The organism is Rhizobium sp. BK399, from assembly GCF_014194695.1.
Taxonomy (GTDB): domain Bacteria; phylum Pseudomonadota; class Alphaproteobacteria; order Rhizobiales; family Rhizobiaceae; genus Rhizobium.
The window spans coordinates 285,337-340,992 of the sequence record NZ_JACIAH010000002.1 but is presented as its reverse complement, the minus strand read 5'-3'; the positions used below and the strand labels follow the sequence as shown (position 1 = coordinate 340,992).

The 55,656-nt window shown below is 59.5% G+C and carries 57 protein-coding genes and 1 pseudogene (1 of these 58 only partly in view); 22 read left to right on the top strand and 36 right to left on the bottom strand.

All coding sequences use genetic code 11. From position 1 onward, the window contains the following. Nucleotides 1-38: 38 nt before the first annotated feature. A complete protein-coding gene (locus FHT97_RS08150) occupies nt 39-500 on the bottom strand; it encodes a tRNA (cytidine(34)-2'-O)-methyltransferase (protein WP_183861208.1) in 462 nt (153 codons plus the stop codon). A gap of 383 nt (nt 501-883) precedes the next feature. On the opposite strand from FHT97_RS08150, the gene FHT97_RS08145 reads away from it, so the two are divergent. Then, nucleotides 884-2,740 carry an ABC transporter ATP-binding protein gene (locus FHT97_RS08145; RefSeq protein ID WP_183861206.1) on the top strand — a complete coding sequence of 619 codons (1,857 nt, stop codon included), beginning with the start codon at nt 884-886 and terminating at the stop codon, nt 2,738-2,740. Nucleotides 2,741-2,799: 59 nt separating this feature from the next. Here the strand turns inward: FHT97_RS08145 and FHT97_RS08140 are convergent, their stop codons facing one another. After that, nucleotides 2,800-3,009: a hypothetical protein gene (locus FHT97_RS08140; protein WP_016554714.1), complete on the bottom strand. Its 210-nt coding sequence runs from the start codon at nt 3,007-3,009 to the stop codon at nt 2,800-2,802. 182 nt (nt 3,010-3,191) lie between these two features. Here FHT97_RS08140 and FHT97_RS08135 point away from each other — a divergent pair, with 182 nt between their 5' ends. Further along, entirely contained in the window at nt 3,192-5,111 is a 1,920-nt protein-coding gene (locus FHT97_RS08135) for an ABC transporter ATP-binding protein (RefSeq protein ID WP_183861204.1), read from the top strand. Here FHT97_RS08135 and FHT97_RS08130 read toward each other — a convergent pair. Continuing rightward, a complete protein-coding gene (locus FHT97_RS08130; protein WP_183861202.1) occupies nt 5,067-5,999 on the bottom strand; it encodes an endonuclease/exonuclease/phosphatase family protein in 933 nt (310 codons plus the stop codon). The genes FHT97_RS08135 and FHT97_RS08130 overlap by 45 nt on opposite strands. A 282-nt stretch (nt 6,000-6,281) precedes the next feature. Here FHT97_RS08130 and petA point away from each other — a divergent pair, with 282 nt between their 5' ends. The 4 genes from petA (at nt 6,282) to FHT97_RS08110 (ending at nt 9,729) form a co-directional block, all read left to right on the top strand. After that, nucleotides 6,282-6,860 carry a ubiquinol-cytochrome c reductase iron-sulfur subunit gene (gene petA / locus FHT97_RS08125; protein WP_016554711.1) on the top strand — a complete coding sequence of 193 codons (579 nt, stop codon included), beginning with the start codon at nt 6,282-6,284 and terminating at the stop codon, nt 6,858-6,860. Nucleotides 6,861-6,873: 13 nt separating this feature from the next. Then, nucleotides 6,874-8,151, top strand: coding sequence for a cytochrome b N-terminal domain-containing protein (locus tag FHT97_RS08120; protein WP_016554710.1), 1,278 nt, complete (start codon nt 6,874-6,876; stop codon nt 8,149-8,151). Between the two features lie 26 nt (nt 8,152-8,177). Beyond that, nucleotides 8,178-9,071, top strand: coding sequence for a cytochrome c1 (locus FHT97_RS08115; protein WP_183861200.1), 894 nt, complete (start codon nt 8,178-8,180; stop codon nt 9,069-9,071). Nucleotides 9,072-9,186: 115 nt separating this feature from the next. Then, on the top strand, nt 9,187-9,729 hold the full coding sequence (locus FHT97_RS08110) for an adenine phosphoribosyltransferase (RefSeq protein WP_016554708.1): 543 nt from the start codon (nt 9,187-9,189) through the stop codon (nt 9,727-9,729). Nucleotides 9,730-9,738: 9 nt separating this feature from the next. Here FHT97_RS08110 and FHT97_RS08105 read toward each other — a convergent pair whose 3' ends face one another. The 3 genes from FHT97_RS08105 to ychF are packed head-to-tail and all read right to left on the bottom strand — an operon-like array spanning nt 9,739 to nt 11,793. Next, a complete protein-coding gene (locus FHT97_RS08105; protein WP_016554707.1) occupies nt 9,739-10,203 on the bottom strand; it encodes a MaoC/PaaZ C-terminal domain-containing protein in 465 nt (154 codons plus the stop codon). Next, complete coding sequence (locus FHT97_RS08100) at nt 10,200-10,670, bottom strand: MaoC family dehydratase (RefSeq protein WP_183861198.1); 471 nt, start codon at nt 10,668-10,670, stop codon at nt 10,200-10,202. The genes FHT97_RS08105 and FHT97_RS08100 overlap by 4 nt, the downstream gene beginning before the upstream one ends. A 19-nt stretch (nt 10,671-10,689) precedes the next feature. Beyond that, complete coding sequence (ychF, locus tag FHT97_RS08095; protein WP_183861196.1) at nt 10,690-11,793, bottom strand: redox-regulated ATPase YchF; 1,104 nt, start codon at nt 11,791-11,793, stop codon at nt 10,690-10,692. Between the two features lie 180 nt (nt 11,794-11,973). Between ychF and clpS the strand changes: the two genes are divergently transcribed. Together clpS and FHT97_RS08085 are read left to right on the top strand one after the other, a co-directional pair. Continuing rightward, complete coding sequence (gene clpS / locus FHT97_RS08090) at nt 11,974-12,285, top strand: ATP-dependent Clp protease adapter ClpS (RefSeq protein ID WP_183861194.1); 312 nt, start codon at nt 11,974-11,976, stop codon at nt 12,283-12,285. Nucleotides 12,286-12,364: 79 nt separating this feature from the next. After that, entirely contained in the window at nt 12,365-12,748 is a 384-nt protein-coding gene (locus FHT97_RS08085) for a hypothetical protein (RefSeq protein ID WP_183861192.1), read from the top strand. A gap of 2 nt (nt 12,749-12,750) precedes the next feature. Here FHT97_RS08085 and FHT97_RS08080 read toward each other — a convergent pair whose 3' ends face one another. The 5 genes from FHT97_RS08080 to FHT97_RS08060 form a co-directional block, all read right to left on the bottom strand. Continuing rightward, nucleotides 12,751-13,212, bottom strand: coding sequence for a GNAT family N-acetyltransferase (locus FHT97_RS08080; RefSeq protein ID WP_183861190.1), 462 nt, complete (start codon nt 13,210-13,212; stop codon nt 12,751-12,753). A gap of 3 nt (nt 13,213-13,215) precedes the next feature. After that, nucleotides 13,216-13,932: an aminoacyl-tRNA hydrolase gene (gene pth / locus FHT97_RS08075; RefSeq protein ID WP_183861188.1), complete on the bottom strand. Its 717-nt coding sequence runs from the start codon at nt 13,930-13,932 to the stop codon at nt 13,216-13,218. A 90-nt stretch (nt 13,933-14,022) separates the two neighbouring features. After that, a complete protein-coding gene (locus FHT97_RS08070) occupies nt 14,023-14,742 on the bottom strand; it encodes a transporter substrate-binding domain-containing protein (protein WP_183861186.1) in 720 nt (239 codons plus the stop codon). 22 nt (nt 14,743-14,764) lie between these two features. Further along, complete coding sequence (locus FHT97_RS08065; RefSeq protein WP_183861184.1) at nt 14,765-17,125, bottom strand: EAL domain-containing protein; 2,361 nt, start codon at nt 17,123-17,125, stop codon at nt 14,765-14,767. A gap of 184 nt (nt 17,126-17,309) precedes the next feature. Continuing rightward, a complete protein-coding gene (locus tag FHT97_RS08060) occupies nt 17,310-17,930 on the bottom strand; it encodes a 50S ribosomal protein L25/general stress protein Ctc (RefSeq protein ID WP_183861182.1) in 621 nt (206 codons plus the stop codon). Nucleotides 17,931-18,266: 336 nt separating this feature from the next. Between FHT97_RS08060 and FHT97_RS08055 the strand changes: the two genes are divergently transcribed. The 4 genes from FHT97_RS08055 (at nt 18,267) to FHT97_RS08040 (ending at nt 26,005) form a co-directional block, all read left to right on the top strand. Then, nucleotides 18,267-20,333 carry an EAL domain-containing protein gene (locus tag FHT97_RS08055; protein WP_183861180.1) on the top strand — a complete coding sequence of 689 codons (2,067 nt, stop codon included), beginning with the start codon at nt 18,267-18,269 and terminating at the stop codon, nt 20,331-20,333. Between the two features lie 79 nt (nt 20,334-20,412). After that, on the top strand, nt 20,413-21,867 hold the full coding sequence (locus FHT97_RS08050) for a hypothetical protein (protein ID WP_183861178.1): 1,455 nt from the start codon (nt 20,413-20,415) through the stop codon (nt 21,865-21,867). 127 nt (nt 21,868-21,994) lie between these two features. After that, a complete protein-coding gene (locus tag FHT97_RS08045) occupies nt 21,995-25,240 on the top strand; it encodes an adenylate/guanylate cyclase domain-containing protein (RefSeq protein WP_183861176.1) in 3,246 nt (1,081 codons plus the stop codon). An 87-nt stretch (nt 25,241-25,327) separates the two neighbouring features. Further along, the gene (locus FHT97_RS08040) at nt 25,328-26,005 is read left to right on the top strand and encodes a peroxiredoxin-like family protein (RefSeq protein ID WP_183754209.1); all 678 of its coding nucleotides are present in this window, start codon (nt 25,328-25,330) and stop codon (nt 26,003-26,005) included. Between the two features lie 26 nt (nt 26,006-26,031). Here the strand turns inward: FHT97_RS08040 and FHT97_RS31525 are convergent, their stop codons facing one another. The 7 genes from FHT97_RS31525 to lgt form a co-directional block, all read right to left on the bottom strand. Further along, nucleotides 26,032-26,262, bottom strand: coding sequence for a Kazal-type serine protease inhibitor family protein (locus tag FHT97_RS31525; RefSeq protein WP_348649616.1), 231 nt, complete (start codon nt 26,260-26,262; stop codon nt 26,032-26,034). A gap of 179 nt (nt 26,263-26,441) precedes the next feature. Beyond that, complete coding sequence (locus FHT97_RS08035) at nt 26,442-27,374, bottom strand: ribose-phosphate pyrophosphokinase (protein ID WP_183754212.1); 933 nt, start codon at nt 27,372-27,374, stop codon at nt 26,442-26,444. 106 nt (nt 27,375-27,480) lie between these two features. Continuing rightward, entirely contained in the window at nt 27,481-28,305 is an 825-nt protein-coding gene (locus FHT97_RS08030) for a hypothetical protein (protein ID WP_183861174.1), read from the bottom strand. 148 nt (nt 28,306-28,453) lie between these two features. Beyond that, a complete protein-coding gene (locus tag FHT97_RS08025) occupies nt 28,454-29,605 on the bottom strand; it encodes a Xaa-Pro peptidase family protein (RefSeq protein WP_183754215.1) in 1,152 nt (383 codons plus the stop codon). 5 nt (nt 29,606-29,610) lie between these two features. Continuing rightward, a complete protein-coding gene (pgeF, locus tag FHT97_RS08020; protein WP_183861172.1) occupies nt 29,611-30,405 on the bottom strand; it encodes a peptidoglycan editing factor PgeF in 795 nt (264 codons plus the stop codon). 90 nt (nt 30,406-30,495) lie between these two features. Further along, nucleotides 30,496-31,596, bottom strand: coding sequence for a class I SAM-dependent methyltransferase (locus FHT97_RS08015; RefSeq protein WP_183861171.1), 1,101 nt, complete (start codon nt 31,594-31,596; stop codon nt 30,496-30,498). Nucleotides 31,597-31,621: 25 nt separating this feature from the next. Further along, on the bottom strand, nt 31,622-32,503 hold the full coding sequence (gene lgt / locus FHT97_RS08010) for a prolipoprotein diacylglyceryl transferase (protein ID WP_183861169.1): 882 nt from the start codon (nt 32,501-32,503) through the stop codon (nt 31,622-31,624). A 279-nt stretch (nt 32,504-32,782) separates the two neighbouring features. On the opposite strand from lgt, the gene FHT97_RS08005 reads away from it, so the two are divergent. From FHT97_RS08005 to FHT97_RS07990, 4 genes are all read left to right on the top strand, one after another. After that, the gene (locus tag FHT97_RS08005) at nt 32,783-33,043 is read left to right on the top strand and encodes an accessory factor UbiK family protein (protein ID WP_007534115.1); all 261 of its coding nucleotides are present in this window, start codon (nt 32,783-32,785) and stop codon (nt 33,041-33,043) included. 392 nt (nt 33,044-33,435) lie between these two features. After that, a complete protein-coding gene (locus FHT97_RS08000) occupies nt 33,436-33,936 on the top strand; it encodes a YbjN domain-containing protein (RefSeq protein ID WP_007789996.1) in 501 nt (166 codons plus the stop codon). Continuing rightward, the gene (proC, locus tag FHT97_RS07995) at nt 33,937-34,755 is read left to right on the top strand and encodes a pyrroline-5-carboxylate reductase (RefSeq protein WP_183754221.1); all 819 of its coding nucleotides are present in this window, start codon (nt 33,937-33,939) and stop codon (nt 34,753-34,755) included. It begins immediately after the preceding gene. A gap of 13 nt (nt 34,756-34,768) precedes the next feature. Next, nucleotides 34,769-35,110 (top strand): tRNA-binding protein, encoded by a 342-nt coding sequence (locus FHT97_RS07990; protein WP_183861167.1) that lies wholly within the window; start codon nt 34,769-34,771, stop codon nt 35,108-35,110. On the opposite strand, the gene FHT97_RS07985 is transcribed toward FHT97_RS07990, so the two are convergent. From FHT97_RS07985 to FHT97_RS07960, 6 genes are all read right to left on the bottom strand, one after another. Further along, a complete protein-coding gene (locus tag FHT97_RS07985) occupies nt 35,111-35,686 on the bottom strand; it encodes a DUF1349 domain-containing protein (RefSeq protein ID WP_183861165.1) in 576 nt (191 codons plus the stop codon). A 12-nt stretch (nt 35,687-35,698) separates the two neighbouring features. After that, a complete protein-coding gene (locus FHT97_RS07980; protein ID WP_183754227.1) occupies nt 35,699-37,078 on the bottom strand; it encodes an ATP-binding protein in 1,380 nt (459 codons plus the stop codon). Nucleotides 37,079-37,106: 28 nt separating this feature from the next. Further along, nucleotides 37,107-37,808: a response regulator transcription factor gene (locus FHT97_RS07975; RefSeq protein ID WP_183754229.1), complete on the bottom strand. Its 702-nt coding sequence runs from the start codon at nt 37,806-37,808 to the stop codon at nt 37,107-37,109. Next, nucleotides 37,809-38,306, bottom strand: coding sequence for a MarR family transcriptional regulator (locus FHT97_RS07970; protein ID WP_183861163.1), 498 nt, complete (start codon nt 38,304-38,306; stop codon nt 37,809-37,811). A gap of 388 nt (nt 38,307-38,694) precedes the next feature. Continuing rightward, entirely contained in the window at nt 38,695-38,961 is a 267-nt protein-coding gene (locus FHT97_RS07965; protein WP_037132788.1) for a hypothetical protein, read from the bottom strand. A 235-nt stretch (nt 38,962-39,196) separates the two neighbouring features. Continuing rightward, complete coding sequence (locus tag FHT97_RS07960) at nt 39,197-39,808, bottom strand: DUF1236 domain-containing protein (RefSeq protein WP_183754231.1); 612 nt, start codon at nt 39,806-39,808, stop codon at nt 39,197-39,199. Between the two features lie 235 nt (nt 39,809-40,043). On the opposite strand from FHT97_RS07960, the gene FHT97_RS07955 reads away from it, so the two are divergent. Beyond that, complete coding sequence (locus FHT97_RS07955) at nt 40,044-40,691, top strand: MBL fold metallo-hydrolase (RefSeq protein ID WP_183861161.1); 648 nt, start codon at nt 40,044-40,046, stop codon at nt 40,689-40,691. Nucleotides 40,692-40,754: 63 nt separating this feature from the next. On the opposite strand, the gene FHT97_RS07950 is transcribed toward FHT97_RS07955, so the two are convergent. From FHT97_RS07950 to FHT97_RS07940, 3 genes are all read right to left on the bottom strand, one after another. Next, nucleotides 40,755-41,165, bottom strand: coding sequence for a BA14K family protein (locus FHT97_RS07950; RefSeq protein ID WP_183754234.1), 411 nt, complete (start codon nt 41,163-41,165; stop codon nt 40,755-40,757). A 141-nt stretch (nt 41,166-41,306) separates the two neighbouring features. Continuing rightward, nucleotides 41,307-41,522, bottom strand: a complete 216-nt coding sequence (locus FHT97_RS07945) for a cold-shock protein (RefSeq protein ID WP_007534130.1) — start codon at nt 41,520-41,522, stop codon at nt 41,307-41,309. 465 nt (nt 41,523-41,987) lie between these two features. Continuing rightward, entirely contained in the window at nt 41,988-42,902 is a 915-nt protein-coding gene (locus FHT97_RS07940) for a DMT family transporter (RefSeq protein WP_183861159.1), read from the bottom strand. A gap of 104 nt (nt 42,903-43,006) precedes the next feature. On the opposite strand from FHT97_RS07940, the gene FHT97_RS07935 reads away from it, so the two are divergent. Beyond that, nucleotides 43,007-43,489 carry a DUF3052 domain-containing protein gene (locus FHT97_RS07935; RefSeq protein ID WP_183861157.1) on the top strand — a complete coding sequence of 161 codons (483 nt, stop codon included), beginning with the start codon at nt 43,007-43,009 and terminating at the stop codon, nt 43,487-43,489. An 8-nt stretch (nt 43,490-43,497) separates the two neighbouring features. On the opposite strand, the gene FHT97_RS07930 is transcribed toward FHT97_RS07935, so the two are convergent. From FHT97_RS07930 to FHT97_RS30770, 3 genes and pseudogenes are all read right to left on the bottom strand, one after another. Continuing rightward, complete coding sequence (locus FHT97_RS07930; protein WP_183861155.1) at nt 43,498-44,646, bottom strand: PQQ-dependent sugar dehydrogenase; 1,149 nt, start codon at nt 44,644-44,646, stop codon at nt 43,498-43,500. A 56-nt stretch (nt 44,647-44,702) separates the two neighbouring features. Continuing rightward, nucleotides 44,703-45,476 carry a class GN sortase gene (locus tag FHT97_RS07925; RefSeq protein ID WP_183861422.1) on the bottom strand — a complete coding sequence of 258 codons (774 nt, stop codon included), beginning with the start codon at nt 45,474-45,476 and terminating at the stop codon, nt 44,703-44,705. A gap of 170 nt (nt 45,477-45,646) precedes the next feature. Then, nucleotides 45,647-46,000: pseudogene (locus FHT97_RS30770) on the bottom strand (marine proteobacterial sortase target protein); the annotation flags it as partial. Between the two features lie 285 nt (nt 46,001-46,285). Here FHT97_RS30770 and FHT97_RS07915 point away from each other — a divergent pair. Together FHT97_RS07915 and FHT97_RS07910 are read left to right on the top strand one after the other, a co-directional pair. Continuing rightward, entirely contained in the window at nt 46,286-47,488 is a 1,203-nt protein-coding gene (locus FHT97_RS07915) for a pyridoxal phosphate-dependent aminotransferase (protein WP_183861151.1), read from the top strand. A 219-nt stretch (nt 47,489-47,707) separates the two neighbouring features. Next, nucleotides 47,708-48,781: a GGDEF domain-containing protein gene (locus FHT97_RS07910; RefSeq protein ID WP_246712579.1), complete on the top strand. Its 1,074-nt coding sequence runs from the start codon at nt 47,708-47,710 to the stop codon at nt 48,779-48,781. A 25-nt stretch (nt 48,782-48,806) separates the two neighbouring features. Here FHT97_RS07910 and FHT97_RS07905 read toward each other — a convergent pair whose 3' ends face one another. Then, on the bottom strand, nt 48,807-49,904 hold the full coding sequence (locus FHT97_RS07905; RefSeq protein WP_183861147.1) for a calcium:proton antiporter: 1,098 nt from the start codon (nt 49,902-49,904) through the stop codon (nt 48,807-48,809). A 231-nt stretch (nt 49,905-50,135) separates the two neighbouring features. On the opposite strand from FHT97_RS07905, the gene FHT97_RS07900 reads away from it, so the two are divergent. Then, a complete protein-coding gene (locus tag FHT97_RS07900) occupies nt 50,136-50,417 on the top strand; it encodes a DUF2188 domain-containing protein (RefSeq protein ID WP_016554668.1) in 282 nt (93 codons plus the stop codon). 27 nt (nt 50,418-50,444) lie between these two features. On the opposite strand, the gene FHT97_RS07895 is transcribed toward FHT97_RS07900, so the two are convergent. Next, nucleotides 50,445-51,356: a LysR family transcriptional regulator gene (locus tag FHT97_RS07895; protein WP_183861145.1), complete on the bottom strand. Its 912-nt coding sequence runs from the start codon at nt 51,354-51,356 to the stop codon at nt 50,445-50,447. A 94-nt stretch (nt 51,357-51,450) separates the two neighbouring features. On the opposite strand from FHT97_RS07895, the gene FHT97_RS07890 reads away from it, so the two are divergent. After that, a complete protein-coding gene (locus FHT97_RS07890) occupies nt 51,451-52,461 on the top strand; it encodes an SDR family NAD(P)-dependent oxidoreductase (RefSeq protein ID WP_183861143.1) in 1,011 nt (336 codons plus the stop codon). 25 nt (nt 52,462-52,486) lie between these two features. Here FHT97_RS07890 and FHT97_RS07885 read toward each other — a convergent pair whose 3' ends face one another. From FHT97_RS07885 to FHT97_RS07870, 4 genes are all read right to left on the bottom strand, one after another. Continuing rightward, complete coding sequence (locus FHT97_RS07885; RefSeq protein ID WP_183861141.1) at nt 52,487-53,290, bottom strand: aminoglycoside phosphotransferase family protein; 804 nt, start codon at nt 53,288-53,290, stop codon at nt 52,487-52,489. Nucleotides 53,291-53,362: 72 nt separating this feature from the next. Next, nucleotides 53,363-54,487, bottom strand: coding sequence for an alkene reductase (locus FHT97_RS07880; protein WP_183861140.1), 1,125 nt, complete (start codon nt 54,485-54,487; stop codon nt 53,363-53,365). A gap of 199 nt (nt 54,488-54,686) precedes the next feature. Continuing rightward, nucleotides 54,687-54,980, bottom strand: a complete 294-nt coding sequence (locus tag FHT97_RS07875) for a metalloregulator ArsR/SmtB family transcription factor (protein WP_114713331.1) — start codon at nt 54,978-54,980, stop codon at nt 54,687-54,689. Nucleotides 54,981-55,520: 540 nt separating this feature from the next. After that, nucleotides 55,521-55,656 carry the 3' portion of a LysR family transcriptional regulator VtlR gene (locus FHT97_RS07870; protein WP_018857199.1) on the bottom strand. 761 nt of this gene lie beyond the right edge of the window, so only the last 136 of its 897 coding nucleotides appear in the window; its start codon lies beyond the right edge, outside the window — the gene reads right to left on this strand; its stop codon occupies nt 55,521-55,523.

The window sequence follows — 55,656 nt, the reverse complement described above, 5'->3', positions numbered from 1 at the left end:
TAAGGCTGCATCGGCATTTGAGTCAGCGAGGTCAGAAGTCAACGCCAGACGGTCTGCCGCATGGCCTCTCCGACGATCATCGCAGCCGAGACCGCGACGTTGATGGAGCGTTGGCCTTCCATCATCGGGACAAGTATCCGGGCGTCTGCTGCTGCGTGCACGTGATCGGGGACGCCGGAGCTCTCGCGGCCGAACAGGAGAATGTCGTCGGCTCGGAACTGCAAGTCGGTGTAGCGTTCGGCCGCCTTGGTGGATGCCAGTATGAGGCGGCGGCCGGTAGACTTTCGCCAGTTTTCGAAACAATCCCAATTGACGTGGCGGGTGAGGGCTGCAGCAGCGATATAGTCCATCCCGGCCCGCTTGAGATTGCGATCCGATATGTCAAAGCCCGCAGGCTCGATGATGTCAACGGCAAAGCCGAGGCAGGCGGCAAGCCGCAAGATCGTGCCGGTGTTACCAGGAATGTCGGGCTGATAAAGGGCTAGTCTGAGGTCGGCCATCGCGAATGTCGTCGTTTCTGTTTTCTCGAGAGACACCTATTGCAACTGTGATTTTGGCGCAACAGGACGCATTTTGGCCGACAATTGTTCAATTTCCGGCCCGTCGGGACTGGAAATTGAGCTTGTTTCGCGTTAAGGGTGCACATCTTTTAATCGCCAGAAGGGAGCGCCAGATGGAAATGTTGCCGCGTATGCGCTCTCGACGCGTGAACCCGCGAGTGGCGATCTGGCACGCCTAGTGCCATTTCTTTCCTGAATTCCCATTTCTAATCCATTGCGCGGCTGTCGTGGCCTCGCCCCGTGAACGTCCGGTTCCCATATGAGCTCAAGCGCCTTTTTGCGCGAGCCGGGAGGCCGGAACTGCGAAGTTTCGGAGCATTTTCATGTTTGGCTGGTTCGAACAGCGACTCAATCCCTTCCCCAGTGAGGAGCCGGTTGCTCCCCCGAAGGGCCTTTTTGCATTTTGCTGGCACTACACGAAGCCGGCAGCACCGTGGCTCGCCATCATGGCGGTCCTGACGGCGCTGATTGCCGTCGGCGAGGTGGCACTTTTTCAGTTCCTCGGTGACATCGTGGACTGGCTTACCAAGGCGGACAAGGCGACATTCCTGCAGACGGAGTGGCCGAGGCTCGCGTGGATGGGAGCGTTGATCCTGATCGGTCTGCCGCTGGCAGCAGGCCTGGACTCGCTCATCATGCATCAGGTGCTTCTCGGCAACTATCCGATGATCGCCCGCTGGCAGATGCACCGCTTCCTGCTGCGTCACAGCATGACCTTCTTCGCCAACGAGTTCGCCGGACGCGTTGCGACGAAAGTGATGCAGACTTCGCTTGCCGTTCGTGAAACGACGATGAAGATCCTCGATGTCTTCGTCTATGTCGTCACCTATTTCCTGTCGATGATTATCGTCATCGCGGCCGCCGACGTGCGGCTGATGGTGCCGATCCTCGTCTGGCTCGCCGTCTATATCGGCATCGTTTCCTACTTCGTGCCGCGGCTTCGCAAGATCGCGGCACAGCAGGCGGACGCGCGCTCGATGATGACCGGTCGGGTGGTCGATAGCTACACGAACATCGCGACGGTCAAGCTGTTCTCACATGCCGGCCGTGAGGAGACCTATGCGCGGAGCGGCATGGAGGAGTTCCTAGGAACCGTCCACTCGCAAATGCGCCGCGTCACGCTGTTTCATATAGCGGTCTATATGAACAACTGCGTGGCCCTCTTCGTTGTATCAGGCCTGTCCATCTGGTTCTGGCTGAACGGACAGATCTCGGTCGGCGCGATCGCCATCGCTATTGGTCTTGCGATGCGTGTTAACGGCATGTCGCAGTGGATCATGTGGGAAGTCTCGGCCTTGTTCGAGAACATCGGCACGGTCTATGACGGCATGGAGATGATGACGAAGAAGCACGACATCGTCGACAAGCCGGACGCGCAGCAACTGTCGGCAAAAAAGGGCGCGATCCACTACGAACGCATCCGTTTCCACTACGGCAAGGGCAAAGGCGTCATCGACAATCTCTCCCTCGACATCAAGGCGGGCGAGAAGGTTGGTCTTGTCGGTCGCTCCGGCGCGGGCAAAACGACGCTGATGAACCTGCTACTGCGCTTCTATGACCTGGAGGCGGGCCGCATCACCATCGATGGACAGGACATCTCGGCTGTGTCGCAGGAGAGCCTGCGTGAACTGATCGGCGTCGTGACACAGGATACGTCCCTGTTGCACCGTTCGATCCGCGACAACATTGCCTATGGCCGCCCAGAGGCGAGCGATGCCCAGATCATCGAGGCCGCCAAGCGAGCGAATGCCTGGGAGTTCATCGAAGGGCTTTCCGACATGCAGGGCCGCAAGGGACTCGACGCGCAGGTTGGCGAGCGTGGCGTGAAGCTCTCCGGCGGTCAGCGCCAGCGCATCGCGATCGCCCGCGTCTTTCTGAAGGACGCGCCGATCCTGGTGCTCGACGAGGCGACATCGGCGCTCGACTCCGAGGTTGAAGCAGCGATCCAGGAGAACCTGTTTGCGTTGATGGAAGGCAAGACGGTGATTGCGATCGCGCATCGGCTGTCGACGCTCACCGAGATGGACCGCCTGATCGTGCTCGACAAGGGCAAGATCATCGAGGCTGGCGCGCATGCCGAACTTGTCGAACAAGGTGGCGTCTACGCTGACCTCTGGAACCGCCAATCCGGCGGCTTCCTGGCAGATCACTCGGAAGAGACGGAAGAGGCGGCCGAATAACCAGAAGCCCTCCCTGCGAATGCCGGGAGGGCTTCAATTTTTCGCGCATGGATGTCGATTCAGAGGCTGTCAGCCCAGTCTTTCACGCGGTTTCCTTCGACAAGCATGCTGTTGGTCGATGCAAGCGCACGCAACGCGAACAGACGTCGCTCTTCCTCGCGATCGACCCACACAGAGATCGCCTCGGCGATAGCCTCGTCGTAAGATATTTCCAGCTGTTCGACGATTGCATCAAGTCGTTCCGCAAGGGGCAGCGGAATACTTGACATGACTGTCTTCCTTGCTTGCATCGCGGCCGTCTCCCGTAAAAACCCATTGTACCCCGAGATTGTGGCGGGGTCAGTCGCATTCAACAGCGATGCCGCTGTTGTTACCGATTGTTACGAAAATATAAGGTTGCGCCCTGGAGCCGTTGCTTTCCCGCTCTGGCTAATAAGCCTATATCGCATTTATGCTTATAAAACGACTCCTCCATGCCTTCGAAAATTGGATTAATCCCTTTGCGCCGCGAGAAAACATCCAGCCGCCGCGCTCAACGTCGGGATTCATCTGGTTCTATATTGGCCAGGCTAAGGCGCCCTTCGTTGCGATGCTCGTGCTCGGCGGGATGTCGGCGGCGATAGAAGCGGCGCTCTTCTGGTTCGTCGGACGGCTCGTGGACATACTTGCGACGATCAAGCCGGCGGAAGGCTGGAGCGGTCTCCTTGCCGCGCATGGCGCCGAACTGTTCGGTATGCTCGTCCTTATCGGTATCGTCCGCTTTGTCGTTGCGCTGTTGATTGCGCTGGTGGACCAGCAGGTGATTACGCCCGGCTTCTATAATCTGGCGCGCTGGCAATCGTACCTGCATGTCTCGCGGCAATCGCTCTCCTTCTTTCAAAGCGATTTCTCCGGCCGAGTCGTCACGAAGGTCTGGTCGGCCGGCCAGGCCACGGGCGATCTGGTGACGTCGCTCATGGAGAGCGTCTGGTTCGTTGGCATCTATGCGGCGACGACGTTAGTGCTCGTCGCCCGGCTGGACTTCTCACTTGCCGCAGTCGTGCTTTGTTGGCTGGGCGTATTCGGCGTTCTCGCGCGCTATTTCGTGCCGCGCATCCGATTTCATTCCCGGGAAACGGCTGAAGCCGCGTCGATGATCAACGGGCGCATGGTCGATGCCTACAGCAACGTCCAGACCCTCAAGCTGTTTGCGCGGGACGAAGAGAGCGACCGCTATATGCGAGAAGGCTTCGACTTCTATCAGCACACCGTGCTGCGGTTCACGCGCTTCATCACCGGTGTACGTGCCTCTATGGCGCTGCTCTCGGGCATCATGATCGTCATGATGGCCGGCCTCAGCGTGCATCTGTGGCTGGCAGGCCTCGTGAGTTCCGGCGCCGTCGCTTTCTCGCTGGCGCTCGTCCTGCGTCTGAACTTCCTTCTCGGCCGCTTGATGACACAGTTCAACGGCATCATGCGCAACCTCGGCACGATACAGAATGCCGCCGATTTGATTTCGCAGCCGCTTGGGCTGGTCGATCGGCCCGACGCTCGCGACCTCGTTATCCGACGGCCCGGAATCCGCTTTGAGAGTGTCTCTTTTCACTACGGCAGGAAAAGCGGCGTCATTGACGACTTTTCGCTCACTATTGAGCCAGGAGAAAAGGTTGGCATCGTCGGCCGCTCCGGGGCGGGCAAGTCGACTCTGGTAAACCTGTTGTTGCGCCTCTACGACGTCGAAGGTGGGCGGATATTGGTCGACGGCCAGGATATTGCCGCCGTCAGGCAGGAGTCCCTGCGCATGCAGATCGGGGTCGTCAGCCAGGACACGTCACTGCTGCACCGTTCGGTTCGCGACAACATCCTGTTCGGTCGCCCCGACGCGGGCGAAGCGCGTCTCGTCGAGGCGGCGCGGCGGGCGGAAGCGCTTGCCTTCATCGAGCGGCTGCAGGACCAAAACGGCCGCAGGGGCTTCGAGGCTCATGTCGGGGAGCGAGGTGTGAAGCTCTCCGGTGGCCAGCGCCAGCGCATTGCGATTGCGCGCGTGATGCTGAAGGATGCGCCAATTCTCGTTCTCGACGAAGCGACTTCGGCGCTGGATTCCGAGGTGGAGGAGGCGATCCAATCCAATCTGATCGGCCTCATGGAAGGCAAGACCGTGCTCGCCATCGCGCATCGGCTCTCGACCATCGCCGCGCTCGATCGATTGATTGTCGTCGATGAGGGCGAGATCATAGAGGAGGGCACGCACGAGACCCTGTTGAAGCGCGGAGGTCTTTATGCAGAACTCTGGGCCCGGCAATCCGGTGGATTCCTCGCCACCGATATCGAGGCGCCGTCTCCTGCTTCAGCGGTCGATGGTAAACTCGGCAATGAGGCCAAAGTGGTTTGAGCCCATATTGTCTTCGATGCGTTTGACCGACTTCAGCCGCAGCGGCGGGCGGGCGAGAACGTGGTCGATGCTGATGCCGAAGCGGACCGCCTTGATCGGCCAGCTCGCCGGTTCCGGAAAGACGGTCTGAAACCCGGTTTCGCGCATGAAGCGCTGAATACGTGGGTCGATAATCGCGGAATTGAAGTCGCCGGCAAGAACGAGGGGACCATCGATCGCGCTTGCCATGGATCTGAGATCGAAGAGTTCGTCTGTCAGGAAGTCGTCGAAATAGGGCTTGGCGAGGTGGGCAGCGAGGAAATTGATCTTCGTGCTGTCGAAGTCGATCGCTGAGCGTGTCAGCCGGTTGCGCCACAGATCGCCCAGGCTGCTCACCTTCTTGTCGACAAATGGGCGCTTTGAAAGCACGAGCGTGTCGCATTCGTTGGTCTCCGCACCGCAGCCTATGTGATAAGGATAGGTGGCAGCCAAGCGAGCGATGTGAGGGCGAAGCGGCGCGGCCTCCAGGACGTTCACGACGTCCGCGTTCGAGGCGATGATGAAATCCGCAATGCGACCCGCATTGGCGAAATTCTCGTGCTCGATGTTGAAGGACATCAGCTTGAAAGAGGGCCGCGTTTCTGTATTCGCGGGCATGGCCGCAAATTCTCTCAGCATTATTACGCCATGTCCCAGCAGCATCACTGCGATGGTGAGTAGCAGGTAGGCGTACCAGTGGCGCTTGAGCACCAGAAGGATCAAACACCCTGCGACCGCCGCCAAGGCAAAATGGATCTGAAAGCTATAGACAAAGGCCAGAAGCCAGACGTGCGTGACGTAGCGCAGCGACATCAGCGCCAGCAACAGCGAAAGGAGGACACTCGCTATGCAGAATAAAGTGTCTTTCATCGCCGGACATGGAAGAGGGAAGCTTCAGACCGTCGCTAGCATGGGGCGCGAATTGGTGCAACGCACAACTGTGGCAAGCATGTGATTGTCTTCGAAAATCATCTGAAAATTCCCGCGACATTGTGCCCACATGGTCTTGCCAAGGCTGGACATAATTTGCGATCAAGCTTAGAACGCGCCGGATTGGTGGGGAATCTATGGTCGAATTGTGTCGCGACAGATTCGCCGCCGCGAGGGGAAGGGCGGAGTTCCGCAAAAATTGCGTAGAGGATGGTTTAAGCCGTGAGCGAACACGAAACGACAAGCGAGATCACGGGTGAGCCCACTCGCCGTGATTTCCTTTATCTCACCACTGGTATGGCGGGCGCTGTTGGCGCCGTTTCGGTCGCATGGCCGTTTATCGATCAGATGCGCCCGGATGCTTCGACATTGGCTCTGGCATCCATAGAGGTCGACGTTTCCAGCCTTGAGCCTGGGATGTCGCTGACCGCCAAGTGGCGCGGCAAGCCGATCTTCATCCGCAACCGTACGCCCGAGGAAGTGAAGGCTGCTGACGAGGTTCCGCTGTCCGATCTCAAGGACCCGGTAGCGCGCAACGCCAACCTGCCTTCCGACGCGCAGGCAACCGGCGTCGACCGTTCCGCCGGTAAGGACAAGGAAAACTGGATCGTCATGATCGGCTCGTGCACCCATCTCGGCTGCATCCCGCTCGGCCAAGCTGGCGAATACAATGGTTGGTTCTGTCCCTGCCATGGCTCGGTCTACGATACGGCCGGCCGCATTCGCAAAGGTCCGGCACCGCAGAACCTGGCGATCCCGACCTATTCATTCATTTCCGATAAAGTAATCAAGATCGGTTGAGGGGGACTGATTTATGAGTGGCCATTCCAGCTACGAGCCATCAACCGGCCTCGAGAAGTGGATCGATTCGCGGCTGCCTTTGCCGCGCATGGTCTACGACAGTTTCGTCGCATATCCGGTTCCGCGGAACCTGAATTATGCCTATACCTTCGGCGCCATGCTCGCGGTCATGCTTGTCGTGCAGATTCTCACCGGCGTCGTGCTTGCCATGCACTACGCCGCGGAAACGACGGTTGCCTTCAATTCCGTCGAGAAGATCATGCGTGACGTGAACCACGGCTGGCTGCTGCGCTACATGCACGCCAACGGTGCTTCGTTCTTCTTCGTTGCAGTCTATCTGCACATCGCCCGCGGTCTCTACTACGGCTCCTACAAGGCGCCGCGCGAAATCCTCTGGATCCTCGGCGTGCTCATCTACCTCCTGATGATGGCGACCGGCTTCATGGGCTACGTTCTGCCCTGGGGTCAGATGTCCTTCTGGGGTGCAACGGTTATCACCGGTTTCTTCTCGGCATTCCCGCTGGTCGGCGAGTGGATCCAGCAGTTCCTGCTCGGTGGCTTCGCTGTCGAAAACCCGACGCTGAATCGCTTCTTCTCGCTGCACTACCTGCTGCCCTTCGTCATTGCCGGCGTTGTGGTCCTGCATATCTGGGCGCTGCACGTTGTTGGCCAGACGAATCCGACAGGCGTCGAGGTCAAGACCAAGACGGATACCGTTCGCTTCACGCCTTACGCGACCCTGAAGGACGCGCTCGGTGTATCGATCTTCTTGCTAGTCTACGCCTACTTCGTCTTTTACATGCCGAACTTCCTCGGCCACCCGGACAACTACATCCCGGCTGATCCGTTGAAGACGCCTGCCCACATCGTCCCGGAGTGGTACTTCCTGCCGTTCTACGCGATGCTGCGTTCGATCACCTTCAACATCGGGCCGATCGACTCGAAGCTCGCAGGCGTTCTGGTCATGTTCGGCGCGATCATCGTGCTGTTCTTCCTGCCCTGGCTCGATACCTCGAAGGTTCGCTCGGCTGCCTATCGCCCGTGGTACAAGCTGTTCTACTGGCTGTTCGTCGCCAATGCGATCGTTCTTGGCTGGCTCGGTTCCCAGCCGGCTGAAGGCCTTTACACCACCATCTCGCAGATTTGCACGCTGCTATACTTCGCCTTCTTCCTGGTTGCCATGCCGGTTCTCGGCCTCGTCGAGACACCGCGCCGCTTGCCAAATTCAATTACCGAAGCGGTTTTGGAAAAGCGCAACAAGGCGGCGGCCGCTGAGCCGGTCAAGGCCTGAGAGTGCGGCAGGAAGGGAAGAGAAACATGAAAAAGCTTGTTACAAGCCTCCTGTCGCTTGCTGTCGTCGCAGGATTGAGCGGCGCAGCATTCGCCCAGGAAGCGGCCTCGAACGGCGCCGAGCCGGCAAAACATGCCGAAGGCGAGACGCCACATTTTCCGCTGCTCCATCCGAAGCATGAGCATTGGACATTTGCGGGCCCGGTCGGTCACTATGACAAGGGCCAGCTGCAGCGCGGCCTGAAGGTCTACACCGAAGTCTGCGCCGCCTGTCACTCGATGAGCCTTGTGCCCTTCAGAACGCTCGGGGCGCTGGGTTACTCGGATGCCCAGGTGAAGGCCTTTGCCGCCAACTACGAGGTTCAGGACGGGCCGAATGCCAGCGGTGACATGTTCACCCGCAAGGCCATTCCGTCGGATTACTTCCCGTCGCCGTTCCCGAACCACGAAGCGGCGGCAGCGGCCAACAATGGCGCGGCGCCGCCGGACTTCTCGCTGATCGCCAAGGCGCGCGGCATCGAGCGCGGCTTCCCGCAGTTCCTATTCGACATGATCCCATTTGTCGGCGGTTATCAGGAAGGTGGTCCCGACTATATCTATTCGCTGCTGACCGGCTACGACCAGCAGCCGCCAGCCGGCGTCCAGGTGGCTCAGGGAACTCACTACAACCCGTACTTCGCTGGCGCTGCCGCACTGGCGATGCCGAAGCCTCTGTCGGACGGCCAGGTCACCTATGACGATGGCGCGCCGGCGACGGTCGACCAGTACGCCAAGGACGTCGCATCGTTCCTGATGTGGGCCGCCGAGCCGCATCTCGAAGAGCGCAAGCGCACCGGCTTCATGGTCATGGTCTTCCTCGTGATCTTCACGGGACTGATTTATCTTACGAAGCGTTCGGTCTACGCGAACAAGGAACACTAAGCGCTTTGTTCCAGAGCCTAGGAAAGGCGGCCTTCGGGCCGCCTTTTTTGTTGGTTCCGAGAGTGGCAATTGGTAGGGTGCGCGGAATTGAAGCCCTGCAGAATATGGATAATCCATGAGCAATACGATTTCGGAGCTTGCGGCCAGCATCCGCTCCATCCCGGACTACCCAAAGCCCGGCATCATCTTTCGTGACATTACGACGCTTCTCGGCAATCCACGCGCGTTTCGCCGCGCGGTCGATGAACTGGTCCAGCCCTATGCCGGCATGAAGATCGACAAGATCGCTGGGGCCGAAGCGCGAGGCTTCATTCTGGGTGGTGCGGTTGCCCACCAGCTTTCGGCAGGGTTCGTACCGATCCGCAAGAAAGGCAAACTGCCACGCGACACGGTGCGCGTCGCCTACAGCCTTGAATACGGTGTCGACGAGATGGAGATGCACAGGGATGCCGTGGAGCCCGGCGAAAAGGTCATCCTGGTTGATGACCTGATTGCGACCGGCGGAACCGCCGTCGCCGCTACGCAACTCCTCCGCCAGATGGGTGCGGAGGTCGTTTCCGCCTGTTTCGTTATCGACCTGCCGGATCTTGGCGGTCGTAAAAAGCTCGAAGACCTTGGCGTGGATGTCCGGACGCTGGTGGAATTTGCGGGCCATTGAGGCCCGCGACTATTCAAATTCGATGACCGTGCTTTCGAACCGCACCACCGGCGTACCGTCGATCGTTCCCTCGCACAGAATAGTGTTCAGTCGACGCCCTGGGCGGGACACCAGAGGGCGGCTTGAGAGGAAGGTCACGGAGTAGGTCACTTCTTCGTCGGCGAAGACCGGCCGCAACCATTGCAGCTTCTGGAAGCCGGGCGAGGGACCGAGCGTGGGGGGCTTGATGCCCTCGCTTGCCAGTCGCGCGCTTTCCGCGCTCCAGTAGGCAACAAAGGTCTTCATCCATGCCGCGCAGGTGTGCCATCCCGATGCGCACAGACCACCAAAGAGGGTAGTCTTTGCAGCTTCCGCGTCCAGGTGGAACGGTTGAGGGTCGAAGCGCTCGGCAAAGTGGACGATCCGCTCCGCCGTAAACACATAGCTGCCGATTTCAGTCTTTTCACCGCTGGCGTAACGCTCGGCCATGATCATGCTGTTTTCTCCAGCACGTCACGCATGACGAACATGATCGAGTTCTCCGACGCGCAGACGAGTTCGTTCTTCTGATTTTCCACCTCGTGGCGGAACTTGACCATGCCGATGCCGGGCCTCGAGCGCAGCGTGCGAGTCTCGACAACCGTCGAATGGCCGGAGAGCGTGTCGCCAGCCAGAACGGGCTTGCGCCATTCCATAAAGTCCACGCCGGGGGCGCCTTGGGAGAACGAGTCGAGGAGAAAACTATCCGCCATCATACGCATGAAGAGAGCCGAAGTGTGCCAGCCGGATGCCGCCAACCCACCGAGAATGCTCGCGCGGCCAGCCGCTTCGTCGACATGCATCGGCTGGGGATCGAATTCACGCGCGAACTCGATGATCTCTGCTGCCGTGACCGTCCGCGGGCCGAGCGTAAAACGTCGGCCCAGCTCGAAGTCTTCGTAGAAAAGTTTCATGCGGCCCAATCTCCCCGGCCGTTGCTGATCAGGTGTTGAAGCGGAAGTGGATGACGTCGCCGTCCTGAACGACGTATTCCTTGCCTTCGTCGCGGCCCTTGCCTGCTTCCTTGGCGCCGACTTCACCCTTGAAGTTGATGTAGTCGTCGTAGCCGATGGTGAAGGCGCGGATGAAACCCCGTTCGAAGTCGGTGTGGATAACGCCTGCCGCCTGCGGTGCCTTGGTGCCGCGCACGATCGTCCAAGCGCGCGTCTCCTTGGGGCCGACGGTGAAATAGGTGATCAGGTCGAGCAGGTGGTAGCCCGCGCGGATAAGCCGGTCGAGGCCGGCTTCCTCGAGGCCGAGCGCCGATAGGAACTCCGTTGCTTCCTCTTCGGGAAGCTGGGCCACCTCCGACTCGATGGCCGCCGAGATAATGACGCATTCGGCGCCTTGCTGTTCGGCCATGGCGGCGACGGCCTTGGTATGCTCGTTGCCGGTCGAAGCGTCGGCTTCCGCGACGTTGCAGACATAGAGCACTGGATGAGACGTCAGCAGGTTGAGGCCCTTGAGGATCTCTATCTCCTCGGGCGCCAGTGTCTTCAAGAGCAGGCGTGCGGGCTTGCCTTCGTTCAGCAGCTTGATGACGGCCTCCATGACCGGCAGCTGGGCAATAGAATCCTTGTCCTTGCCGGTGGCGCGCTTGCGCGTCTGCTCGACGCGGCGCTCGAGGCTTTCGAGGTCGGCGAGCATCAGCTCGGTCTCGATCGTATCGGCATCGCCGACCGGGTTGATGCGGCCCTCGACGTGAGTGATGTCGTCGTCCTCGAAGCAGCGCAGCACATGCACGACGGCGTCGACTTCACGGATGTTGGCCAGGAACTTGTTGCCGAGACCTTCCCCCTTCGAGGCGCCGCGCACGAGGCCGGCGATATCGACGAAGGAGATGCGGGTCGGAATGATTTCTTTGGAGCCGGCGATTGTTGCCAGCTTCTGCATACGGGGATCCGGAACGGCGACTTCGCCGGTGTTCGGTTCGATCGTGCAGAAGGGATAGTTCGCCGCCTGCGCCGCCGCCGTCTTGGTGAGCGCGTTGAAGAGGGTCGATTTGCCGACATTCGGCAGACCGACGATACCGCATTTGAAGCCCATGACCTGAAACCTGCTATTCTTGAATTCGTTGGTGCTGGCTATGGGATAAAACGCGCCTTGCGGTCAAGCTTTTCGCGCAACTCTGTTGCATTCCGAGGGTTGAAGGCCAGGCTTCGCGGCGCAATATAGGTATCGGCGAACTGTTCTCGCCTCTCCATGTCATCAACGGGTGGGTTTCCGATGAGTGACAACGATATTGCCCTTAAACCGAAGACGAAGTCGAAACCGAAGCTGGATCGGCCGAAGCTTTACAAGGTCATCCTTTTCAACGACGACTACACGCCGCGAGAATTCGTGGTGATGATCCTCAAGGCCGTCTTCCGCATGAGCGAAGAGACTGGCTATCGCGTGATGATGACGGCCCACAAGATGGGATCAAGCGTGGTTGTGGTCTGCACCAAGGACATCGCGGAGACCAAGGTCAAGGAAGCGATGGACTACGCCAAGGACGCCGGTTTCCCGTTGATGTTGACGGCTGAGCCCGAGGAATAGGTTGGCAATTTCTTAACCACCCTCGTTAATTCGACATCCGCTGTTTTCCGGCAGTATGCCCGCATCGGTGGGGGTGTTCATGCAAGGGGAAGCAGCAACATGGCACTATCTCGTCGCCGCAGGGCTTTTTGCGTTTCTTGGTGCGATCGGCCATGTTTGCCGGGCCGTCTTCAACGTTCTCCCTGATCGGGTGACTGACCGGCCGTTGATGGACCTGCCGCTATCGTCCGGTTACGATCTGCCGGATCTGCTCTTCGGGACGGAATATGACGACGCCGGCTATTATCGTCTCGACAGCCTCAAGAATTTCCGCATTTCCTGTGTGTTGACCGTGGTTGGTGGGCTGTTGGCCATGCTGTTTTCCCCGGGCGTCTCCATTGCCGTGGCCTGGTTGATCGACAGCGGCATTCTGTGGATCTGGAACCTTCTTCTCTTCAGGCTGCACGCAGTTGGATTGCTATGAGCTCAGTCGCCAGCCGGTCGCCGGATCTGGTAGCCAGTCTTGTCCCGTGTGAAGCCGCAGTTCTCGTAGAAGCGTAGCGTGGCGTGATCCTTCGAGCCGGTCAGAAGCATCACCTTGTAACAGCCGGCCTTCCACGCGGTTTCAACCGCGTGGTTGATCAAGGCGCGGCCATAGCCGCGCTGCCTGTGGTCGGCGGCCGTGACAACGTTCTCGATGAAAGCATAAGACGCGCCGCTCCGGGTCAGATTGGGAACGATGATCAGCGTCACCGACGACGCGGCGGTTTGACTCGCGACTCCGACGAAGATCGTCATGCCAGGTTGTGCGAGGATCGCTTGGAACCGCTCTTCGGCGTGCGCGCGATCCATGGCCGGATCAGCCGGGTTGAGCTCATGGTAGAGGGCAAGTAGTTCCGGCAGGTCGCCTATCTCGGCGGCGCGGATGACGAGTTCGCCGGTCGGCATGGCTCAGTCACCCTTGCTGCCGAACATCTTCTTCAGCATTTCGGCCATCGGCCCGGTTGCAGGCAGCTTTGGCTGATTGTGATTGCGAGCCTGGTGGATGTGGGACTTCGCCGCCGGCTTCTTTTCGGACTTCGGCTTTTCCTCTTCGGCCTTGCCGCCAACCGCAAGCGCCAGCTTGTTCATCAACTGCGAGTCTTCCTTGCGAACAAGCATGTCGGCGTTATCGGCGAGCGCATCGAGTAGCGGCTCAAGCCATGCCTGGTCGGCCTTGGCGAAGTCGCCGAGGACGTGGTGCTGCACGAGCTCCTTGACGCCCGGATGGCCGATGCCGAGGCGCAGGCGGCGATAGTCCTTGCCGCAATGCGCGTCTAGTGACTTGATACCGTTGTGGCCGCCATGGCCGCCACCCGTCTTCAGGCGCGCCTTGCCCGACGGCAGGTCGAGCTCATCATAGATCGCCACCAGGTCGGCGGGCTGCAGTTTGTAGAAGCGCATGGCTTCGCCGACAGCCTCGCCAGAGAGATTCATGTAAGTCTGCGGCTTGATAAGCAGCACCTTTTCGCCTGCGATCTCGCCCTCGGCGATCTCGGCTTTGAACTTTTTCGACCAAGGCGAAAAATTGTGGCGGCGATGGATCGCGTCCACGGCCATGAAGCCGATGTTGTGGCGGTTTCCGGCGTATTTCCCGCCGGGATTGCCGAGGCCCGCGATAATCAGCATGGCTCGTCTATTCCTTGCAAATGTGCTTTATGCGTTCACCATCGCGAAACGACGCCAAAGTCAAGGCGAAGCCACCATAAACGCGGAAAATTAGTCCGCGGAGCTCAAGCCGTACTTTATGAAGATGGTCTTCTGTGTGCCGTCGGCAATCAGTCTGTCCAGTGCAGCCTGCATCTTGGTCAGCAAATCGCTCGGGAAGTTCTTCTCGCAGGCAATCCCCATTTGCTGTGAGGACAGCACCGTCACCTTGTCCAATGGCTGTTCTGCCTTGAGTTTGGCGAAGTAGATCTCAGAGATCGGCATCATGTCGATGCGGCCGTTGAGGAGCTTGCGCAATGTGGCGTTGAAATCGGTGGCGACGTCCAGCTTGGTGAAGCCGTTCTCCTTCAGCGTCGTCTCCGTGTAGTCCTCGCGCTGGGTCCCGATCGTGTACTTCTTGGCCTCCTCCAGGTCGCGTGCCACGACGCCGGAGCCTGATCGGGTGATGAGGATGTTGCGATCAACCAGAAGGGGTTCGACCCATCTAAACATCGGGTCGCGCTTCGCATTGTGAGCGGTCGTGAAGACGCAGCTCAAAGGTGTCGTCTGGGCGAGATTATAGGCCCTGGCCCAAGGCATCATCTCGATCTTGTAATCGATCCCAGCGTCCTTCATCAGCTTGTCGACTTGTTCGACTGAGGCGCCTTTGATCGCCTTGCCGTCGCGATAGCTGAAGGGAGGGTATTCTTCCGTGGCGAGCGTGACGCTGGCCGCAATGGCGTGGGTCGCGGCAGCAAAGCCCAGAAGAGTGAAAAGCAGCAGTTTCTTCATGGTGTTGCCTTTCCTTGGCCGCTCAGGACGCGCGCGCGATGGGCTGCTCGGCCTTCGACAGGCGCTCGATCAGAGCGGCTGCATGCTGGGGGCGATGGAACAGGTATCCCTGGCCGAAGTCGAGGCCCATTTCGTGCAGCGTCTGGCATTCGTCCTCGGTCTCAATGCCTTCGGCAATGACAGTGCAGCCCATTTTGTGGGACAGCGTCGCGATGCTTTCCACCAGAGTTCGGCTCTTCTCGCGCACCTCGTCGTTGCCATCGTTGATCGACCGGGTGAAAGACTGGTCGATCTTGATGATGTCGACTGGGAAGCGATTGAGATAGCTCAGCGAGGAATAGCCCGTACCGAAGTCGTCGAGGGCAATCCGGCAGCCGAAACGGCGCATCTCGGCGACAACGGTGCGGATTTGCGGATTGTTGTGCATCAGCACCGCCTCGGTGATTTCCACGACGATGCGCTGGGGGCGGATACCATGGCGGCCAAGCAGTGCGGCAAGGCGCGCGGGCAGGGTGGTTTCGAATTGTAGCGGCGAGAAGTTGATGGCGAGATAGCTGTCCTGCATCCCGGGAAGGCGGGAAATGGCCGCAAGATGTGCGATCGCCTTCTCCATGACAACGTTGCCGACGCGCACGATCTTTGCCGTTTCCTCGGCGACGTTGATGATCTCGGCCGGTGCCATCAAGCCCCGTTGCGGATGGTTCAATCGCATCAAGGCCTCGAAACCGGCGATATCGCGGCCGTTCAGGCTGACGATCGGCTGCAGGTAGGCGTCGAACCAATCCTCGGCGAGACCGATCTCAATATAGTTCTCGATCTCGGCGCGAGCCCGAGTATGGTCCATCATGCCGTTGTCGAACAGTTGTGCGCCGTTCTTGCCGTCGCGCTTCTTCGCGTACATGGCCATGTCGGATTTCTGCAAAAGCTCTGCCGCGTTCGCTGCATGGCGCGGATAAATGGCGATGCCGACGCTGGCGCTCAGATGCAGGTCTGGGCCGAACGGCTCGACGAAGATGGAGGCGATCTGCTCGGCCATTGCGCTAGCCCGCCGGGTGGCATCCTTTGCAGGCAGAAGGATCGCGAATTCGTCACCGCCAAGACGAGCAGCCTGATCCGATGGGGCCAGGTGCGTCTTCAGACGGCTGACAAACTCGCGTAGTGCCCTGTCACCTTCGGCATGCCCAAGGTTATCGTTGATCCACTTGAAGCGATCGAGGTCCACGAAAAGGCAGGCCAGTTCCTGGGTTGCTGCGTCTGCTTCGCGGATTTTGGCGTCCAGCACAGCTTCGAAACCCTGACGGTTCAGGAGGCCGGTCAAGTGGTCCCTGATGGCCTGCTGATGGTTGCGGGCTTCCGAGGCCTTCAGCTCGGTTACATCAGTCATGACAGAAAGAGAGAGCCGGTTGTGACCCGCCGAAGCTGCTGTCGACTCCAGAATGAGTACGTCCATGATGTTGCCGTCGGCGCACATGAACTTGACCGTAACGTCAAGAGCGGCGCCGCCATCGAGTTCGTTCTTGCGCTTCAGGAAGGCTTCGCGCGTATCTGATGTCACGAGGTCTGCGAATCTTTGGCCGATCACGCGGGGCCGATCGTAGCCGGTCGCGACGAGCCAATAGTCGCTGACAGCGGTTATGCCGTCAGTCTCATCGAGCGAGAACAGCATGGCAGGCGTCAGGTCGTAGATGTCGACGGCGCGGCGATGCGCGAGCTTCAGTTCGCGTTCCTCGCTTTCGAGCTTCGACTGCATCTCGTTGAAGCCCCGGGCCAGGCGTCCCATCTCGTCGTTCGACTGCCAGTTGACGTGATGTCGCGACCCGAGTTGGCGCGTGGCCTCGACTGCGGCCGTCAGGCGCATCAACGGGCGGATGATGAAGATCCGATTGCCGACCAAAGCCGCGGTGAATACGGCAAGCACCGCGAAGATGAAGATCGACATGAAGACGATTTCTTCGTGCTTGAGGCCGGAGAAGAGACCGAGCGCCGGATAGAAGACCGAGATGGTACCCAGATTCTTTGGGCCATCGATCGTGTTGTATATGATCGCGCGCGAGACCTGGACGAGATTGCCATTGAATGACTTCGGTATGGTCGACTGTGTGACGTCGAGCTGGCCCGATTGATCGCGAACCTGAACCTTGACGATGGCACCCTGCGAAACGATCGTCGCGCTGATCTGGGTCACGCTGTCGTCGTCGAGGTCCCAGAGCGGCTTTGCGAGCGCCTGAGAATTGGCGACAAGAAGAACGGAGATGTGGTCGCGTATTTCCTTATCCGCACGCTCGGACGAAAGAAAAAGGAACAGCACGAACAGTGGAGCAACGAAAAGGAGCAGCGCTCCGCAAATGATTGCCAGAAAACGATTTTCAACGGAATTACTCATCGTTCCGTTTGCTCCCCGCCGCACTTCCTACGCCCGCGGTTTCTACGCCCGCGGGTCTCCAAAACGTACCGGCATGGTTCCATGAAATGTATTAAATGTTGCTGAAACAGGACCTTTGCGCGTAATTGAAAAGGCCCGCTTTCGGGAGAAAGCGGGCCCTATACTTTACAAATTATGGAAGCGATTAAGCTTCAGCTTCGCCTTCGCCAGCTTCTTCAGCGGTTTCATCGACGCCGCCTGCCGGAGCAATGATCGTGGCGACCGTGAAGTCACGGTCTGCGATGACGAGCGACACGCCCTTCGGCAGGGTCACGTCAGAAATGTGGATGCTGTCGCCGATCTTCTTGCCGTTGAGGTCAACGTTGAAGAATTCCGGAATCGCATCGGCCGGGCAATGAACTTCGATTTCGTGACGAACGATGTTCAGAACGCCGCCAGCCTTGAGGCCCTGGGACTTTTCTTCGTTGATGAAGTGAACCGGGATTTCAACGGTAACCTGGGTGTTGCCGGAAACGCGCAGGAAATCCACGTGCATCGTGAAGTCACGTACGGGATCCAGCTGGTAGTCCTTCGGCAGAACCTTGTACTTCTTGCCGTCGACTTCGATGGTCGCGATCGTGGTCATGAAACCACCGGCATGAATGCGCTTCGTCACCTCATTGGTGTTGAGAGCGATAGAAATGGGGGCCTGCTTGTCACCATAGATGACAGCCGGGATGAGACCATTGCGGCGAAGTTCACGGGCGGACCCCTTACCAACCCGTTCGCGCGCCTCGGCCTTGAGCTCGTAGCTTTCGTGGCTCATGACTTTTCCTTCCGAGGTTATTTGGAGAGCTCGACGCAGGCATTGCCTGTCGCTGAACTGGAGGCGGGTTTCCCCATCCTCATCCGCATTGCCTCCAAGGGTGTCTGTGCGGACGCGTGCGCTATAGTATAGATGTGACGGAAACGCAAGCTGATCGCTTGATGCTGGCGATGGTCATGGCCCGGGACAAGCTGATGGCGAACAATCCAGGTGCAGCATTTCCAGAAGTTGAAAGCAATCGAGAAGGCTTAACCATATAGCCGGATTTTCCGCGAGATTAAGTAATACAAAATGTTGCTGCAGATATGAAGGCCAAAACGCAACTTGGTCCTCCCGATGCCACGTCTCCTTACCTGCATTGTCGCTGAACACAGCTGGCCGCATCTGATCTTTGCAACGGTGATTTGCCTGCTTGGCTGCTTGCTCACCGTGCGGCTTTTCTCGCGAGTTCGGCGCACGCAAGGACTGCAGAAGTTCAATTGGCTTTTTCTATCGGGCTTCGTTGGCGGCGCGACGATTTGGACAACCCATTTCATTGCCATGCTTGGCTTTCGTGCGCCGACGCTCAGCGGCTATGAGCCGGATCTCACGCTGCTCTCGCTTTTCATCGGCGTCGCTTCGGCGATGATCGGCTTTACGATTGCCTCGGTGCGTAGCCAGGATGCGCTGGTCGAAGCTGGGGGCGCGATCGTCGGCCTTGGCGTAGCGGCGATGCACTATGTCGGCATTGCCGGCTACAAGGTGGCAGGCGACATTCAGTGGGACAGCGCTTATGTGATCACTTCGCTGATTGCAGCGGCTGGCTTCGGCGCGCTGATGGCAACCCGTGTTGCGCGACCGACTGCCCGCTTCAGCCCGGTCGGCGCGGCGTTGCCGCTCATCCTCGCGATCGTTTCAACGCATTTTCTCGCCATGGCGGGCATGACGATCGTGCCGGATACCACGGTCGCCGTTCCGCGTGAAATTCTTTCCGTGGGCGTGATGACCAGCCTGGTCGGTGCGGTGATGATCATCATCTTGCTGCTCGGCGCGTCTACCTACATCATCGACATGCAGTCGACAGAAGCGGCGGTCGCTCGCTACCGTCATCTGTCGCTTCATGACCCGCTGACTAACCTTGCGAACCGTTCGGCGCTCAACGAACATCTCGCCGCGGCTACCAAGAGCACCCATGAAATCGGCTGGAACGTCGCGGTCCTTTGCTTCGACCTCGATCGCTTCAAGGAAATCAACGACGTCCATGGTCATGCGGCTGGCGATGCGGTGCTGCGCGCGATCGGCGAGCGACTGGCAAAGGTCATGCAGAAGGGGCAATTTGTGGCCCGCGTCGGCGGTGATGAATTTGTCGTTGTGATGCGAGATCACGTTGGCCGTTCGGAGACGAAGATCGGGGCCCAGCGTCTGCTCGACGAAATTGAACGGCCAGTGGAGTGGAACGGCCAGTCGCTGAGCGTCGGCTCCAGCATCGGTATTTCCAGCTATCCAGACAGGGCGCGCACCGTCGATGACCTGCTTTCGCAGGCCGATGTCGCGATGTACCGTGCCAAGACGACGGCCGGCAGCAGCATCTGCTTCTACGATCCCTCGATGGACGAGGCTGCGCGGGAACGAAGCGCGCTGGCGATGGAGATGCGTGAAGGGTTGAAGAACGGCGAATTCCAGCTTTTCTATCAACAGCAGAACGATACCGTTACACGCGAGGTGCTCGGCTTCGAGGTTTTGCTACGCTGGAAGCATCCGACGCGCGGCTACATCTCGCCGGCTGAATTCATTCCGATCGCCGAAAAGACGGGTTTCATCATGGAACTCGGGGAATGGGTGCTGCGCAGCGCCTGCGCGGAGGCCGCCAGCTGGAAGAATCCCTTGGGGATTGCGGTCAACGTGGCTGCCCAGCAGCTCGCCGATAGTCGCTTGCCGCAGATCGTACAGCAGATCCTGCAGGAAACCGGCTTGGCAGCGTCGCGGCTCGAGCTTGAGATCACCGAATCCGGCATTATCGCCGACCACGGGCACGCGCTGAACGCCATACGCCGGCTGAAGGCATTGGGCGTCAAGGTGGCCATGGACGATTACGGAACCGGCTATTCCTCACTATCGACCCTGCAGAGCTTCCCATTCGACAAGATCAAGATCGACCGCGCCTTCGTCGACGGCGTCGTTACCAACAAGCAGTCGGCGGCCATCGTTCGCTCGACGCTCATTCTTGCGCAGAGTCTTGATATTCCGGTGCTGGCAGAAGGTGTGGAGCGGGAGGAGCACATCGAGTTTCTTCGCCGCGAAGGCTGCTTGCAGGTCCAGGGCTTTCTGTTCGGGAAGCCGATGCCGCGTCTCGACATCGAGGCGTTCGTCAATACTGACGGCAATGGCCCGACGGACGCCGCGAGGACCGACGCGGCAGCCTGACCGCGTTGCAACCCGGCTTGACATTGGCCCTGCGGAAACCTCACATGCTCGCAAAACTCAAGCGGCGGAGGAATTCAGTATGCGGCTCAATCTCATTGCGGCAACAAGCACGATTGCAATCGCACTGGCATCTTCAGCCTATGCCGTCGACATCAATCAGGCGGGGGCGAAACAGCTCGAGGAAAGCCTGACGAAGGTCGTGCCGGAGAGCGTGGCAAAAGATGGCTTCGTGACCGTAAAGCCGGCGGGCACACGCTATGAGATCATTTATGATTTCGCAAAGCTTCTGAAGAAGATCGAACCGGGCACCTTTGCAATCACCGGCTTGACCCCGTGGTCGATGTTCGCAACGCCACTGGAAACTGGTCTATGGAGCATGGAGGGGAACAATTCCCTGAATGTTTCCGGGAATTTCAAGGCGCCGGGACAACCGAAGACGGATTTCACCTACGCCATCGATGCCTTCCTCTTCAGCGGCGTCTTCGACCCGGCGATCAGTTATTTTCGCTCAGGCGATTTCTCAACAAAGGCCGTGAACTTTTCGTCGAAGACCGAAGCCGAGGAAGTCAGTGCCAGCTTTGACGGCATGAAGTACAAGCTGACCTCGTCTGAGGGTGCCACTGCTGGTACTGCCAATTTCGCCACCAGCGGCTCTGCTTCGGGATTCTTGGAAAAGATCAGCAGCCGTGAGGTGCCACCGGTCGAAATTCGCGCCGACGCGATCGATTTCGCGGCGGCGGTGAACGGCCTGCCAGCAAGCAAGGTTCGCGACATTATCATGTTCGCGGTCGACCACGCCGACGACAAGAAGCTTGCCGTGGCGGATAGCGACAAGTTGAAGGGAATGCTTCGCGAGGCGTTCCCGTTGCTCACGAGCTTCAACGAAACCATCGACTTCAACAATCTGACCGTCTCCAGCGCTGCGGGTAACGGCGGTGCGAAGAACGTCAACTATGCAATTACGCTTGATGGCCCGACTGATGCGACGCGTTTCGGAGTTGGCGTGACAGCGGAGCAAATCAGTTTCGCCAGCGCGATCGTTCCGGCTGCCTATTCCGCATTCGTGCCTCATGAGTTTCAGCTGCAGTTTGCCATTGCCGACATGGATTTCGCGGCCTTCGGGGACGAGTTTCTCAAGGTTGATTTCAGCGGCGACACTTCATCGGAGGATAGCGGCAAGAAGGCGGCTGAGCGGCTCTTCAAGGGTGGCGAGTTGGTCATGGATTTCCCGAAGATCAGCGCAGTCTCGGGTGTTTACGACGCCGAGTTTTCCGGACAGGTTCGCGGGCGAATTGACACGTCCAAGGATTATTCCATGGATGCAACAGTTTTGGCACGCGATCTGGACAAGACCATCGCCGCCGTTCAGGAACTTGCAAAGACCAATGCCGATCTCAACCAGGTATCGTTCGGCCTGATGATGGCCAAGGGCTTTGCCAAGACAGATCCCGATGGGCGCCAGCGCTGGGATATCAGCGTTGCGCGCAACGGATCCGTGACGATCAACGGCCAGGTCATCAAGGGCGCTGACTGACGCTATCGCAGCGTTGCCGCGCCAAGTGCTGGGGCGGAGACCACTTGCGGGCAATCAATGTCCGGTTCATGCTGTCTTGGCGGCGCAAGGTTAAGTGAGGGCCACTGCGCTGCCGAGGGGCGGGCCGATGAATTGTGCTGCCTGTGGTTTTGCGATCGAGAGCAGTTTTGCGTTCTGCCCGAAGTGCGGCGCAAGACAGCCTATCGTCTGCTCCTCCTGTGGCGAGGCCTGCCAACCCGATTTCGCCTTTTGTCCGAAGTGTGGAACACCCCTTGGCCGAGGCGAGATTCGTGCGGTTCCTGTCGAGCCGCTACTGCATCCATCTACGCCTGACGATGCCGCCGATCGGCGTCCGTTGACCGTACTCTTTGCGGATCTTTGCGGTTTCACAACCCTCAGCGAGAAACTAGATCCCGAGCTCATGCGCTCTCTGCAGAACGAGCTGTTCGAGGAACTGACGCGTGCCGTGGAGGCTTATGGTGGCTTCGTCGACAAGTTTGTGGGCGATGCGCTGCTGGCGCTGTTCGGGGCGCCGACTGCGCACGAGGACGATCCCGATCGTGCTCTTTGCGCAGCGCTCGAGATGATTGCAGGGGCGGAGCGCCCCGGTGCCAAATGGGTGGATCTGGCCGGTGGCGATCCGCTGCAGCTCCATGTCGGTATCAACACAGGGCCGGTGGTGACAGGCGGCTTCGGTGCCGCTGCCGCCCGGTCGTACTCCGTGACCGGCGATACCGTGAACACCGCGCAGCGGTTGCAAAGCCTGGCCGGCCCGGGCGAAATTCTGGTCGGGCCGGTGACTTACCGTCTGACGCGGCATGCGTTCGCGTTCGAAAATCTCGGCTCCCTGGCCCTTCGCGGGAGGACGGGTAACGTGCAGGTGCATCGTCTGATCGGGCGGATGGAGACACCGCACACTGCGCGCGGATTGGAGAGCTTGGGCCTACACGCCGAACTCATCGGGCGCGACGCAGACCTGTCGCGGATGTCCGATTGCCTGGATTCTGCCTGTGGCGGCAACGCGCAACTCGTCCAGCTGATCGGGGAAGCCGGCATCGGCAAGTCAAGGCTGGTTCGTGAGCTCCTGGAGAGGGTCAGTCAAGCCGAGCGGTTCGGAGAGGTTGTGGTGCGCCGTGCTGTCTGTTCACCGCTTGGGGAGCAATCCTATGGCACGCTCGCATCGGTGTTGCGCAGCGCCTATGGAATCGCCGAGCGGGAAACTGCCGAGCGGACGGCGGAACTATTGACGTCTGGACTGATCGATCTGGGCTTCAGCGAGACCGAGGTTGCCGGCCTCACGCCGGTTCTCTCGTATGTGTTTGGCCTCGGCGATCCTGATGGCGCGCTGCGTCACGTCGAGCCGGAGCAGCTGCGGCGACAGATCTTCTACGCTACGCGTACCATCTTTGAGCGGCGGCTGTCGCTCAGCCCGCTGTTGCTGGTTGTGGAGGACCTCCACTGGGCCGATGCTGCTTCGATCGAGGCGCTGCGGTTTGTGCTAGACAGGCTCGAGCGAACGCGTCTGATGATGCTGACGACGGGGCGCTCGGTTGCCGAAGGCGAGGGCCTGGAGTCGAGCCGGATCAACCGCACGCTGATGCGGCTTGCGCCGCTTTCGGTTCAGGATGGCCAGGAGCTACTTAGCCAGTTCTTCGGCACCGACAGTTCCGTACCTGCTGAAAGGCGCTCGCGAATTCTCGCACGAGCGGGCGGCAATCCGCTCTTCATCGAGGAGATCGTCCGGGCTCTAATCGAAACAGGTGCGCTTTATTCCGCGGGCGGATCCTGGTGTATCGCCAGCGCTGAGATGGGAACCGAGATACCGATGAACCTGCAGGCGATGCTGCTTGCGCGTGTCGACCGTTTGCCGCCCGACGTCAAGCTGTTGGCGCAGGAGGCTGCGGTCATTGGCCCGCGTTTCGATCTTGCGCTGCTTCGTGCGGTTGCGTCGGATACCGCGCGCATCGAGCGAGGGCTGGACTATCTCTGCGAGGCAGAGATTCTCGAGGAGACGCCCCGTGCTACCTCGGCAAATGCGATCTCCTATCGCTTTCCGCAGCAACTTCTGCACGATGCCATCTATGGTAACCTCTTGCTACAGCGCCGCAAGCAGTTGCACGCGCGCATCGGTGCGGCCATCGAGCGGATGCATCACGGCATACCCTCTCGGCTTGAGGACATCGCACAACTCGGTCGTCACTATTGCCGAGCCGACGAGTCGGGTAAGGGTATCCGGTACCTCATGGCTGCTGGCGATCTCGCCCGCCAGACCTACGCCAATGACGATGCGATGCGCCTCTACCGCGAAGCGCTTGCGGCGATTCCGGATCATCCGAAGACCACTTCGGAGTTGGTTGCCCTCTATGAGCGATTTGCCGATCTCTGCGGCCCGGCGGGCGAGCGGGAGGCGGCACGCGATCACTACGGGCGTGCGCTGGCCATCTTCAAAAAGAGCGATGATCAGACTGGGGCGGCGCGAATCCTCCGCAAGCTCGGTCGTCTCAATCTCGCAGCCGGCAGATCCGATCTTGCAGACGCCGACTATGCGCAGGCCGCGTCGTTGCTGAGTGAGAGCAATGCGCCCATCGAACTTGCCCACCTGCTTCAGGAGCGCGGGCATCTTGCCTTTCGCATGGGCGACCAGAACGCGGCTGCGCGCTGGGCTGACGACGCGCTATCCTGCCTCAGCGCGGCCGCCTTTGATCAAAGTGGTCCGGTCGCAAGGGACGCAGCACAAGTGCGCGCGGAGGCGCTGAATACGAAAGGAGTGGCATTGGCCCGACTCGGGCAGCATCGCGAAGCTGTCAGGGAAGTCGAACGAAGTCTGGAGGTCGCCGAAACGGCGGGTCTTCTCGGGGCAGCCTGCCGCGCCTATTCCAATCTTGGGGTGCTCTATACGATCGTCGATCCGGGGCGCGCCATTCATGTTTGCCGCCGCGGCCTCGACGTTGCTACCCGCATTTCCGATCTCGGCTTTCAAGCCCGGCTGTTCGCCAATCTCGCTGTTGCCTGCTGCACCTTCACGGACAATTGCGCCAAGGAGGGGGTGCCTGCCGCGGAGAAGGCCATCGAGATCGACCGGGCTCTGGATCAGCGCGATCACTTGGCGGTGCCGCTCATCGTGCTTGGGCAGATTCATCAATGTCACGGCAAACCGGCCTTGGCCTTGACCTATTATGAGGAGGCGCTTCAGCTGGCGCGTGAAATCGGCGAACCACAGCTTTTGTTTCCATGCTATGATGGGCTGGCCACTTTGAACCTGGAAAGAGACGACATGGCCGAGGCCGAGCGATACTTTTCGCTCGCCCAGGAGGTTTGCGTCAGGCACGGGCTGGATCCCGACGCGCTTGTCGTGCTGCCTTTCCTGGATTGATTCAATGCCGCCACGTAAGGTGTTGAGTTTTCGCTATTTTGTTCTTCCGCTCGGCGTTTCGCCGACGTGCAAGTGAGGGAGGGTGTCATGCCCGCAAATCGAAGCGAAAGACCGTTGCAGCCCGGCGACCGCGCGCCGAATATCGTTCTCGATGCGATCACCCGTCAGGGCAAGATCTCGATTGACGACTTCCGCGGGCAGAAGCCCGTGCTGGTCGGCCTGTTTAGGGGGCTCCACTGTCCGTTCTGCCGGCGGCAAATTGCCTCAATGGCGAGCCTTGCGGGTGAACTCCAGCAGAAGGGAGTCGAGAGCCTGACGATCGTGAACACGCCCATCGACCGGGCCCGCCTCTATTTCCGCTATCATCCCTTGCCCAATCTGGTGGCAGCGTCCGATCCCGACAGGGTATCGCATCGCGCCTTTGGGCTCCCGAACCTCGAGTTCACGCAATCAGAGACAGTCTGGCCATACAAAGTCAGTCTCGATACGCTCACGTCCATGCGTGTCGATATCCCGGATTTGCCTGAGCCGATGGCGCCGATGGCGGCTGTCGAATTCCTCGACAATGCCGACGGCTACGAATTCTCCGACGACGATAAGCGCATGATCGCGACGGGCGAGGGGCAGTTGGTTGGTGAATTCCTGCTCGACCGCGATGGTGTCGTCAGATGGTGCTTCACTGAGGTTGCCGACGAGGGACGCCATATGTTCGGCGTGCCCGCGCCTGAGGAGGTTATGTCGGCCGCATCCCATATCGCTGCCTAGTGTTCGACGGCATCATACTCGCAGGTTCACATACCACCCGGCTGCGCTGGACGCACCGTGATGCCCGGCTGTCTGCGGCACTGGCCGCGATTGATCACCGTGAAGTTGGCTGCGCGCGCCTCGCATGCATTGGAGAATGTCCGGACACTCGGCCCTCGCTGGCCACAGACCGGAGCATATTCCCTGGTGCATATCTCCGGGTTGGTCGGCAGGCGAGGAGGGGGCGATGTTGACGGGCGCGAGTAGCCGGACCCCATGTCTGCTGTGCAGGCAGAAAGAAGCGGGATGAGCGCAAGCAAGGCGAGCTTTCGTGTCGATAGGAATCCGGCGAGTGTCATAACTCTTCCCCCATGGCTGGATTTCTTACGAAATCCTAGCGCAAGTTGCATTTGCGGGGAAGTTCAAACGTCAGCGACCGCTGATAATCTCTAACAGATCAGTCAAACAGGCTCGAAACCGACTCTTCCTGGCTGGTCCTGTTGATCGCCTCGCCGATCAGACTTGCAGTGCTGACGACGCGGATGTTGTGGGCAGACTGGACGGCGGTGGTCGGCTGAATGGAGTCGGTGATTACGAGCTCGCGAAGCTTCGAAGAGGTGATGCGGGTAACCGCGCCGCCGGAAAGAACGCCGTGGGTGATATACGCGGTAACGCTTGCAGCGCCCTGGGCAAGAAGGGCATCCGCGGCATTGCAGAGTGTGCCGCCGGAATCGACGATGTCGTCGATCAGCAGGCAGTCCTTGCCTTCGACTTCGCCGATGATGTTCATGACTTCGGATTCGCCCGGGCGGTCGCGGCGCTTGTCCACGATCGCCAGCAGACAGTCGAGGCGTTTCGCGAGCGCGCGGGCTCGAACGACGCCGCCGACATCAGGCGAAACGACCATGACGTTGCTGATGTCGTAATTGGCCTTGATATCGCGTGTCAGGACCGGGATGGCGTAGAGGTTATCCGTCGGGATATCGAAGAAGCCTTGAATCTGGCCAGCGTGCAAGTCGAGCGTCAGCACACGATCGGCGCCGGCTTCCGTGATGAGGTTTGCGACGAGTTTGGCCGAGATCGGCGTACGCCCGGAGGCGCGTCGATCCTGTCGGGCGTAGCCGAAATAGGGAAGAACGGCGGTGATGCGGCGCGCAGACGAGCGGCGCATCGCATCGATCATGATGAGCAGTTCCATGAGGTGATCGTTCGTCGGGAAAGACGTCGACTGGAAGACGAACACGTCTTCGCCGCGAACATTTTCCTGAACTTCGACAAAGATTTCCTGATCGGCAAATCTTCTGACGCTGGCTTTGCCCAAGGGCACATTGAGATAGCTGCAGATCGCTTCGGCGAGATGCCGGTTCGAATTGCCTGCGAAAACCTTCATCTTGGTCCGCCTATTTCCTGCTGATAGCCGCGCTTTTTAGCCAGCTTGCTTCTGAATGCAAGGGCTAACGCGTCATCTGCGCTCATATTTCTAAAAACCTTGTGGCTTAGCCGTCACGGGCGTCACGCCAGGTCGAGAATTCGGTGATGGTTTTGGAGGCGATTTGCTGCATCACAGAAGCCGGGACGGCGGCCCAGGGATCCTGTGCATCCGAAGGGATGCTTTCTTGTCCCTGGATGCGGTGCAGGCGAGCACCAGCGCCGTCTAGAACGTCCCACACATAGACCACGGTCACCTTACCGCTGTCGGAAAAGGCCGACAGGTAACCCTTCAGTATGTAGGCGGTGGAGCTGTCGTTCGAGCTCTTGATCGAGAGGCCGTGCGACCGCGCTTCCGCTCCGAGCTGGCGCGACAGCGGCGTAACGGCTTGGACGGGCGCGCCGATGATCGGCAGGAAGCGAACGGTCGAGCCGCGTGACGATGAGCTCGCGGTCAGCGCAGCCGTCTGGGTCTGCTGCCGCGGCTGGCGGGCAGGCGCTTCCACCATATCCTCTTCCTCGGCCTGGGCGTTCGATATGGGCTCCGGCAGCGTCTGCGTCTTGATCGGAGCGGAGGCCGCGGGAGAGGAGGGGTTGTTTTCGAGCGCAATGGCCTGGGCTTCCATCGTTGTCGGCGGTGCGCCGGAACCCTGGCGGTACGTCATCTGATGGTAAGCGGGATGATATCCGTTCGCCCGCTGCAGGGAGGCGAAAGCCTGCTGGCGCGGCGGCGTGCCGGCCATGCGTTCCGCGTCGCCCTGCGTTACCGGCGATGAACGCATGTTTGCTGAGGAATCGCCAATATCGACCAGCGGAACGAGGGCGTCGGTGGTGTTGCAGGCGGACAGGGCAAAGCAGGCAAGGAGCATCGGCGCAGTCGCAACTCGCGTCATCCCTCGTTTCATCCTTCCAAGTGCCGGCCCCGTGCACTTTATGAAGGCCGGCGCCGGTCTGTGTCAATTCCGGATTCTTGCCCGCAATGGTTTGCGCCGTATTAGGATGACTGGCTCTCTGAGCTGTCCACGCTTCTCCGTCTCCCGCCTAGACGTTGATGAAGTCCAGCGAGTGACGGGAAAGCGCGCGGGGTGCGTCGTCGGTCGTCAGATAGGTCTGCCCGAGGGTCATCGCCGTGCCAGTGTCGGAATCCATGATGATCATGTGCACGAAGAGCGACATATTGGGCTCGATCGCCTGCGGATTGCCGACATGGAACATCTGGTGCTCCATCCAGGACGGCGAGAAACGGGCGCCGAGTGAATAGCCGCAGGCGTTGAGGCGATGGCGCGACAGACCGCGCTCATCCATGATTTTCGCATGCTTATCGAAGACATCGCCGAAGCTGTAGCCCGGCTTCAGTACCGTCTCGATCGCCTGGATCGTCTCGAAGCAGGCATTGTAGAGCTCGCGGTGGCGGTAACTCGGCTCACCGATGACAACCGTTCGCATCATTCCTGCATGATAATGCGCAAAGGTACCGGCCCATTCGAGCGTCAGTTGGTCGTTCGCGTCGAGCTTGCGTCGGCCGGCCTTGTAGCGGCAGAGCAGCGCATCCTCGGCGGATCCGACAATGAACTCGTTGGCGGGATAGTCGCCGCCGCCAGTAAAGACCGCGCCTTGCATGGCAGCGAGAATGTCCGCTTCGTCAGCGCCGGGCTTGGTCAGCCCGAGCGCCGCATCGAGCGCATCGTCGGCGAGCACCGCGGCGCGTTCCACATAGGCCACTTCAGCGGGACTCTTGACCAGTCTCAGGCGGCTGACGAGATAGGATGCGTCGACGATCTGACCGAAGGACGTCAACTGCGCATCCAGCATCCGGGCAACGCGGCCGGTCATGCCATGCGTATCGTATTCGACGCCGATTCTGGCGCCGAGCAGATCCATCTCGACCAGCAGGTTCCGGAGGTCGACGGTCGGGTCGGCATTCACGCGGTCGACCCAGATGTGGACGTTTTCCAAGATTGAGGTGTGCTTGGCCTGACGCAGATCGGCCGAGCGGGTGAGCAGGGCCATCGTCCCGTCGGACTTGACGACAAGGGTCTGGAAGAAGCAGTAGCCGAAGGTATCGTATCCGGTCAGCCAGTACATGCTTTCCTGGGCGAAGAGCAGCAGGGCATCCAGTTTCTCTTCGCGCATTTTGTCAGTCAGACGCGCGAGGCGGACGGCGAATTCGGGTCTGTCGAAGTGCAGGGCCATGCCGCTCAAATCTCCCTGATTGCGATTGCTGAAATCTGCCGGCCGTAGTCCGGCTCCCTATTATGTGTGGTCCGCCGATACGAGAAGAAGCGTTCGGCGTCCGGATAAGTGCAGAGACCTAAGCTCTCTGCCCGGACGCCAGTGGCGCGCAGTCGATCGACGGTGAGGGCCTGCAGGTCGAACATCGCGTGGCCCGGCTTTTCGGAGGGTTCGAAGTAGCGCTCGTACGATGGATCCTGCACGACAAAGCGCTCCACGAATTCCGGGCCAACCTCATAGCTCGCCTGGCTGATCGACGGCCCAAGGCAGGCAACAATTGCGTCCCGCTTCGCGCCCAGTTGGACCATGGTGTCGATGGTGTTCTCCAGCACGCCGGTAAGGGCGCCTTTCCAACCGGCATGCGCGGCGCCGATAACGCCGTTTTGCGGATCGGCAAAGAGAATAGGTCCGCAATCGGCTGCCAGCACCCCGAGCGCTATGCCCGGAGTTGCCGTTACCAGCGCATCTGCTGCCGGGCGGGCGCCGTCATAATCCTTGTCGACGATGACGACGTCGGGCGAATGGACCTGGTGCACGGTAGCGAGACGCTCGACCGGCAACTCAAACCAGTTTGCCACGCGGCGGCGGTTTTCCTGAACCTTCACGCGCTCATCATTCGAGCCAAGGCCGACGTTCAAGCCGCGATAGATGCCATCCGAGACGCCGCCCTGCCGGGTGAAATAGCCATGGAGAATGGCGTCACCGGTTGCCTCTTTCAGCAGCGCGCTTTGGATCGGTGCCGGAGTTGCTGCTTCATTCATTCGAAATTCCAAGATTGATTGTTGTGCACCTTGCTCGATGGCGAGACCTGCTCGGTTGTGCTGAATGTTGGCCCAGCGGCGCTCGCGCTGTCAATCCACAGAACGGAAAGGCATCAAATCCACGGCCGGGTACGAGACCGCCAGGACCTTGAAGAGTTCGCCCATGCGCCCTTCACCTTCGCCGGCCAGTCGATCGACTGCTGTCTGGATAATCTGCCGCGTATGTGCCTCGCGGTCACGGCCAAGGGCGGCTGCGCGATCGAGAATGCCGAGGCCGACGAGAAAATCACCTTGGTGCACCATGCCGTTCATGTGAACGCCGGCGGAGGCGGCGGCTTGCGCAAGGGCCTGAAAGTCGACGTGGCTCGTCAGGTCAGCTTCGCCGGGATTCGCCAACGGTGGATCATACTCGTGCATGCGCACGGCTTGCAGCGTATCGCCGTAGCCGCTCACAAGGTGGCCGTAGTCGATGGCGACAGCGGTTCCGCCAAATGCCTTCAACCGATCGCAGATCGCAATCATCACCGACTGGCGAGCCGGCGAGACTTCAAACACTGTTCCGGGAAGCACGTCCTCTTCCGGCCATGGCAGGAGGCTGGAATCGATCCCCGCCACGCCGGCGCCGAACGTTAGTTCGCCCGCGGCGTCGGTGCCGACCATCCTTTCACGGAAGCCAGCCGGCGTTCTCACGAACTGACGGATCGGGATCGCATCGAACAACTCGTTCGCCGCGACGAGCGAAAATCCTGGCGGCACTTCATCGAAACCCTGATGCCAGCTGACCCTGTCGCCATGAGGCGCCAGCGTTTCCCGTTGGATATCGCGCAGTCGTTCGCTGGTTTCGACGAGGTGCACCGTCATGTCCTCGAACAGCGGCGGCGCGATGCGGGAGATGACGCGCAGCATATCCGACATCATGGTGCCGCGACCGGGGCCGATCTCGACGAGGCGGACACCGGCAGGCGTTCCGTGGCGCTGCCAGGCATGGACAACGAAGACGCCGATCATTTCGCCAAAAAGCTGGCTGACCTCCGGCGCGGTCACGAAGTCGCCGGAGCGCCCGAAAGGCTCGCGGGTCCTGTAGTACCCATATTCGGGATCGGCGAGGCACAGCGAGAAAAAGTCCGTGACGCTGATCGGGCCGTTCGCCTCTATGATGGCCTTGATCTTCTCACCGAGCGCGGTGCTCATGGATCCCCCTCTTGTCCAGCTGCGGTTAGTGCTGCAGGGCAGCCTGACGGCGAGCGCGAAGCATGGCCCAGATTCCCAGCAGAACCATCGGCGTGGAAAGCACCATGCCCATGGTCAGCCAATTGGTGCCCAGCAGGTAGCCCAACTGTGCATCCGGTTCACGGAAGAATTCGACGAAAATGCGAGAGAGCGCGTAGCCGCAGACGAAGACGCCGGTGATGAATCCAGGGCTCTTCAGGGCGCGGAAACCGTAAATCAGAACAGCAAGCACGAGCAGGAGCACGATGCCTTCCAGGCCGGCTTCATATAGCTGGCTCGGGTGGCGAACGAAGTCGCCGCCAGGGCAATAGCCATTGTTCCTCTCGATGTATTGGTTGCAGAAAACCATGCCCCAGGGCGCATCCGTCAGGCGACCCCACAATTCACCATTGATGAAGTTGGCGATACGGCCGCAGAAGAGGCCAATCGGCACGACCGCTGCCACGATATCGAATAGGCTCCAGATCGGTACGCTGTTGCGACGGGCGAAGATCGCCATGGCGATGGTGGTGCCCGTCAGTCCGCCATGGAACGACATGCCGCCGTTCCATATCTGGATCGCGCGGATCGGGTTCTCGATCACCGCCGGCATATCGTAGAAGAGGATATAGCCGATGCGGCCTCCGAGAACGATGCCGAGCGCGACCCAGATGATGAAATCGTCGAGCTGAACCTTGGTGATAGGCGAAACATCGCCCGGCCACAGCTTGTTGTTTCCAGCGATCTGACGCGCATAGTACCAGCCGAGCATGATGCCGGCGACATAGGCAAGTCCGTACCAATGAATTGAGAGGGGGCCGAGCGAAAAGGCGATCGGATCGATCTCGGGGAACGGCATGATCGCCATGAGATTGGCTACTGTCGGCAAGGGTTTCCCATTCGCTGGCGCAAGCCCGAGGTATGGAATCGGGCGTCTGACGCAGTTCTCTTCAAGGCGTCCTTTGCGACTTTCTGAAGGCGCGCCAAGCTCGATGTGGGCGGAAGATGGCGCTGCGATCAAAAGCGGTCAAGTCGATTGTTGGCGATCGCGAAAGGGCGGGCCGGCTTATCCAGAGTAAAGCGCTTGCATCCTTACTGGCGAAGCCCTACCTCATTCCCTGAAAGGCCTAACGGTCGTAATTGTATGTTGCAAAGGGAGAAAACCGCCATGACGACTGGAGCAAACCGCATCATGGACGAGTTCGCCAAGCTGATGACGGACGCGGCCGGTGCCGCCCAAGGCGTGCGCAAGGAAATCGAGACGGCCTTCAATGCGCAGGCGGAGCGCTGGCTGAACACACTCGATATCGTCAAGCGCGAGGAATTCGAGGTCGTGCGCGAGATGGCGATCAAGGCGCGTGATGAAAACGATGCGCTGCTGGCACGCATCGCGGCCCTTGAAGAGAAGCTTGCAGCCAAGGGCAAGTAATTCCTGTTGTGAGACAGGCCGTGGTGTGACCTTTATGAGACACGCCGCGGCTGCGACCTAAAAACCAGGTGCCGTTATCCACCTGTGGACACTGCCAAAAAGATCAATGGGCAGAGTCATTTAAACCCTCCTTCTGAATGGAAATCCGAAAAGCTTTCCACAGTGCCGTTCCCTAAAACGGCGCTAAGGGGCTGGCGTGTCGCCTAGCCCATTATACACTGATTTTAAATGATGATTCGAAGCGGTTGGTAAGCTCCAGGCAGGTTTGACTGCGTTAAGTCTGGTAGCGGTTCAACGGTCATCAGGGTTGGTGGTTCCGGCTGTTGCGTGTGTTCTCCTTGTGTCTCGTTGACGAAGTTGGTTCGCATTCACTCCGGTCAAGAAGGTGCTGCATGAGCCTCATGGAATTGGAAGTCGAGCGTCAGTCGAACCCGGTCGATATGATCGAGTACGTCGCCGCCAATAACGACTGGTCTTTCGAGCGGTCGGGCGATGACGAGATTGCGATGACGGTTGAAGGGAAGTGGACCGACTACCACGTTTCCTTTTCCTGGATGGAAGAATTCGAGGCGCTGCATCTGGGCTGCGCCTTCGACGTCAAGGTTCCCGAACAGCGTGTCAACGAAGTCACCAAGCTTTTGGCGGCAATCAATGGCCAGGTCCTGATGGGACACTTCGATCTGTGGCGTCAGGAAGATGTCATCATCTTTCGCCAGTCGCTGCTGCTTGCCGGCGGTGCCGAGCCGACCAATCGACAGGTCGAAGTTCTGCTCGCTAGTGCGCTGGACACATGCGAGGCGTATTATCAGGCTTTCCAGTTCGTGATCTGGTCCGGCATGGATGCGAACCGTGCGATGGAAGCGGTTCTCTTCGAAACCGTCGGCGAGGCGTAAATGTCATCCGCAGCTTCAGGTCCTGTTGTTCTCATCGGCGCCGGCAATATGGGGGGCGCTATGCTCTCCGGCTGGCTGAAGAACGGCGTGCCCGGTTCTTCTATCGTCGTCATTGACCCGGGTCCCTCGGACCAGATGCTGAAGACGATCACCGACGCCGGTGCGACCCATGTCACCTCGGCCCCGGCCGGATTGACGGCCGGCGTTCTGTTCCTCGCGGTCAAGCCGCAGGTGATGGATGCCGTGCTGCCTCCGGTCAAGGAAACGGTGGGGCAGGAAACCGTCGTTGTTTCAGTGGCTGCCGGCAAGACGCTGTCGTTCCTTGAAAAGCATCTCGGCGAGTCCGCGATGGTGCGCGCCATGCCGAACACCCCGGCCATGGTCGGTCGCGGTATCACGGGTGCGTTTGCCAATGCGCGCGTCACTGATGCGCAGCGCGAACAGGTTCATTCTCTCTTGCGTGTATCCGGTCCGGTCGAGTGGGTCCCCACTGAAGCTGACATCGACGCCGTGACGGCGCTGTCGGGTAGCGGACCGGCCTATGTGTTCTATCTCGTCGAGTGTATGGCAGAGGCAGGCCGTAAACTTGGCTTGCAGGCGGACCTTGCCATGCGCCTTGCACGGGAAACAGTCGCGGGGGCTGGTGAGCTTTTGCACCAGTCCCCCGACGACGCCTCGCGGCTCCGGCAGAATGTGACATCGCCGGGCGGTACGACGGCTGCCGCGCTTTCCGTGCTGATGGCCGACGATGCGATGCAGCCGCTTTTCGACAAGGCCCTTGCCGCAGCGCGCAAGCGCGCCGAAGAGCTTGCTGGCTGAGGACACCAAGACCATGGCTGACGAGATCACCTATGCCGACTTCGAGCGTGTCGACATTCGCGTTGGTACGATCGTTGAGGCAAGTCCATTTCCGGAAGCGCGTAAGCCGGCTTTCAAGCTGCTGATCGACTTCGGTCCCGAAATCGGCCTCAAGAAGTCGTCAGCCCAGATCACGGTTCACTACACGCCCGAGAGCCTTGTCGGTCGGCAGGTTCTTGGTGTGGTCAACTTTCCTCCACGGCAGATCGGTCCGGTTCGCTCGGAAGTCCTGACGCTCGGTTTCGAGGATGAAGCGGGCGCGATCGTACTTGCTGCGACCGACAGGCCGGTGCCAAACGGCCAGAAGCTCATGTGATCAATGAATCTCGCGCGACAGGGGGTCGGTCAGCGAGAAGTCGTGGAATACTGCTTCGAAGCCTGCGCGTTGCGGTGAGCAGAATACTAGCCCGACGGCGACCTCCGCAAATGTCGGATCGAACCACGCAAGGCGGGCCATGCGCCAGCCTTCCATGCGATCCGTCCTATATTGAACGAACAGTGCATCGCCATTCCGCGTCACCCGCACGCTCATGCGCTCAAATGTATGGTCAAGGCGAAAGGCTGACCAATCGGAGTTGCCGTTGGTCACGACGGTGCTGAAATGCATGGCGCCATCGGTATATTCGATCCCGCACTTCATCCAATGCGCCGCATCAGCCCGCACCATGAGGCCCGCCTGGTCGTAGAGGTCTTGGTAGTGTCCCGAGAAGCAGACTTGGGCGGTGAAATCACCTTGTCTTTGCTGGTGCAAGAAATGTCCATCGTCGCGATGGAAGCCGTAATAAGTTCCCTGCCAGAAATCGGTCTTTGGTCCCGACCATACATGCAAATCCTCGCCGCGCAATTCGAAGCGGGGCGGCGGGTTCAGCCATGTCATTGAGTGCGTGTTCATGGTCACCTTTCCTCACGCGGGCAGGCGGACGGTCGCCCGTAGACCGCCGAGAGGGCTATCGCCGAGCGTGACATTGCCGCCATGGCTTCGCGCAATGTCGCGGGCGATCGCCAGGCCGAGGCCTGTGCCCGAGGCATCGAGATTTCGCGCTTCGTCGAGCCGGAAGAACGGCTTGAAGACATCCTCGCGGTTCTTCTCGGGAATGCCCGGGCCATCATCATCAAAAGTGATCGTCAGCCACTTGGCGCTGTGCTTGGCGTTGATGTCCAGGGTATTGGCGTAACGTCGGGCATTGGAGGCGAGGTTGGTCACAAGGCGCGTGAAGGCGTTCGGGCGCACCGAGATCTCATCGTCTCCCTCGATCGCGTATGTAAATTCCTTGCCCTCGTGAAGTTCGAAGTCTGCCTCCACTCGCGCGAAAAGGTCGCTGAGCTTCATGTCGCCGACATCTTCTTCGACCTCGCTTCGGGCGAACGCCATGTAGGCCTCAAGCATCGACTGCATATCGTTGACGTCGTCGTTCAGACCGTGCAGATCGGGATTTTCGCCGGCAAGCGCCAGCTGCAGTTTGAAGCGGGTCAGGATCGTGCGCAGATCGTGACTCACTCCCGTCAGCATCGCCGTGCGCTGCTCAAGCTGGCGTTCGATACGCTCGCGCATCAGAATGAAGGCGAGACCGGCACGGCGAACCTCGTCCGCTCCGCGCGGGTGGAAATTGTCTGCCTTCTGGCCCTTGCCGAAGCTTTCGGCCGCGTTCGCAAGCGCAAGTATCGGACGGATCTGTCCGCGCAGGAAAAGAATAGATATGCCGATCAATACCAGCGAAGCACCGACCATCCAGACAATGAAGATGTGAGTGTTGGAAGCGTAGGTCGAACTGCGTCTTGCCAATACGCGGAGGATCTTGTCCTCGAGCTTTATGCGGACCTCGACGAGGTTGGAATCGCCCAACGTATCGATCCAGAACGGGCGCTTGATCTGGTCGCTGAGTTCGTCGCTGAGGATTCCGTCGAGAATGGAGAAGAAAGGCTTGGTGCGCGGCGTCGGCAAATCGCCATCGGGCTCTATTGATATCTGCAGGTTCAACTGGTCGCGCGCTATCCGCGTGATTTCGCTATAATCCGTGTCCTGCGGGTAGGTCTCGATGATCTGGATCACCGCCGCAATGTCGCGCGTGACCGCTGCAGAGAGGCGCTGCGTCACCATCTGCCAGTGGCGCTCCATGAACAGAGCGGCAACGACGGACTGCAGCAGCACCATCGGGATAATGATGATGAGCAGCGAGCGAACGTAGAGTCCTGTCGGCAGATAGAACCGAAATCTGCGCAACATCGCCCGCCAGCCGCGGGCGGGCGAGCGGTCGTCGCGCCGAAGGGAGTCGAATGTCACCATATGGTCGCTGATCCTGGGGTTGCGACTGTCAATCGATGCTCAGCCGGTATCCTATACCACGAACCGTCTGCAGCCAGACCGGATTTGCGGGATCGTCCTCGATCTTGCGTCGCAGCCGATTGATCTGCACATCGATGGTGCGCTCGCCGACTTCGACATCGTTGCCGATGAGCTCATGCCGCGGAATGGTATCGCCGGCGCGCTTGGCGAACAGCAGCATGATTTCCTGCTCGCGATCCGTCAGCCGAACGACTTCGGAGGCCTTCTTCAGTTCCTTGCGTGTCAACGAGAATGTGTATGGTCCGAACATCACCTGTTCGATCTTCGGCGCATCGCTCGAGACATTGCGGCGCAGGATATTGTTGACGCGCAAAACGAGTTCGCGGGGATCGAAGGGCTTCGCCAGATAATCGTCGGCGCCAGCCTCCAGCCCGGCGATACGGCTGCCCGATTCCGCCAGCGCCGTCAGCATGATGATCGGCACGTTCTTGATCGTGCGCAGACCCTTGGTTACTTCGATGCCCGAATCGCCGGGCATCATGACGTCCATGATGATGAGGTCGAAATCCAAGCCGGCGAGCTTGCGCTGGGCCTCAGCGCCATCCGCGGCCACCGTCACCCTGAAGCCGTTCTCGGTCAAATAGCGGTTGAGCAGGGCGCGGATACGCGTGTCGTCATCCACAACAAGCAAGTGCGCAGCGTCGTCCGAAATCACTGTCTTTGTCGCCATTCAATCTGCTCTCGAGTTTGGTCTGTTCCGCATACCCTTGAGGAAGGCCTTTATGCCTTCCCGTACCTCCGGAGAAGCCCCGTCGAATGCTCTCTCAATACGGCGCGATTGCGGCTCTGCCAGAGCAAGAGCAAGCTCGCGCCCCAGCTTGGTAGGATAGAGCTTGCGCTGCCGCCTGTCTTCAGGCCCCGCAATCTGACGAATATACCCCGAATCGATGAGTTGTTTGAGCACTCTTGCAAGACTCTGCTTGGTAATCTTCAACGTATCCAGCAGATCGGCAACTGTCATGCCCGGGTTGCGGTTAACGAAATGAACGACACGGTGGTGCGCCCGCCCGAAGCCGATCTCCGCCAAGATGGCGTCGGGATCGGAAACGAAGTCACGATAGGAAAAGAACAGAAGCTCGATGATCTCAAAATCGATGGTTTCCGTGTTCTCCATCGGCAGTTTCAACGGTTCCGGCTTGCCCGTCTTCGGGCTCGTCTGGCGTGCCAATTTGGCATTTCCTTTCTTGTTGCGCACCTTGTGGGAAGCTCTCGTGAATATGTCAGTATCGGCGACATATCTTCGCGCGCTGCTAGCTTCCCCACGCGTTGCAAAGACGGAAGAGGACGCCATTCCACCGGAATTTGGACCGACTTCGCAAACTTCACAACAATGCGTAATTTCCCCTACGTGAGTGGATAAAACGTATTGGGGACAACAATCAACAGCAATGGCGTGCGGGCGCAGGCGAGCGCGAGATGGATTAAGTTCGCGACGATCACGAACCGTTGACGAACGCCACATGAAAGGAATGTACCCGGCCGCGGTAGCGGCCGAGTGATCTGATGGCAAGAGAGCGGCCGCTTTCCTGGAGGCGCGACCGTTTTCGTTGCTCTGTCTACCTGGCGCGAGCGGCCACCGCGCCGACGATCGTCGACAGGATACCGCCGCCGATCAGGCCGCCGATACCATCGGCGATCAGGCCGGTCATTGCCGCTTCGCCGCCGACCATGCTGAGCAGCATGCCGCCGCCGATGCCACCGATTGCACCGGCGATCGTCCGGGCAACGGCATTGATTGCAACCTGCTTCAACGCGCCGCTTGCGACATTGCCGCCGACGGCGCCTGCGATCGCTTGCGTGATGATAGGCAATAAGGCTTCCACGATTTCCCTCCTTCGCGTTTCCTCAAAACGCCTCTGCCGGCTGCGCGGTCTGAATGGATCGCCAGCCATACAGGCGATCCGACGTCCGACCGGGAGCAGGGATATCGTCTGAATTTCAGTATCTTATCATGATTGAATGAAACTTGAAATAGAAAGCAACTCATGCGGGAAGCTTCCTTGCGTCCGTCAACAAAAAAAGGCGCCCGAAAGCGCCTTTTCATCTTGTGCATCGCGGTCAGTTGTAGACGTAGACGATGCGACGGGTGCCGGGATCGACAAGAACCGGGCGATCATTGATGCGGACATATCGATACTGATAGTCCGGAATTTCCTGGAACGTCACGTCATTGGGCACGGAGGCGCCGACCACGACATCACCGCCGAGACGTACGGTCTGGGCCGGGTTGGTCTGGACGTAGGTCGTGACTGTTTCCGGCGGGCTAATCGCCTCTACGGAACCGACCGGTCCCAGCAGCTCGTCGCCTGGTGCCGGGTCAGCTGGAGCGACGCTTGCGGTCGTTTCATAAGTCACGACAGGAACGCCAAGTTCCGACTGATGTTGCTCGACGACGACCGTGCTGCCAGCCTGCTCGACTTGCAGATACTGCGCATAGACCCAGCCGCGGACACCGCCGACGTCAACCCGGCACCAGCGGCTTCCCTGGATGCAGCCATCCAACATTGCCTGCGAGCCGCGCGGCGCTACGCCGACAGCGGGATACTGAGGGCCAGGGCCGGCACGAACGTTCAGATCGTTGATGGCCGTCGCAACCATTTCCGCCTGGGCAAAACCGGCGCTTCCCACGACGATCGCCCCAGCTAGGAATAGATTTCGCTTGAAGGTCATCTCGTTTCTCCTTGTCTTACACAGGCAGGTAACGTTTGGAGTATGACGAGGTTCCCCCTGCTTGCCCTTCGCCGGTAAACGATTGTATCGACGTGTTAAACTCCATCGCGACTGGTGACTGAACGCCGAATGGAGTAAGCCTCCCGTGACCTGACGCAGCACCCAATAAATCGCGGGCTGCTCGTTGCGACGTTTCGGACTATACGAATGCGGGACAGAGACAAGCGAGGCACTCATGGGCATGCTCCAGGCCGGTATTATTCCGGTGACACCCTTTCAACAGAACTGCACGATCCTATTCGATCCGGAAACCAAGGAAGGCGTCGTGGTCGATCCCGGTGGGGACGTCCCAGCAATCCTGCAGGCCATCACGGCGAACGCGCTTAACATCAAGGCGATTTGGCTAACACACGGTCACCTCGACCACGCTGGCGGGGCAAAGGAACTCAAGGAGGCCTTAGGCATCGAGATCGTCGGTCCGCACGAGGACGACCTTCCACTACTGCAGCGGATTGAGATGCAGGCGCAGAAATATGGTTTACCGCCCGGTATGCAGGACGTCGTTCCGGATCGCTGGCTGAAGGATGGCGACAAGGTTTCCTTCGGCAGCCACGAGTTCGAGGTGTATCACACTCCGGGTCACGCACCGGGGCATGTCATCTACTTCAATCGCGTGCAGAATTTCGCTCATCTGGGTGATGTCCTTTTCAACGGCTCGATCGGTCGAACGGATCTGCCGGGAGGTAATCACCAGCAACTGATCGACTCCATCCGGGACAAAGTTTTACCGCTCGGCGACGACGTCGGCTTCATTTGCGGTCACGGGCCAGGCAGCCGGATTGGCGACGAACGCCGCAGCAACCCCTTCCTGCAGGGAATCTGATCATCAAAAAACAAAAGCGCCGCTGAGAGGCGGCGCTTCGTGCTCGATTATGCAGCTGGTCGATCAGCCGGCCGTGCAGAAATGGCTGCGACCGTCGTAGCCGATATAGGTGCCGCTGCGCGGGTCGAAGGAGCGGTAGCGGTATGAGCAATAGCGCTCCCACTGCGGAGTCCATGGCTCGACGTCGGCAACTGGACGATAATAGCGAGCCGGGGCAGCGCGATAGACCGGAGCGTCTTCGTATCCCGGCTCATAAGGCGGGTCGATGTAGCGCGGCTCGTCGTAGCGCGGGGCGCTGGCAATAGCAGAGCCAACGATCAGACCGGTTGCAAGACCGACGGCGCCGCCAACGAGCGCGTCGTCGCCGCCGTGATGATGACGATGCCAATCACCAGCCGATGCAACGCCGATCGATGACACCGTGAGGGCAGCAGCAGTTGCCGTCATGAAGAGCGCCTTGGCAAACCTATTCATTTGTCTTTCCCTGTTTTAACCGATTCCGGTTCTGCACCTTGATGATGGCAAGGTAAGGGCCGCGAGGTGAATGCAGGCTGAATGACAAAACCCGGCATCGCTGCCGGGCTTCAACTCGAATTGACAGCGTTGGCTGGAGGCTCAGCCTGCAATCTGCAGGTTGACAGCCTTGGGGCCCTTGCCGCGGCGATCCGGCTCCGTGTCGAAGCTAACCTTCTGATTTTCCGTCAGTCCGGCCAAGCCAGAAGCCTGAACGGCAGAAATGTGTACAAAGATGTCCGCGCCGCCCTTGTCCGGCTTGATAAAGCCAAAACCTTTGTCGGTGTTGAAGAATTTTACTGTGCCAGTCTCGGCCATGCGTCAGGTCCTTTTATCTCTGCCCGCCATCCACACGGGCAGCATCACTGATATTGCCTCCTCACGGAGACGTTAGCAGGCAATTATTGAAATGTGAGAAAAAGGTCCCCTCTAGCACAACCAAGCTCACCACGGGACTGACGCCCGTTTTCTCGGAACTGGTTGACCGGAATTTTAGCGTCTCCGGCGCGCACATTCTCAAGGACTTCCCATGCTCGCAAAATGCCCGAACACGGCGAGAGTGCTGCGATTATTAAATTTTGGCAAGCAAAAGTTTTTTAACGCCTCTGTGCCGAGAAGCGCCTCTGGGCAGCATTTTCACGCCCTTAAAGCAAAAAATCGGTCGTTAGGCGCCAGAGTTTAACGGTTTACATCGTTAGCAATATAATTTGGGAGCAGATTTTCCCAAAAATGCAACGTTAACGCGACTGCGTAAAAGCTAAAGTTTTTTTCTTTTCCGGGCGTTCAACCCAAATTTGGGCTCGGTTTCAACCTGTCGGAAGCGCGACGGCGCGCTATTTCGGGGACCACTTCAACCAATAGCATCGCTGTAAACATCAGCGCGCAGCCGATATAGCCGAGTGGCGGCATGGTTTCGCCCAGCAGCAGGGCGCCAAGCGAGGCGCCAAAAAGCGCTTCGGCGGACAGGAAGATCGCCGCCTGTGAAGGGGTGGTGTAGCGTTGGCCGATAATCTGCAGCGAGAAGGCGACACCCGAGGAGAATATCCCGACATAGAGGATCTCGGGGGCAGCGGCCCATATCGCCGCCCAGCTGATTGGCTCGCTAACCACAGCGACGGCGAGGGCGCAGGCGCCGGTGACGGCAAACTGGGCCGTTGAGAGCGCCAGCGGGCGACCGGTCTCGGACACCGTGATCCCGGCCAGCGTGATCTGTCCGGCCCAGAATATTGCGCAAACGACTGTTAGCAGGTCGCCCGTCGTCAATGCCGAGAGTTGCCCGCCGGATAGTAGGTAGATACCCGAAACGGCCATGAGCGCACCCGGCCAGATGATCCAGTGCGGAGAACGGCGTAGGAAAACGACGGCGATCAATGGCACGATGACGACATAGAGACCGGTGATGAAGCTCGAATTCGTCACCGTCGTTGTCTGCAGGCCGATCTGTTGGGTAGCTGCGCCCCCGAACAGCGCAAGACCGGTCAGCAGATAGAGCTTGAGATGCCGCGGCGCGGTCGCAACCGGCGCCTTGCGTGCCTCGAACAGCATGAACGGCAGAACCGCTACGGCGGCGATCATAAAGCGCAGGCCAATGAACCAGAACGGGCCGATCGCCTTCATTGCCGTCGACTGCGCGACAAAGCCGCCGCCCCAGATGGCAGCTGCAAGCAATAGAAGGAGGTTCGCCTGAATGCGCGTCATTTCATCCTCGGTTCGGGAGAGAGTATGCCGAGCGTTAGCAGTTGCCTTTCGTTCGAGCAAGGGTGAAGAATGTCGCTATTCCTTGCAGCGCAGAGAGCAAACGGATGACCACGAAAGCGGTTTCATCGCTGGACGAAAAAGCTGCGGCACGGCAGCAGGGCGATGCGCCGGCGGGATATTCGGGCAGTTCGCTCACGCGAAAGCTGGGCTTGAGGGAGGGGCAGGCGGCATTGCTGATCGGCGTGCCCGAGATTGCCGAGATAGAAACCTTTGGGCGTTTCTCCTCGATCGAGACAGCGTTGCCATCAGTGGTCGAGCGTCGCTTCGACTACATCCACGTTTTCGAAACAGGCCGGCCGGTCCTGGAGGATATGGCTTTAGCTCTCTCAACCGCTGTGAAACCGGACGGGATGCTATGGATTTCCTGGCCCAAGAAAGCCGCGCGGGTTTCGACGACGGTCACCGAAGACGTGCTGCGAACGATCTTCCTGCCTCTGGGCATGGTCGACGTCAAAGTCTGCGCTATTGACAAGACATGGTCCGGCTTGAAGTTCGTGATCCGAAAGGACCTGCGCGCCGGGCTATAGGCCTCCCACTAGCCATTGTTGGCTGGCGCTCGCGAGATTCTCAGCAAAGAACCATCGTCCTCGTCCGTAAGGATCAACAAAGCGCCGTCGGGGGCAACGACCACATCCCGCATCCGGCCATAGGAACCGTCGAACATTCGCTCCTCGGCGACGAAAGCGCCGGTACCGTCGCGCTGCATTCGCGAAAGCAGCTGGAATTTCAGCGCGGCGACCAGAAAGTTGCCGTCCCATTCGGGAAACATCTTGCCGCGATAAATTGCCAAGGCGCCCGGCGCTATGGACGGGTCCCAATAATAAAGCGGTTGCTCCAGTCCTTCCTTGGCAGTGCCTTCGCCGATCTCCGCTCCTGAATAGTCGCGGCCATAGGTGATGATTGGCCAGCCATAGTTCTTGCCCGGCTCGATGGCGTTGATCTCATCACCGCCGCGGGCGCCGTGCTCAACGGTGTAAAGCTTGCCGTCGGCGGCATCAAAAGCGATGCCCTGCGGATTGCGGTGGCCTTTCGACCAGATTTCCGGGAGCGCCTTGACGCCATCCTTGAAGGGATTGTCATCGGGAATGCTGCCATCCGCATTGAGGTGGATGATGGAGCCGGCGTCATCCTTCCAGTCCTGGGAACGATCCCGGTCGCCGCGGTCACCGATGCTGATGAACAGCGAGCCGTCCTTGGCGAAGGCGATGCGGGCGCCGTATTGGATATTGCCGCTTGTGAAGCGCTTCATCGCGAAGATGGATTTGACGTCATTCAGCCTTGTGCCGTCTTTTGACAGCGTGGCACTGAACACCTCCGTGCCAGAGCCGCCTTTGGCTCTTGTCGCAGCCGTCAGGAATACCTTTCGGCTTGTTGCGAAATCAGGCGCGAGCGCAACGTCCATCAAGCCGCCTTGGCTGCGGGCGCTGACCTCAGGGACGCCGGCAATGGGGGCAGAGAGCTTGCCGTCACGGACGATGCGCAGTCGCCCCGGTCGCTCGGTGACGAGATACGAGCCATCGGGAAGTACCTCTACTGCCCAGGGGTGCTCAAACCCTGTTGCAATCGTATCGACCTGCACCTCGACCGCTTTCGTCTTGACGGTCTCAGCCGAGAGGCCCGAGGAGGCGGCAAAGAGCACTGTTGCGAGAAGAAATCCGAATTGAAGCTTTGCAGATGTTGTCATCGTCCGTCCCATTGCCTGTCCCCGTCAACGTGGTGCGCCGTGCACCTGCTTCAACCTCACTCTGCTTGGGATAACGCCTTTGTGTTTGTCGATGATATCGCGCCCGTCGACTGCGGATCGACGAGTTCGGCCTCGACGATATAACGCAACGGTCCGCGTTCCGTGGCGCCGAAAGGCCAGCAGGTCGCAAGCACGAGATGACGGCCCTGTGCTGCCGGGTCGATGCCGCTCTGATCCCAGGGCACGACGCGGCCTTCGCCTGCCTTGAAGGTCAGGACTTTGCCGTCGCGCCGTGTGACCTCGATTTCGTCGCCCGGTTTGACATCCCTTAGCCAACGGAAGTGCGTGTCACGATGGGCGGCGATGACGGAGGTTCCCTCATCGCCGGGTTGGGGCGTATTGGCGAGCCAAGCGGGACCGAAAGCCAACGCCTCTCCGGAAGCTCCGGAAAGGACAATGGCATGCTTGCCGAGGCGCGGCGCGGTCACCTCTGCCTCGGTCGTGAAATCCGCCCAGGGCCAGGGTTTGGTGTCTTCTCCGCGAAGCTCGGCGGCAAAGGCGCGCTTCAGGAGGAGTTGCGACAGTTCGGCCTTGGCCTTGATGTAGAGCCCGTCGGCAACCAACGCCGTTCCATAGAGCGCGAGAACTGCGATGCTGACGGCAATGGCCTTTTCGACCAAAGAAAGACGAGACAGCAGCGTGCGGCTTTTTTGCTCGCTCGTCACATCGTAAGCGGTCGCTGCCGCTGTTGCCATGGCGAGCTCGAGATAGGTCGGAAGCGGGCCGAACTCGTCCGCTTCATAATTTCGCATTCCGGCTCGCGAGGTCATCCGCGTCATGATTTGGCTCCTGCAAAGATGCCGCGCACGCGGCGGCGCCAGATGGCAAGCCCGCTTGCCGCAATGAGTGCGGTGAGAAGCATGACGATCCCTCGCAGGATCTGCTCATCGGCGCGTGTTGCCGTTTGCGGCAGATTTACCGATGTGGACTTCTGAGCGATCAGCCCGGCTGCCAGGCGCGGGGCCTCAACGAAGAAACCGGGCTCCTTGGCGGGAAAGAGGAGGGAGCCGCTGTTCACGTCGTTCGGTCGAACGAGTCCGGCGAGTTGCTCGACCTTCTGCTGGCTTTCTTCGGCATAAACCGTCGTGACGAGCCCGAACGTCATAAGGATCGACGCGGTGAAAGCCACGAATGCAACCAGCAATGAGATGGATACGCGGCGGGCGCGGAGGCGCCTTATGACGAACTCGTCTTCCAGAAACATGGGTATGCCCTCAATAACCAATGTCGGATGCAACAAAATGCGGCTTCGATCTCGGCGCGCTCGCGACCGAATTGCGGCATGCCGCGGCATTTGTTGCGGCCAATTCGTGGCAAGGCGCGTAAATGCCGAAGTTTTTGATTTCAGGGCGTAAATCCGACTCCCTTCAGAAACTGAATCAACTCCTTCGCAAAATGATTCAGCAGGCTGAGGGGATGATGTCGCGAATCGGCAATTTTATGAGCTGACTGATCACGAAGAATCATCGGCACCATCACGCCTTTGCGCTTGAAATGCCTGCTTACATTGGACATAGAGCTTAGCGCAGAATTCCGGTCCCCGGCCTTCTGTCCAAATCAACCGTATAGGACCGATATCATGGCCTTTCTTGCCGATGCTCTTTCCCGTGTGAAGCCTTCAGCCACCATCGCCGTTTCCCAGAAAGCGCGCGAGCTGAAAGCGAAAGGGCGCGATGTAATCGGGTTGGGTGCCGGCGAGCCGGATTTCGATACGCCCGACAATATCAAGAAGGCCGCTATCGACGCGATCAACCGCGGCGAGACGAAGTACACGCCGGTTTCCGGTATCCCTGAGCTGCGCAAGGCGATCGCCGCGAAGTTCAAGCGCGAGAACGGCCTGGAATACTCCTGGGAGCAGACGATCGTCGGCACCGGTGGCAAGCAGATTCTCTTCAACGCGTTCATGGCGACGCTGAACCCGGGCGATGAAGTCGTCATTCCGGCGCCATACTGGGTGTCCTACCCGGAGATGGTGGCGCTGTGCGGTGGCACCCCCGTAATCGTCTCGGCGACGCAGGAAAACAACTTCAAGCTCCAGGCTGCCGATCTCGACAAGGCAATCACGCCGAAGACGAAGTGGTTCATCTTCAACTCGCCGTCCAACCCATCGGGTGCTGCCTATACGCATGACGAACTGAAGGCTCTGACGGACGTGCTGATGACGCATCCGCATGTCTGGGTGCTGACGGACGACATGTACGAGCACCTGACCTATGGCGACTTCAAGTTCGTCACGCCTGTCGAAGTCGAGCCGAAGCTCTACGATCGCACGCTGACCATGAACGGCGTTTCCAAGGCTTACGCGATGACCGGCTGGCGTATCGGCTACGCAGCAGGCCCGATCCAGCTGATCAAGGCGATGGACATGATCCAGGGCCAACAGACCTCCGGTGCGACCTCGATCGCCCAGTGGGCCGCTGTCGAAGCGCTGAACGGGACGCAGGATTTCATCCCTGTGAACAAGAAGATCTTCGAAGGCCGCCGTGATCTCGTCGTGTCGATGCTGAATCAGGCCAAGGGCATCACATGCCCGTCGCCGGAAGGCGCCTTCTACGTTTATCCGTCCTGCGCCGGCCTGATCGGCAAAACAGCACCGTCAGGCAAGGTGATCGAGACCGACGAAGACTTCGTTTCGGAGTTGCTGGAAAGCGAAGGTGTTGCCGTCGTTCATGGCTCGGCCTTCGGCCTCGGCCCCAACTTCCGCATCTCCTACGCGACTTCGGAAGCGCTGCTTGAGGAGGCCTGCAAGCGCATCCAGCGCTTCTGCGGGGCTTGCAAGTAAGGCTCCGATCTGAGCGTTGATGAATATCGACCCGCCGGAAACGGCGGGTTCTTTTTTGCAGGCCGGCAATTCAGTCTTCGCTAACAACTGTCGCTTATGTGTCGGGCCAACTTCCTTGGCTCTCATGTTTTCGGGATCATGATCATCCATCTCGATTTGGCGACTGTTCTCCTTTTGCACCAATGTTCCTTTCTGGTCGGTGCTGTCTGCTTTGTTTACATGCGTATCCAATCGCGGAATGGCGAAGGCCTAGGAGCACTCGCGGCTAGTTATTTTGCGCTTGCGCTAGCCTCGACCCTGGCCGGATTGGGCGAGCAGCATCTGCTGTCGGTTCCTGTTTGGGGTTTCGGCAGTATTGTTCTTGGCATGACCGGCTACGCGCTCTTCTGGATAGGCATTCGCCGGCTGAGCAGCGGCAAATTGCGGCGCATGGATTGGGCGTCCCTTGCCATTCCGGCCGTGGCGGCCGTTGTGGCGCTGGCGACGCAATTTCACGTCACAAGTTACATGCGCGGAAGCATCGGCAACGGCTTTGCTTTTGCGTCGCTAACGGTGTCTGCCGCTTGCATACTGAGGGATGGCGAACGTGAGCGGTTGCCAGCGCGGATACTGCTCGCCGCCTCGATCGGTTTAGGCGGGCTACTGGCATTGATGGTGGTCGTTGGCCTCCTTGTCCCTGACGTGGCACCGATGACACCGATATGGGCTTTCTTCTTGCGGATAATGACCCAATTCGCGGTCGCGCTGTTCGTCATCATCCTTGTCACGGAGCGAACGGAAGCAGAGTTGCGGCGTGTTGCCGAAACGGACATGCTGACCGGCATTGGCAACCGCCGCTGGTTCATGTCGCGGATGCCGCGCACCATGCTCGCGGGCAATGCGCTGCTGCTGATCGACCTCGATTTCTTCAAGCAAGTGAACGACCGCTTCGGTCACGACGCCGGCGACGCGGTTCTTGTATCGTTTGCAGACGCGATTAGCCGCACCATGCGACCGGGCGACAGCTTCGGCCGGCTGGGTGGAGAAGAGTTCGGCGTGTACCTGCCAAACACGACCGCAAATGAAGCGCTGATGACGGCGGAGAACCTCCGCAAAGCCGCGCACGACCTTGTCGTCGCGTGTGGCGGTGAGCGGATATCGTTTACGGTGAGCATCGGCGTTGCTGCTGTAGAGGAAAGCCAAACCTCCTTGGCCGACCTCTTCAAGATGGCTGACGCAGCACTCTACGCGGCGAAGGATTCTGGGCGCGATCGTGCCGTTCTGTTCGAGCCAGGCATTCGTGCCGCCGCCTGACGATCTGCTGTTTCGCCGCGTTCGTTCAGAGACCGAGTGCCGTTAGCATCAGGAACGTCGCGAAAAGAATGAAGTGCGTCATGCCTTCGATGGCGTTGGTTTCGCCGTCGTTGAGATTGATCGCCGCCGCAATCAGCGTAATCGCCACCATAACCGTCTGTACCGGCGTCATCGCCATGATGAAAGGCTGGCCGGTGTAGAGGGCGATCGCCTCCATGACAGGGACCGTCAGGATGACGGTCGATAGCGAGGCGCCCATGGCGATGTTCACGGTCGCCTGCATGCGGTTGCGCAAAGCGGCGCGCAGCGCCGTGAGGATTTCGGGGGCCGCCGAAATCGCAGCCACAACGATGGCGGTAAGCGCGACTGGGGCGCCGGTGTCTCGCAAGCCTTCCGTCATCAAAGTCGACATGAATTCCGCTAGGAGGCCGATGATGACGACGCCGATCAGGATTGTTGCAATCGAGACCATCGTGGAGTCTTCGGCCGAGTGTTCCTCGGCGTCCGTCTTCTTCCGCTCGCCCCGCGGGTAGGCATAGCTGAAGAAGTAGCTGTGCTGACCGACTTGCATACGGAGGAACAAGCCGTAGAGCGCGATCATCGCCACGATGGTGAAGGCGGAATAATAGTGCCATTTGTCGTCGGGCACGAATTCCGGAACGATCATCGAGATGCCCATGGCGGTGAGGATCATGACGCCGTAGGTTTTGCCAGAATTGTCGTTGTAGGGTTGCTCGCCGTGCTTCAAGCCGCCGAGCAGAGCGGCGAGGCCGAGAATGCCGTTGATGTCGAGCATGAGGGCAGCGTAGATCGTATCGCGAACGAGGGTAGGGGAGCTTTCGCCGCTCATCATGATCGCGAGGATGATCACCTCTACGGCAACCGCCGACAGCGTCAGGATCATCGTCCCGTAGGGATCGCCGACCTTGATTGCCAGGATCTCGGCATGATGGGCGACGCGAACGGAGGCGACGACGATCGTGGCAACAAGCGCTACGGCCGCGATCAGCGACATGCCGCGCCCCATCTCAAGGACCGTATGTTCCGAGAAATACGCGACGACGGCGACGGCCATTGCCAACACCAGGAACATTTCGTCTTTCAGTCGCGACACGATTTGCACGAAAAGCTCCGACTTTGATTCATCCAAGAAGTCTAAAGCGATGATTTTGCATGGCAAGCGAGCATGGTGGCCAGTGCGTTTGCAGTCTTGAGAATTTAATGGAATACTAACGCATCGGTCAGCCGGAAGCATATCGCGGCGCCCACTCGTCTCTTGCAACGCGGCCCGCGCAGAACTGGATGCAATCCGGTCAGCATTGGAGCGCGAACAAGAAGAAGAGGAGTGAAATGCATGGTCAAGGTGGTCTACGAGGTCGTGCCTCACGACGGGGGCTGGGCCTACCGGTTGGGTGGTGTGTATTCCGAAGCATTCCCGACACACTCCGAAGCGCTCGAAGCAGCCCGTATTGTCGCGGCCGAACAGCAGGTCGGCGGTGATTCCGCAGAAATCAGCTGGCAGGATGACAAGGGAAAATGGCATGAGGAGTACGCCGAAGGCGGGGACCGGCCGGAGACCGAGGTGGTCGACGGCACATGGAAAAGCCATTCCAGCGAAACCTCGCCGCGCGCATGACATGGTGCCTGATCGCCACTGCGATGATCAGCGCTGGCGCTTGCGCGCCGTTTCTCCCACGTAGTTCAGCAGGCCGTCTACGAGCGCGTCGAACGTGACGCGGTAGCGGCGTGCTGTCTTCGTTCCCTCGTGCATGACGACCCATGTGTCGAGCGGTATGCGGAAATGCTCCGGCAGGACGGGCAAAAGATCCGGGTCCCTGGCACCGAGCCCCGCCTGGCAAATTCCTATCCCGATGCCGGCGCGAATAGCAGAGATTTGCGCAAGCGGGTTGTCGCTCTTGAAGGCGAAGGTGAGCCCCTCAGGAATGGGAAAGCGCGCTATCATGGCTCTGATGTAGGCCGTCGGGCGGTCGAAGCCGACGAGGCGGTGTCGTGTTAGGTCTGATATCTCCTGCGGCACTCCGTGTTGCTCGAGATAGCGACGGTGGGCGTGGAAGCCCAGCGGTATCTCCCCTATGTGGCGGGCGACAAGCTGATCCTGGGTCGGCTGCGCCATCCGAACGGCAATGTCTGCCTCGCGGGTAAGAAGGTCCTCGATGGCATCCGATGCAGAGAGTTCGATGTTGAGGTCGGGATAAGCCGCGACGAGCGGTGCAAGAATGTTCGGAAGCACTTCCACGCCGATCACTTCGCTGGCACTTATCCGGACAGTGCCGGCAACTCGCTCCCGATGTCCCGATGCCGTGCGCAGCAGCGCGGCCGATGTTGCGGCCAGGGCTTCGGCGTAAGGCTTCAATTCAAGGGCTGCGTCGGTGGGCAACAGACCGTTCGGCGAGCGGACGAAGAGTTGTGAGGCGATTGCCTCCTCGAGAGCATCGATGTGCCGTCCAACCGTCGGCTGCGTGAGGCCCAGATTGCGGGCTGCTGCCGAAAGCGATCCGTATTCGAGAACGGCAAGCAAGGTTCGGTAGAAATGCCAGTCGGGTTCCCTGTTCATGGATTTATGTATAGTGATAGCACGAATTTCGTCAATTTCGTTTATGTTGGAATGTCGGCATGATCCGGTCAGTTGAAAAATGACGGAGATCATCATGGCGGAGCAGAACAAACAAGTTGCCCTGGTGCTGGGCGCGACCGGCGGAATTGGCGGCGAAGTCGCACGCAAGCTCGCCGCACGTGGCTGGCGGGTGCGGGCGCTGAACCGGCATTCAGCCAGGGCGCGCGCGACGGTGCCGAACTTCGAGTGGATCCAGGGCGATGCGATGAAGGCTGCCGATCTCATGACGGCCGCGCAAGGCGTCAGCCTTATCATCCACGCCGTCAATCCACCGGGTTATCGCAACTGGGAGAAGCTGGTTCTCCCGATGCTTGACAACGCGATCGCTGCCGCCCGCTCGGTCGGCGCCCGCATCGTCTTGCCAGGAACAGTCTATAATTTCGGACCAGATGCCTTTCCCATTCTCCGGGAAGACAGCCCACAGCATCCTGTGACGAAGAAGGGAGCGATCCGCGTCGAAATGGAGCGACGTCTGGAGGCTGCCTCGCGGACCGGGGTGCCGGTCATCATTGTCCGCGCCGGCGATTTCTTCGGACCGGGGGCAGCAAATAGCTGGTTCTCGCAAGGGATGGTCACACCGGGCAAGCCGGTGCACACAGTCAAGAATCCGGCGCGACGTGGTATCGGGCATCAATGGGCCTATCTGCCCGACGTTGCGGAGACGATGATCCGTCTCGTCGAACGTGGCGATCGCCTGCCATCCTTTGCGGTTTATCACATGGACGGCTTCTGGGATGCTGATGGCGGCCAGATGGCCGCCGCGATTAACCGGGTGGCCGGCAACAAGATAAAGACGCGCACCTTTCCGTGGTGGATCGTACCGCTGTCGGCGCCGTTCATCACCTTCATGCAAGAGTTGAAAGAGATGCGCTATCTCTGGCGGGAGCCGTTGCGGATGTCGAATGAACGATTGGTCGCCGAGCTCGGCAGCGAGCCGCATACGCCCATCGACGAAGCTGTTCATGCCTCGCTGGTTTCGCTCGGTTGCCTCCGCTCAATAGGGGCGGAAGTCCAAGCGCGTGTTTCGGTGCAAGCGGGGCATTAGGACCCATCCGGGTTGCGTTGATCGTCTAACTCTGCTGCAGTTCGGTCAGTGCAATACGTGCGACGGCGAGAGGACTTTTGGCCTGCGCCGTCGATCCATCGCCGAGGAACCAGGCCGCCGACAGGCCGGAATAGGCTGCGATCCATTGCAACAAGCGCTTTGGCTCTAGGCCAGCCTCGCTCGCGACGATCCGGAGTTGTCGCTGTAGGCGGTCGGGAGCGGTTATTGTCGGAAGGTCTTCGTTGGCAAAGATATTGGCATAGTCAAAGCCGCGTTCACCGATGAGGCCCTTGGGGTCGATCGCTAGCCAGCCGTGCTGTTTGAAATCGAGGATGTTGCTGTGGTGAATGTCGCCGTGGAGGACGACGGGATCTGTGGCGTCGGCAAGCAGGCTTTCAGCAACCCTGTGGCAGTGGGCCAATGTGCCCCCGTGAGCTCGGGCAGCCGGTTCCAGCTCGCGAAACCAGCGGGCTAGCGGAATGAGCTTTGGCAATGCCTGCCTGCGTGGCGCATGAAGCCTGGCGACGGTGCAGCACATGATGCGGGTTGCCGCATCGTCGGCGCCGTCCATTGCCATTGCCAGCAGTGACTGACTGCCCATTGCTCGCTCGAGCAGAACGGCCTCGCCGTCGTGTGCGTAGACCTTGGCAGCGCCGATGCCATCCCACCACTGCATCAGGGCGCCGCCGGCTCGCTCGGCTTCATCCCGGGAGAGTTTCAGCATCGCAGGTTTTCCGTCCCAGAGGACCGGCAACAGGTGGCTGGAATGGGTGATGATCGGTTCACCGTCGACGGTCAGTCGCCAGCGGTCGAGATGGGATTCGAACATGGCCGCATCCTAACGGCGTCAGGAGAAAAGGAAATCCCGCCTACGGCGGGATCCCACATCATGCTCTTGAGGTTAGGCGGCTTTTTCCACCACGGGGTAGTCGATGTAACCTTGTGGCCCACCACCGTAGAAGGTTGCCTGTTGCGGCGCGTTCAGCGGCAGGTTCTTTTCCAGGCGTTCGACCAAATCCGGATTGGCGATGAACGGTTTGCCGAAAGCGACAAGATCGGCGCGGCCGCTCTCGACGGCATCGATCGCCATTTCCCGGTCATAGCCGTTGTTGACCATCCAGTTCGCCTTGCCGCCAGCCTTCTCGTAAGTCTGGCGCAGAGCTGCATAGTCGAAGGCGGGGTTTGTGCCCTGCATGAAATCGCGATCACCGCCCGTCTGGCCTTCGATGACGTGGATATAGGCGAGATCATATCTTGCCAGACCCTCGACGACATGGGTGAAGAGGACCTGGGGGGCGGAATCGTAGCTTTCTCCTGAAGGCGTGACCGGCGAAATGCGGATTGCGGTGCGGCCGGCACCGATTTCCTTGGTCACGGCATCTACCACTTCAAAAGTGAAGCGCGCCCTGTTTTCGATCGAGCCGCCATACTGGTCGTTGCGGTCGTTCACACCGTCACGCAGGAATTGATCGAGCAGGTAGCCGTTTGCGCCGTGAATTTCGACACCGTCGAAGCCAGCGTCGATCGCGGCACGCGCCGCTTTGCGATAATCTTCAACGATACCCGGAATTTCCGAGGTTTCGAGGGCGCGCGGCTCGGAGGTATCGGCAAACGCGCCGGAGCCGTCGTTACTGACCAGGTAGGTCTTGGCCTTGGCAATGCGGTTGGTAGAGGAGACGGGCTTGCCGCCGTTCGGCTGCAGTGTCGTGTGCGAGATACGGCCGACATGCCACATCTGCACGACGATCTTGCCCCCCGCGGCGTGGACAGCATCGGTGACACGCTTCCACCCGTCGAGTGCTTCCTCTTTGTAAAGGCCCGGAACGTCGGCATAGCCCTGACCTTGATGGGTGATTGCGGTTGCCTCAGTGATAATGAGGCCGGCCGTGGCACGCTGACGGTAATACTCGACGTTGAGATCATTCGGGATCGCGCCCGGCGATCGGTTGCGCGTCAGCGGCGCCATCACGATGTGATTCCTAACGGAAATATCGCCAACCTTGGCGGGTTCGAAAAGCTTGCTCATGTAGGTCCTTTCTCAGTGGGAAGATCACTTGGCCGAAGCGGGTGCTATTCGGCGGAGGATGGGGTGAGGGTGGTATCGGTCGCGGGGAGCATCGCTGACGTGAAATGGAGACACGGCCTGCTGACGTCGTCCGGGTGCTGTTTTGCCCAACCGGACGCCAATCTGCCGGAGGCGGAAGGCCAGGAAGCCGACGGCATCTTTACAGGTCCATGGCAAGTTGCTTCAGGAATGCCGCGATAGTCTCCTCATTGCGCTTGTAAAAGATCCACTGGCCAACGCGCCGTGTCGTCACGAGACCCGCGCGGCTCAATGTCCCGAGATGCGCCGAGACTGTCGACTGTGAGAGACCGCAGCGCTCGAACTGACTGGCGCACACGCCCATCTCAAACGGATGCTCCTGCGAGGTGAAGTGCTCTTCGGGATTCTTCAACCAGTTGAGGATTTCCATCCGCGTAGGATGAGCGATTGCCTTCAATATCTCGTCTTTTTCCATCGTCGTTATTCGAATTATAAATCGTTTCTAAGCGATATATGGATCGGCAATTTCCGATATGCAAGTCACGACGGCGTGAGATGCGGACTTTCGCGATGTGGCTAGATTTTGGGCAAAAAAAGAGGGCCACCGAAAGATCGGGGCCCTTTAAGGTATGAAGGTCAATAAACCTCCAGAGGGGAACAGCTAACGCGGTGGCACTGGGAGAGAAGCCACGAAATGCATCAGCTGAATTGGATATGATGCTTTGAGAGGCAGATTACAATGCATGTTTGCGCATGCCTGCTATGCGCTGCACAATTTTCTGCTGCAGTGCGAAAAAATCGGGCAAAAAAAGAGGGCCACCGAAAGATCGGGGCCCTTATAGGTGTGAAGGTCAAAACCTCCAGAGGGGAACAGCTAATGCGGTGGAACTGGGAGGAAAAGCCACCGTCTGCATCAGCTATGTGCGATATGGTGTTTTAATGAGCAAACGGCAACCCCGATTTATGCATGCCAGACATGCATACGTTGCACGGCTTGTATTTCTGATGGAGGCAACTAGAAGTTCCAGTTGCGCGCCTTGCTGACGATGAAGTCGCGGAAGGCCTTCAGCTTGGCCGCATTCTTCATTTCGTCCGGATAGCAGAAGTAGGTATCGAAGGACGGCACGTCCGCATTGATCGGTAGCTGGATC

Bases quoted from the DNA above. Each gene is read 5' to 3' on its own strand.
- FHT97_RS08135 (WP_183861204.1), top strand. From the start codon at position 3,192: ATGCTTATAAAACGACTCCTCCATGCCTTCGAAAATTGGATTAATCCC.
- proC (WP_183754221.1), top strand. From the start codon at position 33,937: ATGTCATCCGCAGCTTCAGGTCCTGTTGTTCTCATCGGCGCCGGCAAT.
- FHT97_RS07990 (WP_183861167.1), top strand. From the start codon at position 34,769: ATGGCTGACGAGATCACCTATGCCGACTTCGAGCGTGTCGACATTCGC.
- FHT97_RS07880 (WP_183861140.1), bottom strand. From the start codon at position 54,487: ATGAGCAAGCTTTTCGAACCCGCCAAGGTTGGCGATATTTCCGTTAGG.
- pth (WP_183861188.1), bottom strand. From the start codon at position 13,932: ATGCTGATTATCGCGGGCCTCGGCAATCCCGGCGGGAAATACGCCGGA.
- FHT97_RS07950 (WP_183754234.1), bottom strand. From the start codon at position 41,165: ATGAATAGGTTTGCCAAGGCGCTCTTCATGACGGCAACTGCTGCTGCC.
- FHT97_RS07890 (WP_183861143.1), top strand. From the start codon at position 51,451: ATGGCGGAGCAGAACAAACAAGTTGCCCTGGTGCTGGGCGCGACCGGC.
- FHT97_RS07985 (WP_183861165.1), bottom strand. From the start codon at position 35,686: ATGAACACGCACTCAATGACATGGCTGAACCCGCCGCCCCGCTTCGAA.
- FHT97_RS07915 (WP_183861151.1), top strand. From the start codon at position 46,286: ATGGCCTTTCTTGCCGATGCTCTTTCCCGTGTGAAGCCTTCAGCCACC.
- FHT97_RS08150 (WP_183861208.1), bottom strand. From the start codon at position 500: ATGGCCGACCTCAGACTAGCCCTTTATCAGCCCGACATTCCTGGTAAC.
- FHT97_RS07885 (WP_183861141.1), bottom strand. From the start codon at position 53,290: ATGTTCGAATCCCATCTCGACCGCTGGCGACTGACCGTCGACGGTGAA.
- FHT97_RS07945 (WP_007534130.1), bottom strand. From the start codon at position 41,522: ATGGCCGAGACTGGCACAGTAAAATTCTTCAACACCGACAAAGGTTTT.
- FHT97_RS08015 (WP_183861171.1), bottom strand. From the start codon at position 31,596: ATGAGCACCGCGCTCGGTGAGAAGATCAAGGCCATCATAGAGGCGAAC.
- FHT97_RS07910 (WP_246712579.1), top strand. From the start codon at position 47,708: ATGCGTATCCAATCGCGGAATGGCGAAGGCCTAGGAGCACTCGCGGCT.
- FHT97_RS07935 (WP_183861157.1), top strand. From the start codon at position 43,007: ATGACCACGAAAGCGGTTTCATCGCTGGACGAAAAAGCTGCGGCACGG.
- FHT97_RS08130 (WP_183861202.1), bottom strand. From the start codon at position 5,999: ATGAAAGACACTTTATTCTGCATAGCGAGTGTCCTCCTTTCGCTGTTG.
- FHT97_RS07940 (WP_183861159.1), bottom strand. From the start codon at position 42,902: ATGACGCGCATTCAGGCGAACCTCCTTCTATTGCTTGCAGCTGCCATC.
- FHT97_RS08115 (WP_183861200.1), top strand. From the start codon at position 8,178: ATGAAAAAGCTTGTTACAAGCCTCCTGTCGCTTGCTGTCGTCGCAGGA.
- FHT97_RS08070 (WP_183861186.1), bottom strand. From the start codon at position 14,742: ATGAAGAAACTGCTGCTTTTCACTCTTCTGGGCTTTGCTGCCGCGACC.
- FHT97_RS08040 (WP_183754209.1), top strand. From the start codon at position 25,328: ATGCCCGCAAATCGAAGCGAAAGACCGTTGCAGCCCGGCGACCGCGCG.
- FHT97_RS08065 (WP_183861184.1), bottom strand. From the start codon at position 17,125: ATGAGTAATTCCGTTGAAAATCGTTTTCTGGCAATCATTTGCGGAGCG.
- FHT97_RS08110 (WP_016554708.1), top strand. From the start codon at position 9,187: ATGAGCAATACGATTTCGGAGCTTGCGGCCAGCATCCGCTCCATCCCG.
- FHT97_RS08050 (WP_183861178.1), top strand. From the start codon at position 20,413: ATGCGGCTCAATCTCATTGCGGCAACAAGCACGATTGCAATCGCACTG.
- FHT97_RS07980 (WP_183754227.1), bottom strand. From the start codon at position 37,078: ATGGTGACATTCGACTCCCTTCGGCGCGACGACCGCTCGCCCGCCCGC.
- FHT97_RS07875 (WP_114713331.1), bottom strand. From the start codon at position 54,980: ATGGAAAAAGACGAGATATTGAAGGCAATCGCTCATCCTACGCGGATG.
- ychF (WP_183861196.1), bottom strand. From the start codon at position 11,793: ATGGGCTTCAAATGCGGTATCGTCGGTCTGCCGAATGTCGGCAAATCG.
- FHT97_RS08035 (WP_183754212.1), bottom strand. From the start codon at position 27,374: ATGAAGGTTTTCGCAGGCAATTCGAACCGGCATCTCGCCGAAGCGATC.
- FHT97_RS08120 (WP_016554710.1), top strand. From the start codon at position 6,874: ATGAGTGGCCATTCCAGCTACGAGCCATCAACCGGCCTCGAGAAGTGG.
- FHT97_RS08145 (WP_183861206.1), top strand. From the start codon at position 884: ATGTTTGGCTGGTTCGAACAGCGACTCAATCCCTTCCCCAGTGAGGAG.
- FHT97_RS07955 (WP_183861161.1), top strand. From the start codon at position 40,044: ATGGGCATGCTCCAGGCCGGTATTATTCCGGTGACACCCTTTCAACAG.
- FHT97_RS08030 (WP_183861174.1), bottom strand. From the start codon at position 28,305: ATGACGCGAGTTGCGACTGCGCCGATGCTCCTTGCCTGCTTTGCCCTG.
- FHT97_RS31525 (WP_348649616.1), bottom strand. From the start codon at position 26,262: ATGGGGTCCGGCTACTCGCGCCCGTCAACATCGCCCCCTCCTCGCCTG.
- FHT97_RS07895 (WP_183861145.1), bottom strand. From the start codon at position 51,356: ATGAACAGGGAACCCGACTGGCATTTCTACCGAACCTTGCTTGCCGTT.
- FHT97_RS08000 (WP_007789996.1), top strand. From the start codon at position 33,436: ATGAGCCTCATGGAATTGGAAGTCGAGCGTCAGTCGAACCCGGTCGAT.
- FHT97_RS08055 (WP_183861180.1), top strand. From the start codon at position 18,267: ATGCCACGTCTCCTTACCTGCATTGTCGCTGAACACAGCTGGCCGCAT.
- pgeF (WP_183861172.1), bottom strand. From the start codon at position 30,405: ATGAATGAAGCAGCAACTCCGGCACCGATCCAAAGCGCGCTGCTGAAA.
- clpS (WP_183861194.1), top strand. From the start codon at position 11,974: ATGAGTGACAACGATATTGCCCTTAAACCGAAGACGAAGTCGAAACCG.
- FHT97_RS08025 (WP_183754215.1), bottom strand. From the start codon at position 29,605: ATGGCCCTGCACTTCGACAGACCCGAATTCGCCGTCCGCCTCGCGCGT.
- FHT97_RS07930 (WP_183861155.1), bottom strand. From the start codon at position 44,646: ATGACAACATCTGCAAAGCTTCAATTCGGATTTCTTCTCGCAACAGTG.
- FHT97_RS08005 (WP_007534115.1), top strand. From the start codon at position 32,783: ATGACGACTGGAGCAAACCGCATCATGGACGAGTTCGCCAAGCTGATG.
- FHT97_RS07925 (WP_183861422.1), bottom strand. From the start codon at position 45,476: ATGACCTCGCGAGCCGGAATGCGAAATTATGAAGCGGACGAGTTCGGC.
- FHT97_RS07960 (WP_183754231.1), bottom strand. From the start codon at position 39,808: ATGACCTTCAAGCGAAATCTATTCCTAGCTGGGGCGATCGTCGTGGGA.
- FHT97_RS08085 (WP_183861192.1), top strand. From the start codon at position 12,365: ATGCAAGGGGAAGCAGCAACATGGCACTATCTCGTCGCCGCAGGGCTT.
- FHT97_RS07975 (WP_183754229.1), bottom strand. From the start codon at position 37,808: ATGGCGACAAAGACAGTGATTTCGGACGACGCTGCGCACTTGCTTGTT.
- FHT97_RS08080 (WP_183861190.1), bottom strand. From the start codon at position 13,212: ATGCCGACCGGCGAACTCGTCATCCGCGCCGCCGAGATAGGCGACCTG.
- FHT97_RS08060 (WP_183861182.1), bottom strand. From the start codon at position 17,930: ATGAGCCACGAAAGCTACGAGCTCAAGGCCGAGGCGCGCGAACGGGTT.
- FHT97_RS08045 (WP_183861176.1), top strand. From the start codon at position 21,995: ATGAATTGTGCTGCCTGTGGTTTTGCGATCGAGAGCAGTTTTGCGTTC.
- FHT97_RS08105 (WP_016554707.1), bottom strand. From the start codon at position 10,203: ATGATCATGGCCGAGCGTTACGCCAGCGGTGAAAAGACTGAAATCGGC.
- FHT97_RS07900 (WP_016554668.1), top strand. From the start codon at position 50,136: ATGGTCAAGGTGGTCTACGAGGTCGTGCCTCACGACGGGGGCTGGGCC.
- FHT97_RS08140 (WP_016554714.1), bottom strand. From the start codon at position 3,009: ATGTCAAGTATTCCGCTGCCCCTTGCGGAACGACTTGATGCAATCGTC.